Origin of the sequence: Micromonospora sp. NPDC048835, from assembly GCF_040649995.1 — a bacterium.
Lineage (GTDB): Bacteria > Actinomycetota > Actinomycetes > Mycobacteriales > Micromonosporaceae > Micromonospora.
The window spans coordinates 1-57,671 of the sequence record NZ_JBEZGM010000032.1; the positions used below are offsets into that span (position 1 = coordinate 1).

Annotated in this window: 51 protein-coding genes; 36 read left to right on the top strand and 15 right to left on the bottom strand. The window is 72.2% G+C overall.

Translation table 11 applies throughout. From position 1 onward, the window contains the following. Window positions 1–119: 119 nt before the first annotated feature. The 4 genes from AB0C15_RS27905 to AB0C15_RS27920 form a co-directional block, all read right to left on the bottom strand. The gene (locus AB0C15_RS27905) at window positions 120–1,184 is read right to left on the bottom strand and encodes an NADH:flavin oxidoreductase/NADH oxidase (protein WP_357356807.1); all 1,065 of its coding nucleotides are present in this window, start codon (window positions 1,182–1,184) and stop codon (window positions 120–122) included. A 76-nt stretch (window positions 1,185–1,260) separates the two neighbouring features. Continuing rightward, window positions 1,261–2,553 carry a dicarboxylate/amino acid:cation symporter gene (locus AB0C15_RS27910; RefSeq protein ID WP_357356903.1) on the bottom strand — a complete coding sequence of 431 codons (1,293 nt, stop codon included), beginning with the start codon at window positions 2,551–2,553 and terminating at the stop codon, window positions 1,261–1,263. Between the two features lie 168 nt (window positions 2,554–2,721). Then, window positions 2,722–3,405 carry a DUF998 domain-containing protein gene (locus AB0C15_RS27915; RefSeq protein WP_357356809.1) on the bottom strand — a complete coding sequence of 228 codons (684 nt, stop codon included), beginning with the start codon at window positions 3,403–3,405 and terminating at the stop codon, window positions 2,722–2,724. After that, window positions 3,398–4,363 carry a glutathione S-transferase C-terminal domain-containing protein gene (locus AB0C15_RS27920; protein WP_357356811.1) on the bottom strand — a complete coding sequence of 322 codons (966 nt, stop codon included), beginning with the start codon at window positions 4,361–4,363 and terminating at the stop codon, window positions 3,398–3,400. The genes AB0C15_RS27915 and AB0C15_RS27920 overlap by 8 nt, the downstream gene beginning before the upstream one ends. A gap of 106 nt (window positions 4,364–4,469) precedes the next feature. Here AB0C15_RS27920 and pcaF point away from each other — a divergent pair, with 106 nt between their 5' ends. From pcaF to AB0C15_RS27975, 11 genes are all read left to right on the top strand, one after another. After that, window positions 4,470–5,675 carry a 3-oxoadipyl-CoA thiolase gene (pcaF, locus tag AB0C15_RS27925; protein WP_357356813.1) on the top strand — a complete coding sequence of 402 codons (1,206 nt, stop codon included), beginning with the start codon at window positions 4,470–4,472 and terminating at the stop codon, window positions 5,673–5,675. 98 nt (window positions 5,676–5,773) lie between these two features. Further along, window positions 5,774–6,586 carry an SAM-dependent methyltransferase gene (locus tag AB0C15_RS27930; protein ID WP_357356815.1) on the top strand — a complete coding sequence of 271 codons (813 nt, stop codon included), beginning with the start codon at window positions 5,774–5,776 and terminating at the stop codon, window positions 6,584–6,586. A 5-nt stretch (window positions 6,587–6,591) separates the two neighbouring features. Next, complete coding sequence (locus AB0C15_RS27935; protein ID WP_357356817.1) at window positions 6,592–8,850, top strand: EAL domain-containing protein; 2,259 nt, start codon at window positions 6,592–6,594, stop codon at window positions 8,848–8,850. Between the two features lie 117 nt (window positions 8,851–8,967). Next, on the top strand, window positions 8,968–9,468 hold the full coding sequence (locus AB0C15_RS27940; RefSeq protein ID WP_357356819.1) for a DUF456 domain-containing protein: 501 nt from the start codon (window positions 8,968–8,970) through the stop codon (window positions 9,466–9,468). Between the two features lie 357 nt (window positions 9,469–9,825). Then, window positions 9,826–11,412, top strand: a complete 1,587-nt coding sequence (locus tag AB0C15_RS27945; protein WP_357356821.1) for an amino acid permease — start codon at window positions 9,826–9,828, stop codon at window positions 11,410–11,412. A gap of 115 nt (window positions 11,413–11,527) precedes the next feature. Then, the gene (locus AB0C15_RS27950; RefSeq protein ID WP_357356823.1) at window positions 11,528–12,892 is read left to right on the top strand and encodes a glutamine synthetase family protein; all 1,365 of its coding nucleotides are present in this window, start codon (window positions 11,528–11,530) and stop codon (window positions 12,890–12,892) included. 144 nt (window positions 12,893–13,036) lie between these two features. Continuing rightward, on the top strand, window positions 13,037–14,392 hold the full coding sequence (locus AB0C15_RS27955) for an aldehyde dehydrogenase family protein (RefSeq protein ID WP_357356825.1): 1,356 nt from the start codon (window positions 13,037–13,039) through the stop codon (window positions 14,390–14,392). Between the two features lie 5 nt (window positions 14,393–14,397). Then, window positions 14,398–15,165, top strand: coding sequence for a 3-oxoacyl-ACP reductase (locus AB0C15_RS27960; protein ID WP_357356828.1), 768 nt, complete (start codon window positions 14,398–14,400; stop codon window positions 15,163–15,165). Then, the gene (locus AB0C15_RS27965; protein WP_357356830.1) at window positions 15,162–15,875 is read left to right on the top strand and encodes a gamma-glutamyl-gamma-aminobutyrate hydrolase family protein; all 714 of its coding nucleotides are present in this window, start codon (window positions 15,162–15,164) and stop codon (window positions 15,873–15,875) included. The genes AB0C15_RS27960 and AB0C15_RS27965 overlap by 4 nt, the downstream gene beginning before the upstream one ends. 47 nt (window positions 15,876–15,922) lie before the next feature. Then, a complete protein-coding gene (locus AB0C15_RS27970) occupies window positions 15,923–16,474 on the top strand; it encodes a pyridoxamine 5'-phosphate oxidase family protein (RefSeq protein WP_357356832.1) in 552 nt (183 codons plus the stop codon). Window positions 16,475–16,667: 193 nt separating this feature from the next. After that, the gene (locus AB0C15_RS27975) at window positions 16,668–20,324 is read left to right on the top strand and encodes a SpoIIE family protein phosphatase (RefSeq protein ID WP_357356834.1); all 3,657 of its coding nucleotides are present in this window, start codon (window positions 16,668–16,670) and stop codon (window positions 20,322–20,324) included. A 68-nt stretch (window positions 20,325–20,392) separates the two neighbouring features. Here the strand turns inward: AB0C15_RS27975 and AB0C15_RS27980 are convergent, their stop codons facing one another. Beyond that, complete coding sequence (locus AB0C15_RS27980) at window positions 20,393–20,707, bottom strand: STAS domain-containing protein (protein WP_357356836.1); 315 nt, start codon at window positions 20,705–20,707, stop codon at window positions 20,393–20,395. Window positions 20,708–20,802: 95 nt separating this feature from the next. On the opposite strand from AB0C15_RS27980, the gene map reads away from it, so the two are divergent. Both map and AB0C15_RS27990 read left to right on the top strand, forming a co-directional pair. Next, window positions 20,803–21,660 (top strand): type I methionyl aminopeptidase, encoded by an 858-nt coding sequence (gene map / locus AB0C15_RS27985; RefSeq protein WP_357356839.1) that lies wholly within the window; start codon window positions 20,803–20,805, stop codon window positions 21,658–21,660. Beyond that, entirely contained in the window at window positions 21,657–22,370 is a 714-nt protein-coding gene (locus AB0C15_RS27990) for a VIT1/CCC1 transporter family protein (RefSeq protein ID WP_357356841.1), read from the top strand. The genes map and AB0C15_RS27990 overlap by 4 nt, the downstream gene beginning before the upstream one ends. A gap of 6 nt (window positions 22,371–22,376) precedes the next feature. On the opposite strand, the gene AB0C15_RS27995 is transcribed toward AB0C15_RS27990, so the two are convergent. From AB0C15_RS27995 to AB0C15_RS28025, 7 genes are all read right to left on the bottom strand, one after another. Continuing rightward, window positions 22,377–23,114 (bottom strand): nucleotidyltransferase domain-containing protein, encoded by a 738-nt coding sequence (locus tag AB0C15_RS27995; RefSeq protein WP_357356843.1) that lies wholly within the window; start codon window positions 23,112–23,114, stop codon window positions 22,377–22,379. A gap of 152 nt (window positions 23,115–23,266) precedes the next feature. Continuing rightward, window positions 23,267–23,767: a nitroreductase/quinone reductase family protein gene (locus tag AB0C15_RS28000; protein WP_357356845.1), complete on the bottom strand. Its 501-nt coding sequence runs from the start codon at window positions 23,765–23,767 to the stop codon at window positions 23,267–23,269. 74 nt (window positions 23,768–23,841) lie between these two features. Then, window positions 23,842–26,619, bottom strand: coding sequence for an FtsX-like permease family protein (locus AB0C15_RS28005; protein WP_357356847.1), 2,778 nt, complete (start codon window positions 26,617–26,619; stop codon window positions 23,842–23,844). After that, window positions 26,616–27,350, bottom strand: a complete 735-nt coding sequence (locus AB0C15_RS28010; protein WP_357356849.1) for an ABC transporter ATP-binding protein — start codon at window positions 27,348–27,350, stop codon at window positions 26,616–26,618. The genes AB0C15_RS28005 and AB0C15_RS28010 overlap by 4 nt, the downstream gene beginning before the upstream one ends. Continuing rightward, window positions 27,347–27,949 carry a PadR family transcriptional regulator gene (locus AB0C15_RS28015; RefSeq protein WP_357356851.1) on the bottom strand — a complete coding sequence of 201 codons (603 nt, stop codon included), beginning with the start codon at window positions 27,947–27,949 and terminating at the stop codon, window positions 27,347–27,349. Before AB0C15_RS28015 ends, AB0C15_RS28010 begins: the two co-directional genes overlap by 4 nt. Before the next feature lie 52 nt (window positions 27,950–28,001). Next, window positions 28,002–28,439, bottom strand: coding sequence for a ferritin-like domain-containing protein (locus AB0C15_RS28020; protein ID WP_357356853.1), 438 nt, complete (start codon window positions 28,437–28,439; stop codon window positions 28,002–28,004). Continuing rightward, window positions 28,436–28,963, bottom strand: coding sequence for a hypothetical protein (locus AB0C15_RS28025; protein WP_357356855.1), 528 nt, complete (start codon window positions 28,961–28,963; stop codon window positions 28,436–28,438). Before AB0C15_RS28025 ends, AB0C15_RS28020 begins: the two co-directional genes overlap by 4 nt. A gap of 153 nt (window positions 28,964–29,116) precedes the next feature. Here AB0C15_RS28025 and rimP point away from each other — a divergent pair, with 153 nt between their 5' ends. The 17 genes from rimP to AB0C15_RS28110 all read left to right on the top strand — a co-directional run bounded on the left by rimP (window position 29,117) and on the right by AB0C15_RS28110 (window position 46,912). Beyond that, a complete protein-coding gene (gene rimP, locus AB0C15_RS28030; protein WP_357356857.1) occupies window positions 29,117–29,806 on the top strand; it encodes a ribosome maturation factor RimP in 690 nt (229 codons plus the stop codon). Further along, on the top strand, window positions 29,803–30,846 hold the full coding sequence (gene nusA / locus AB0C15_RS28035; protein ID WP_357356859.1) for a transcription termination factor NusA: 1,044 nt from the start codon (window positions 29,803–29,805) through the stop codon (window positions 30,844–30,846). The genes rimP and nusA overlap by 4 nt, the downstream gene beginning before the upstream one ends. Window positions 30,847–30,862: 16 nt before the next feature. After that, window positions 30,863–31,195 carry a YlxR family protein gene (locus tag AB0C15_RS28040; RefSeq protein WP_357356861.1) on the top strand — a complete coding sequence of 111 codons (333 nt, stop codon included), beginning with the start codon at window positions 30,863–30,865 and terminating at the stop codon, window positions 31,193–31,195. 93 nt (window positions 31,196–31,288) lie between these two features. Further along, window positions 31,289–34,309, top strand: a complete 3,021-nt coding sequence (infB, locus tag AB0C15_RS28045) for a translation initiation factor IF-2 (protein ID WP_357356863.1) — start codon at window positions 31,289–31,291, stop codon at window positions 34,307–34,309. Window positions 34,310–34,399: 90 nt separating this feature from the next. Continuing rightward, complete coding sequence (locus tag AB0C15_RS28050) at window positions 34,400–34,696, top strand: DUF503 domain-containing protein (protein WP_030489481.1); 297 nt, start codon at window positions 34,400–34,402, stop codon at window positions 34,694–34,696. Window positions 34,697–34,822: 126 nt separating this feature from the next. Next, window positions 34,823–35,317 carry a 30S ribosome-binding factor RbfA gene (gene rbfA, locus AB0C15_RS28055; protein ID WP_357356865.1) on the top strand — a complete coding sequence of 165 codons (495 nt, stop codon included), beginning with the start codon at window positions 34,823–34,825 and terminating at the stop codon, window positions 35,315–35,317. Continuing rightward, on the top strand, window positions 35,314–36,363 hold the full coding sequence (locus tag AB0C15_RS28060; RefSeq protein WP_357356867.1) for a bifunctional oligoribonuclease/PAP phosphatase NrnA: 1,050 nt from the start codon (window positions 35,314–35,316) through the stop codon (window positions 36,361–36,363). The genes rbfA and AB0C15_RS28060 overlap by 4 nt, the downstream gene beginning before the upstream one ends. A 102-nt stretch (window positions 36,364–36,465) precedes the next feature. After that, a complete protein-coding gene (locus AB0C15_RS28065) occupies window positions 36,466–36,873 on the top strand; it encodes a hypothetical protein (protein ID WP_357356869.1) in 408 nt (135 codons plus the stop codon). Further along, complete coding sequence (locus tag AB0C15_RS28070; protein WP_030489477.1) at window positions 36,873–37,082, top strand: DUF6186 family protein; 210 nt, start codon at window positions 36,873–36,875, stop codon at window positions 37,080–37,082. The genes AB0C15_RS28065 and AB0C15_RS28070 overlap by 1 nt, the downstream gene beginning before the upstream one ends. A 534-nt stretch (window positions 37,083–37,616) precedes the next feature. Then, complete coding sequence (locus AB0C15_RS28075) at window positions 37,617–38,939, top strand: MATE family efflux transporter (protein WP_357356871.1); 1,323 nt, start codon at window positions 37,617–37,619, stop codon at window positions 38,937–38,939. 71 nt (window positions 38,940–39,010) lie between these two features. Then, window positions 39,011–39,913 (top strand): tRNA pseudouridine(55) synthase TruB, encoded by a 903-nt coding sequence (gene truB / locus AB0C15_RS28080; RefSeq protein WP_357356906.1) that lies wholly within the window; start codon window positions 39,011–39,013, stop codon window positions 39,911–39,913. Between the two features lie 76 nt (window positions 39,914–39,989). After that, a complete protein-coding gene (locus AB0C15_RS28085; RefSeq protein WP_357356873.1) occupies window positions 39,990–40,919 on the top strand; it encodes a bifunctional riboflavin kinase/FAD synthetase in 930 nt (309 codons plus the stop codon). Between the two features lie 199 nt (window positions 40,920–41,118). Then, on the top strand, window positions 41,119–41,388 hold the full coding sequence (gene rpsO, locus AB0C15_RS28090) for a 30S ribosomal protein S15 (RefSeq protein WP_030337594.1): 270 nt from the start codon (window positions 41,119–41,121) through the stop codon (window positions 41,386–41,388). Between the two features lie 225 nt (window positions 41,389–41,613). Next, window positions 41,614–43,998: a polyribonucleotide nucleotidyltransferase gene (locus tag AB0C15_RS28095; RefSeq protein WP_357356875.1), complete on the top strand. Its 2,385-nt coding sequence runs from the start codon at window positions 41,614–41,616 to the stop codon at window positions 43,996–43,998. A 47-nt stretch (window positions 43,999–44,045) separates the two neighbouring features. Continuing rightward, complete coding sequence (locus tag AB0C15_RS28100; RefSeq protein ID WP_357356877.1) at window positions 44,046–45,443, top strand: pitrilysin family protein; 1,398 nt, start codon at window positions 44,046–44,048, stop codon at window positions 45,441–45,443. 136 nt (window positions 45,444–45,579) lie between these two features. Then, on the top strand, window positions 45,580–46,344 hold the full coding sequence (dapB, locus tag AB0C15_RS28105; RefSeq protein WP_357356879.1) for a 4-hydroxy-tetrahydrodipicolinate reductase: 765 nt from the start codon (window positions 45,580–45,582) through the stop codon (window positions 46,342–46,344). 97 nt (window positions 46,345–46,441) lie between these two features. After that, window positions 46,442–46,912 carry a GNAT family N-acetyltransferase gene (locus tag AB0C15_RS28110; RefSeq protein WP_357356881.1) on the top strand — a complete coding sequence of 157 codons (471 nt, stop codon included), beginning with the start codon at window positions 46,442–46,444 and terminating at the stop codon, window positions 46,910–46,912. Window positions 46,913–47,371: 459 nt separating this feature from the next. On the opposite strand, the gene AB0C15_RS28115 is transcribed toward AB0C15_RS28110, so the two are convergent. After that, on the bottom strand, window positions 47,372–49,504 hold the full coding sequence (locus tag AB0C15_RS28115; protein WP_357356883.1) for a glycogen debranching N-terminal domain-containing protein: 2,133 nt from the start codon (window positions 49,502–49,504) through the stop codon (window positions 47,372–47,374). 157 nt (window positions 49,505–49,661) lie between these two features. On the opposite strand from AB0C15_RS28115, the gene AB0C15_RS28120 reads away from it, so the two are divergent. The 4 genes from AB0C15_RS28120 to AB0C15_RS28135 all read left to right on the top strand — a co-directional run bounded on the left by AB0C15_RS28120 (window position 49,662) and on the right by AB0C15_RS28135 (window position 53,995). Next, window positions 49,662–50,639, top strand: coding sequence for a LacI family DNA-binding transcriptional regulator (locus AB0C15_RS28120; RefSeq protein ID WP_357356885.1), 978 nt, complete (start codon window positions 49,662–49,664; stop codon window positions 50,637–50,639). 25 nt (window positions 50,640–50,664) lie between these two features. Next, window positions 50,665–51,915, top strand: coding sequence for an extracellular solute-binding protein (locus AB0C15_RS28125; protein ID WP_357356887.1), 1,251 nt, complete (start codon window positions 50,665–50,667; stop codon window positions 51,913–51,915). Window positions 51,916–51,987: 72 nt separating this feature from the next. Beyond that, complete coding sequence (locus AB0C15_RS28130; protein WP_357356889.1) at window positions 51,988–53,109, top strand: sugar ABC transporter permease; 1,122 nt, start codon at window positions 51,988–51,990, stop codon at window positions 53,107–53,109. Window position 53,110: 1 nt separating this feature from the next. Then, window positions 53,111–53,995 (top strand): carbohydrate ABC transporter permease, encoded by an 885-nt coding sequence (locus AB0C15_RS28135; RefSeq protein WP_357356891.1) that lies wholly within the window; start codon window positions 53,111–53,113, stop codon window positions 53,993–53,995. Window positions 53,996–54,005: 10 nt separating this feature from the next. On the opposite strand, the gene AB0C15_RS28140 is transcribed toward AB0C15_RS28135, so the two are convergent. Continuing rightward, complete coding sequence (locus tag AB0C15_RS28140) at window positions 54,006–54,599, bottom strand: GNAT family N-acetyltransferase (RefSeq protein WP_357356893.1); 594 nt, start codon at window positions 54,597–54,599, stop codon at window positions 54,006–54,008. Window positions 54,600–54,634: 35 nt separating this feature from the next. On the opposite strand from AB0C15_RS28140, the gene AB0C15_RS28145 reads away from it, so the two are divergent. After that, window positions 54,635–55,909 carry a glycosyltransferase family 87 protein gene (locus AB0C15_RS28145; RefSeq protein WP_357356895.1) on the top strand — a complete coding sequence of 425 codons (1,275 nt, stop codon included), beginning with the start codon at window positions 54,635–54,637 and terminating at the stop codon, window positions 55,907–55,909. On the opposite strand, the gene AB0C15_RS28150 is transcribed toward AB0C15_RS28145, so the two are convergent. Then, a complete protein-coding gene (locus AB0C15_RS28150) occupies window positions 55,808–56,359 on the bottom strand; it encodes a GNAT family N-acetyltransferase (protein WP_357356897.1) in 552 nt (183 codons plus the stop codon). The two genes, AB0C15_RS28145 and AB0C15_RS28150, sit on opposite strands and share 102 nt — an antisense overlap. Window positions 56,360–56,438: 79 nt before the next feature. On the opposite strand from AB0C15_RS28150, the gene AB0C15_RS28155 reads away from it, so the two are divergent. After that, window positions 56,439–57,668, top strand: a complete 1,230-nt coding sequence (locus AB0C15_RS28155) for a crosslink repair DNA glycosylase YcaQ family protein (RefSeq protein ID WP_357356899.1) — start codon at window positions 56,439–56,441, stop codon at window positions 57,666–57,668. The last annotated feature ends 3 nt before the right edge of the window (window positions 57,669–57,671 follow it).

Below are 57,671 nucleotides of genomic sequence, written 5' to 3' on the forward strand. Positions count from 1 at the left end.
GGGCGCGGGGGGGGGGGCGGGGGGCCCGTCCGGCGGGCGCGGGGGGGGGGGGGGGGGCCGCGGGGGCGGGGGGGGGGGGGGGGGCGGCGGGCCCCCCCCCCCCCCCCCGACCGGAGGGATCAGGCGCGGGCGTACTGGGCGGGACCGGAGTACGCGACGCCGAGCTTCGCGGCGGCCCGGCGCGGCCAGTACGGGTCGCGCAGCAACTCCCGACCCAGCAGCACCAGGTCGGCTTCGCCGTCGGCGACGATCTGCTCGGCGTGCTCGGGTTCCACGATCAGGCCCACCGCGCCGGTCGGTACGCCGGCCTCGCGGCGGATCTGGGCGGCGAGGGGCACCTGGTAGCCGGGGCCGAGCGGGATGCGCTGGCCCGTGCTCACCCCACCTGAGGACGTGTCGATCAGGTCGACGCCGACCCCGGCCAGCTCGCTGGCGAGCACCACGCTGTCCTCGATCGTCCAGCCGCCCTCGACCCAGTCGGTGGCGGAGATCCGGGTCAGCACCGGGACGTCCTCGCCCACCGCGGCACGCACCGCGCGGGCCACCTCCAGGGTGAGTCGCATCCGGCCGGCCCGGTCGCCGCCGTACGCGTCGGTGCGGTGGTTGGTCAGCGGCGACAGGAACTCGTTGAGCAGGTAACCGTGGGCGGCGTGGACCTCCACGGCGGCGAAGCCGGCGTCCAGGGCGCGTACGGCGCTGGCCGCGAACGCGTCGACCACACCGGCGATGCCGGCCTCGTCGAGGCTCGTCGGCGTCCGGTAGCCGGCGGTGAACGGCTCCGAGCCGGGGGCGACGGGAGTCCAGCCGCCCTCGGCGTCCGGCACACCGCCCGACTCCGGCGCCCACGGCCGGTAGGTGGAGGCCTTGAAGCCGGCGTGGGCGAGCTGCACGGCCGGCACCGCGCCGTGGGCGGCGACGAACGCGGTCACCGGCCGCCAGGCGTCGACGTGCGCGCCGGACCAGATGCCGGTGTCCTGCGGGCTGATCCGGCCCTCGGGGAGTACGGCGGTCGCCTCGGTCATGACCAGGCCGGCGCCGCCGACCGCGCGACTGCCGAGGTGGATCAGGTGCCAGTCGGTGGGCAGGCCGTCGGGGCCGGCAGAGTACTGACACATGGGTGCCATGGCGACCCGGTTGGGCAGGGTGACGCCGCGCAGGGCCAGGGGGGTGAACAGGGAGCTCATGGGGGACATCCTCTCGAGACGGCGACGGCGACGGGCCCCCGGGGAGGGAGGTCCGCCGCCGTACCGGCTGGTGTGATCAGGCAGGAACAGGGGTCAGGTCGGGCCGGGTCTCCGCTACCGGTGCCGGCTCGGTCAGGTCACGCCGGCCGGCGGACTCGTACGCGGCGCGGTCGAGGGTGCCCTCGCGGGCGGCGACCACGGTCGGCACCAGGGCCTGCCCCGCGACGTTGGTGGCGGTGCGGATCATGTCCAGGATCGGGTCGATGGCGAGCAGCAGGCCGGCGCCGGCCAGCGGCAGACCGAGCGTGCTGAGGGTCAGGGTGAGCATCACGATCGCGCCGGTCAGGCCGGCGGTGGCGGCCGAGCCGACCACCGAGACGAAGGCGATCAGCAGGTAGTCGCCGATGCCGAGGTGCACGCCGAACACCTGGGCCACGAAGATCGCGGCGAGGGCCGGGTAGATGGCGGCGCAACCGTCCATCTTCGTGGTGGCACCGAAGGGCACCGCGAACGAGGCGTACTCGCGGGGCACGCCGAGGCGCTCGACGGAGCGCTGGGTCACCGGCATGGTGCCGACCGAGGAGCGGGACACGAAGGCAAGCTGGATCGCCGGCCAGGCGCCGGCGAAGAAGCGCAGCGGGTTGAGCCGGCCGGCGAGGACCAGCACCAGCGGGTACACCACGAACAGCACGATGGCGCAGCCGACGTAGACGGCGGTGGTGAACTTCGCGAGGGGGGCCAGCAGGTCCCAGCCGTACGAGGCGACGGCGTTGCCGATCAGGCCGAGGGTGCCGATCGGGGCGAGGCGGATGACCCACCAGAGCGCCTTCTGGACGATCTCCAGCAGCGAGCGGTTGAGCGCCACGAACGGTTCGGCGGCGTCACCGACGAGCAGGGCCGCCGCGCCGATGACGACGGCGAGGAAGACGATCTGCAGGACGTTGCCCTCGACGAACGCGCCGACCGGGTTGGTGGGCACGATGCCGGTGAGGAAGTCCGTCCACGAGCCGGTGTTCTTCGGCGGTGCCGCGCCGCCCAGGTCGAGGGTCACGCCGCGGCCCGGGTTGGTGAACAGGCCGAGGCCGATGCCGATGCTCACCGCGATCAGCGCGGTGATGCCGAACCACATCAGCGTCTTGAGGGCGAGCCGGGCGGCGTTGGCGACGCCGCGCAGGCTGACCACGCTGACCACGATCGCGGTGAAGACGAGCGGGGGAACGGCCAGCTTGAGGAGCTGGACGAAGAGGCTGCCGACGGTGTGCAGGGTGCTGGTGAGCCAGCTCAGGTCGTTGCTGCGGGCCAGGAAGCCCAGCGCGACGCCGAGCACGAGACCGAGCAGGATCTGCACGGAGAAGGGAATTTTGCGCAGGCTGAAGGGCATGGGGAGATATCCAATTGTCCGGTCCGATCGGGGCAGGCGTAGGAACGCGGCTAGCCCGGACAGATGCCACTGGCCTGCAGTCGGAGATCGACATACAGGCGGACAGTGAGGCCCCAGACGTTGGTCATCGCTCGCCGACGATACGCCGAATTCCGCTCACTGGAAGGACTCATCGGCGTGAGGCTCCTTACAGAGGGCCAGTGCGGTGGCGGTTCCCAGGCCCCAGAGCGCCGCCAGAGCGAGGATCAGCCGTTCCAGCACCCCCACCACCGAGCCTCGGCCGAGCACCAGCATCGCCAGCCCCACCGTGCCGCAGAGGGGCAGCGCCAGCACGGCGGCGATGCCGGCCAACCGACGCACCGCCCGGCCGGCCGGCCCGGAGAGAGCCAGCGTGATCATGGCGAAGACCACCGCCGCGGTCGCCGCGATGCTCGCGCCACCGTGCACCAGGTCCGCCGTCGTCGCCCGCTCGAACGGTGGCAGCGGGCAGCCGTCGGAGCAGGTCACCGCCCCGGAGACGGCGGTGAACACGGCGCTGGTGGCGAGCAGCCCCGGTGCCGCCGCCCACACCCCCGGGGGCAGGGCCGCGCCGATCAGCAGCAACGCGCCGGCAAGGGCCAGGATCCCGATCCGGTACGTCGCGGCGTGCGCGCTGCCGGCGATGCCCGCCTCACTGACGTACCCGGTGAGCCCCGGGCCGGGACCGGCGACAACGGCGAGCGTCACCGCCACCGCGCCGGCCAGGGTGCAGCCGGCCGCGGCGGACCCGGCGGCCCGGCGGGCGACGTCGCCGCGGGCCCTCCGCGCGCTCGGGGCGGCGGACCGAGCCGGCTCAGCCACGCCCGTGCGGCGCGTTCCAGCCGGACTCGTCCGGCCCGAGCGGCACGATGCCGCTGGGGTTGATCTGCCGATGGGTGCCGTAGTAGTGCCGCTTGATGTGGTCGAAGTCCACCGTCTCGCCGAAGCCCGGCGTCTGGAACAGGTCCCGGGCGTACGCCCACAGCACCGGCATCTCGGTCAGCTTGTCGCGGTTGCACTTGAAGTGCCCGTGGTACGCGGCGTCGAAGCGGACAAGCGTGGTGAACAGTCGCACGTCGGCCTCGGTGATCGCGTCGCCCATCAGGTAACGCTGCCCGGCTAGCCGCTCGGAGAGCGCGTCCAGCCGGGCGAACAACCCCCGGAACGCCTCGTCGTACGCCTCCTGGGAGGTGGCGAACCCGCACCGGTAGACACCGTTGTTGACGTCGGTGTGGATCTCGGCCATCAGCGCGTCCATCTCGGGGCGCAGCGCGACCGGGTAGAGATCCGGGGCGTCGGGCGCGTGCAGCGACCGCCACTCGGTGGAGAAGTCGAGGGTGAGCTGCGGGTAGTCGTTGGTGACCACCCGGCCGGTCAGGGTGTCGACGAGCGCCGGCACGGTCACCCGGCCGGTGTAGTCCGGGTCGGTGGCCAGGTACGACTCGGAGAGGAAGCCCACCCCGAGGACCGGGTCGAAGCCGTCCGGGTCCAGGGCGAACGCCCAGCCCCGCTCGTCCCGGATCGGGTCGACGGTGCCGAGCGAGATCGCGTCGTCCAGGCCGAGCAGGCCGCGCACGATCCGCGCCCGGTGCGCCCACGGGCAGGCGCGGCACCAGATGAGCCGGTAACGGCCGGCCTCCAGCGGCCAGCGGTCCTGCTCGTCCGGCCCGCCACCGGGTGGGGAGGACGAGTCGGCGGTGACCCGCCCGGTGAACCGGTTCGGCTGGCGGACGAACGCACCACCGCCACTTGTCTCTGCGCTGAACTGGGCCCGGGCCATGCCGTCAACCTATCCGCTGTCGGCGCGGATATCCTGGCGGCCGGCAGCCCCCGCGACCCGGTGGGCCCGCCCCACCCCCGCCGTCTGCACCCCCTAAGGACTCGCGATGACCGTGGCATACCTGGTGGCCGGTGTCCGTACCCCGATCGGCAGGTACGCGGGCGCGCTCGCCGGCGTCCGCCCGGACGACCTGGCCGCGCACGTGATCCGTGAGCTGGTCGCCCGGCACCCGTCGGTGGACTGGGCGCGGGTCGACGACGTGGTGCTCGGCTGCGCCAACCAGGCCGGCGAGGACAACCGCAACGTGGCCCGGATGGCGGCGCTGCTGGCCGGCCTGCCCGAGGAGGTGCCGGGCAGCACCATCAACCGGCTCTGCGGCTCGGGTCTGGACGCGCTCGCCACCGCCGCCCGGTCCGTCGTCGCCGGGGACGCCGAGCTGGTCGTCGCCGGCGGGGTGGAGAGCATGAGCCGGGCACCGTTCGTCATGCCGAAGGCCACGTCCGCGTACTCCCGTTCGGCCGAGGTGTACGACACCACGCTCGGCTGGCGGTTGGTGAACCCGCTGATGCGCGACGGGTGGGGCGTCGACTCGATGCCGGAGACGGCGGAGAACGTGGCCGCCGAGTACGGCGTCAGCCGGGCCGAGCAGGACGCCTTCGCGTACCGCTCGCAGCAGCGTGCGGCGAAGGCGCAGGCCGACGGCCGGTTCGCCGAGGAGATCGTGGCCGTCTCCGTGCCGGCCGGCCGTCGGGAGACCCGGCTCGTCGAGGTCGACGAGCATCCCCGGGAGACCTCGCTGGAGAAGCTCGCCGCGTTGCCCACCCCGTTCCGCGACGGCGGCACGGTCACCGCCGGCAACTCCTCGGGCGTCAATGACGGCGCGGTCGCGCTGCTGGTGGCGAGCGAGGCGGCGGTCTCCCGGTACGGCCTGACCCCGCTGGCCCGGATCGTCGGCGCGGCGGCGGCAGGTGTGCCACCCCGGATCATGGGGATCGGCCCGGTGCCGGCCACCCGCAGGCTGCTCGACCGCGTCGGCATCGAGGTGGGTGCGGTGGACGTGGTGGAGCTGAACGAGGCGTTCGCCGCGCAGTCCGTGGCCGTGCTGCGCGAGCTGGGGCTGCCGGTGGACGCGGACCACGTCAACCCGAACGGTGGGGCCATCGCGTTGGGGCACCCGCTCGGCGCCAGCGGCGCACGGCTGGCGCTGACCGCCGCCCTGGAGCTGCGCCGTCGCGGCGGCCGCCGGGCTCTGGCCACCATGTGCATCGGCGTCGGTCAAGGCATCTCGCTGTTGCTGGAGTCAGCCGCCTAGAGTGGTCCACACCACACGACCCGCGGGTCGACCGGTGCTCGCGCACGCCGGGCCCCGGTGCCGTCCCGTGCCGAGGCGAGGAACTGGGGAGCACACTGATGCCGGACGGACTGCCCACCGAGATCGATCTGACCAGGCCGAGCGCGGCCCGGGTGTACGACTACTTTCTTGGTGGGGCGCACAACTTCGAGATCGACAGGCAGTTGGCCGAGCAGATCGCCAGCATGACCCCGAATCTCGCCGCCACCATGCGTTCCGGCCGGGAGTTCCTGCGCCGGGCCGTCCGGGTGCTGCTCGACGCCGGCATCGACCAGTTCCTCGACATCGGCTCCGGCATTCCCACCGTGGGCAACGTGCACGAGGTGGCGCAGGGGGTGAACCCGAAGGCCCGGGTGGTCTACGTCGACATCGACCCGGTGGCCGTCGCGCACAGCCGGGAACTGTTGGCCGGCAACGAGCTGACCGCTGTCATCCACGCCGACCTGCGTGAGCCGGAGCGCATCCTGGCCGAGACCCGACAGCTCGGGCTGATCGACTTCAGTCGACCGGTGGGCATCCTGCTGGCCGGGGTGGTGCACTTCATCCCGGACGCCGACCGGCCCGAGGAGATCCTGGCCACCCTGCGGGCCGCCGCCGCGCCGGGCAGCTTCCTGGTCGTCTCGCACTCCACCTTCGAGGACCAGCCGCAGGAGATGCTCGACGCCCAGCGCCTCTCCGCCCGTACCGCCACCGAGATCACGCTGCGCTCCCGCGCACAGGTCACCGCATTCTTCGGCGACTGGACCGTCCAGGCCCCGGGTGTGGTGCACATGCCGCTGTGGCGCCCGGACTCACCGTCCGACGTGGACGAGCACCCGGAGCGGTTCGGCGCCTTCGGGGGCGTCGCCCGGTACGACCAGCCCGTCGGCTGATCGAAGTGGCCGCCGTCCCGGACCCCGCCGGGGTCGAAGCCGGCCCGGACCCCGCCGGGGTCGAAGCCGGCCCGGACCCGGCCGGGGTCACTGCCGGTCGGGACCCCGCCGGGGTCACTGCCGGTCGGGTCGCCACCCGGGGGTACGCCGCCGAGTGGGCCCGCGCGGTGCGCCGGCTCGGTTTCGTGCCACTCAGCATGGCCGAGACCGAGCGGCTGCTGCTGGTGCACACGATCCGGCTGGCCCAGGCTGCCCGGGCCGAGCCGTTCACCGCCCGCCCGGCCGAGGAGATCGGGCGGGCGCTGGTGGAGGCGCACCTCACCGAACCGCAGGCCCTGGAATGGACGCTGCACGCGCTCGGTGCGGCGTTCGCCCGCCAGGTGCTGTGCGACGGCGACCAGCCGGCGGATCTCGCCGACCGGATCGCGGCGTTGCAGGGCGGGCTGGCCGCCGGCTTCGCGCGGGCGCTGCGCGACCGCACCTTCAGCCAGCAGGAGCGCATCGCCCGGTCGGCCTGGCAGGCGCGCGACCAGGTCGAACAGGCGCTGCGGGAGAGCGAGGCCCGGTTCCGGGCGGTGTTCACCGGCGCGGCGATCGGGATCGGGATCGCCGACGTGGACGGCCGGATCATCGACGTCAACCAGGCGTTCGCCGACATGCTCGGCTACTCGATCGAAGAGCTGCGCCAGATCAACGTGGCAGGGTTGGTGCACGCCGAGGACGCGGCCGGGATGTGGGAGCTGTACCAGGAGCTGATCGAGGGCAAGCACGACGCGGCCCGGGTGGAGAAGCGCTACTACCGCAAGGACGGCACCACGGTCTGGACGGACCTGGCCGTCTCGCTGATCCGACACGAGGGTCGACCCCGGTTCACCGTCGCGATGATCGAGGACATCACCGAGCGGTACGAACTCCAGCAGCGGCTGCGCTTCCAGGCGCTGCACGACCCACTCACCGGGCTGCCCAACCGGACGCTCTTCTTCGAGACGTTGGGACAGGTGCTCGACACCGCGGGTGCCGAGCAGCGGGTCGGTGTGTGCTTCCTCGACCTGGACGGCTTCAAGGCGATAAACGACAGTCTCGGGCACGACCTCGGTGACCGACTGCTGGTGATGATCGCCCGGCGGCTTGCCGCGTGCGTGGCCGACCACGGCCACCTGGTCGCCCGGATGGGGGGCGACGAGTTCGTGATCCTCGTCGACGGGGGAGACGACGCCGACGACCCGGTCACCGTCGCCGAGGCCGCGCTGGCCGCCGTCGCGGCCCCGGTCCACGTCGGTGAGCACCAGTTGGCCGTCTCGGCAAGTGTGGGCATCGTGCAGTGCCCCGCCTCGGAGACCACCGCGTCGGAGCTGATGAAGGCCGCCGACACCACGCTCTACTGGGCCAAGGCGGCGGGCCGGGGCCGTTGGGCGGTCTACGACCCGGAGCGCGGCGCCCGGGACATCGCCCGCTCGGCGCTCGTCGCCGGACTGCCCGCCGCACTGGACCGGGGCGAGTTCGTGCTGCACTACCAGCCGATCGTGTCGTTGCTCGAGGGCACCATGCTCGCGGTGGAGGCGCTGGTCCGGTGGGAGCACCCGGAGCTGGGCCTGATCGGGCCGGACCGGTTCATCGGCCTGGCCGAGGAGACCGGGCTGATCGTCCGGCTCGGCGAATGGGTGCTGCGGCGGGCCTGCGCCGACGCCGAACGGTGGTGGCGGGAGTTCCCGGACGCCCGGCTGGTGGTCAGCGTCAACCTGGCCGCCCGGCAGGCCGACGACCCGGCCATCGTGGACACGGTGGCCGACGCGTTGCAGGCCAGCGGGCTGCCCGCGGAGCTGCTCCAACTGGAGTTGACCGAGAGCGCCGTGATGGGCAGCGCCGGTGAGCCCCTGCGCAGCCTGCACCGGCTCGCCGCGCTCGGTGTCCGGCTGGCGGTGGACGACTTCGGCACCGGATACTCCAACCTGGCGTACCTGCGTCGGCTGCCGATCCACTGCCTGAAGCTCGCCGGCCCGTTCGTCGAGGGCATCCGGGCGGACGGCGCCGACGTGGCGGCCGACCACCGCGACGAACGGATCGTCGACGCGTTGGTCCGGTTGGCACACGCCCTGGAGTTGTGGGTCACGGCCGAGGCGGTGGAGACCGGCGTGCAGGCCGAACGGCTGCGGTCGCTGCGCTGCGACACCGGGCAGGGCCGCTACTTCGGTGCGCCGGCCCCGGCCGACGCGATCACCGCCCGGCTGCGCGACGGTGTGGAACACGGTGGGGTGCCGGTGTGAGTGAGCGAACCGGCTGGCGCGACAGCGTGACGCGAAGCGACGGCCCGCAACGACGCGGGGTGCCGGCGTGAGCGGGGGACCGTTCCGGTCCGGGTGGTGGCGACGGAGGGTGGCGGCGTGGACCTGACGGACTCGCAGACGGCGGTGACCGTGGTGGCCGGTCTGGCCATCCTGGCCGGGTTGGCCGGTGTGGTGGTGCCCGGCCTGCCGGCGTTGCCGCTGTGCTGGGGTGGGGTGCTGCTCTGGGCGGTCTTCGGTGGTGCCGGTCCGGGTGGCTGGGCGGTGTTCGCGGCGGTCTCCCTGGTGGCCGCGGGCGGCGCTGTGATCAAGTACGCGTGGCCGGGCCGGAATTTGAAGCGCACCGGTGTGCCGACGTCCACGCTGCTCGTCGGCGCGGTTCTCGGCATCGTCGGGTTTTTCGTGGTGCCGATCGTTGGCCTGGTGCTCGGCTTCGTCCTCGGGGTGTGGGCGGCGGAACGGCTGCGCCTGGGCAGCAACCAATTGGCGTGGCCCTCCACCGTGCAGGCCCTGAAGGCCGCCGGCCTGTCGATGCTGGTGGAGTTCCTGGCCGGCCTGGTCATCGCCGCCCTCTGGGTAACCGGCCTCCTCCTAACCTGACCCCACCCCCCTGTTTTCGTCGGTGATCAAGAGGTTTGCGTCAGGCAGAGCCTGAAATTTGACGCAAACCTCTTGATCACCGAGGGAAAGGGGGCGCGGGGCACTTTTTGGGTACGGCGGGAGGCCGTACGTGAGAGAGAGGCGTGCCCCGCGCCACCGTGGTCGGGCGGTCCGAGCGCCCGGGGTGGGCCCTGATCGGGCCTGGTCACCGGTCCAGCATGCCGGCCGGGGCGGCCGGACGGCAACGCAATTAGCCCGACGGCGGTGAGATTCCCACCGACTACGTATTGACCGTCTTGATCGACGGGGTCGACACTTTGCCCACTCGCACGCGGAACCACCTCAGGGAGGTGTGCAGTGGCCACGACACCCGTGCCGACCGCCGAGCAACCAATGGACGACGACGCCCGGCGGCTCGCTGAACTCGGCTACAAACAGGAGTTGCGCCGCAAGTGGAGTGGCTTCTCCAACTTCGCCATCTCCTTCTCGATCATTTCGATCCTGGCCGGCTGTTTCACGACCTTCGGTCAGGCGTGGAACAACGGCGGGCCGGTCGCCATCTCCTGGGGCTGGCCGCTGATCTCGCTGTTCATCCTGATCATCGGTTTCTGCATGGCGGAGCTGGTGTCGGCGTACCCGACCGCCGGTGGGATCTACTGGTGGGCGGCCACCATGGGTCGCCCGGTGCACGGCTGGTTTACCGGCTGGCTGAACCTGATCGGTCTGGTGGCGGTCACCGCCTCGGTCGACTACGGCTGCGCGACGTTCCTCAACCTCACCCTGTCGGCGCTCTTCGACGGCTGGGCCGGGACGCTGCGCCAGGCGTTCGTCCTCTTCGTGATCATCCTGGCGCTGCACGGGCTGATCAACATCTTCGGGCACCGGATCATCGACGTACTCCAGAACGTCTCGGTCTGGTGGCACGTGGCCGGCGCGGCCGTCGTGGTGGCCATTCTGGTCTTCGTGCCCGACAACCACCAGAGTTTCCAGTTCGTGTTCACCGAGCGGTTCAACAACTCCGGCTTCGGCGACGGCGACATCGGCGGGCTGACGTTCTGGTTCTACGTGCTCCCGCTCGGCTTCCTGCTGACCCAGTACACGATCACGGGCTTCGACGCCTGCGCGCACGTCTCCGAGGAGACCCGGGGCGCGTCCCAGGCCGCCGCCAAGGGGCTCTGGCAGTCGATTTTCTACTCCGCGGTCGGCGGCTGGATCCTGCTGCTGGCGTTCCTCTTCGCGGCCACCGACGTCGAGGCGGTGAACGCCGCCGGCGGCTTCTCCGGTGCGATCTTCGAGTCGGCGCTGACCCCGGTCTTCTTCAAGATCGTCATCATCATCTCCACGATCGGCCAGTTCTTCTGCGGCATGAGTTGCGTGACCTCGATGAGCCGCATGGCGTACGCGTTCAGCCGCGACCGGGCCGTGCCGGGCTGGCGACTGTGGTCGACGGTCGACCGCAACGGCACCCCGGTGAAAGCGATCATCGGCGCCACACTGGCCGGCCTGGTGCTGACCCTGCCGGCGTTGTACGAGAGCTCCGCCGGTATCCCGATCGCCTTCTACGCGGTGGTCTCGGTCGCGGTGCTCGGGCTCTACCTGTCGTTCCTCATCCCGATCGCGCTGCGACTGCGGATGGGTGACAGGTTCGTCCCCGGCCCGTGGACGCTCGGCCGCAAGTACAAACTGCTGGGCTGGATCGCAGTCATCGAGATCGCGATCATCGCCGTCTACTTCGTACTGCCGATCGTGCCCGCCGGGGTGCCCGGCAACGACGAGTTCACCTGGTCGGCGGTGAACTACGCGCCACTCGCCGTCGGCGGGGTGCTGCTGGTGGTGGCCGTGTGGTGGTACGCCTCGGCCCGGAAGTGGTTCACCGGCCCGGTCCGTACCGTCGAACAGCCCGCTCCGGCCGACGGCCCGGCGCCGGCCGACGGCCCGGTCTGACCGGCACCCGGCGGGACGGGAGCGACGCCCGTCCCGCCGGGTTTGCCGCAGACCCTCGCGGGGGCATTGACGGTGATCCGGTTTGCCAGTAGACCTTGGTGATGGAGGCCCGCTCATGAGGAATGCGCCGCTCACGCTGGAACAACTGCGGGTCGCCGTCGCCGAGGGCGAGATCGACACGGTGGTTCTCGCCCTGGTCGACATGCAGGGCCGGTTGCAGGGCAAGCGGTTCCACGCGCCGTTCTTCCTCGACCAGGTGGTGGAGGGCGGCAGCGAGGGCTGCAACTACCTGCTCGCCGTGGACGTCGACATGAACACCGTCGACGGGTACGCGATGTCGAGTTGGGAACGCGGCTACGGCGACTTCGCGATGGTGCCCGACTTCGCCACGCTGCGCCGAGTGCCCTGGCAGCCCGGCTCCGCCCTGCTGCTGGCCGACCTGACCTGGCTCGACGGCTCCGGTGACGTGGTCGCCTCACCCCGGCAGATCCTGCGCCGGCAACTGGACCGGCTGGCCGAGCACGGGCTGACCGCGTACGCCGGCACCGAGTTGGAGTTCGTGCTGTTCCGCGACTCGTACGAGGACGCCTGGCAGCGGGGCTACCGCGACCTCACCCCGGCGAACCAGTACAACGTCGACTACTCGCTGCTCGGCACCGCCCGGGTGGAGCCGTTGCTGCGCCGGATCCGCACCGAGATGGCCGGTGCCGGGCTCACGCCGGAGAGCGCCAAGGGCGAGTGCAACCTCGGGCAACACGAGATCGCCTTCCGCTACGACGAGGCGGTGGCCTGCGCGGACCACCACGTGATCTACAAGAACGGCGCCAAGGAGATCGCCGCCCAGGAGGGGATGGCGATCACCTTCATGGCCAAGCCGAACGAGCGGGAGGGCAACTCCTGCCACATCCACTTTTCGCTCCGGGACTCGTCCGGCGCGTCGGCGATGCTCGGCGACGGGCCGGCGCACCTGTCGCAGACCGGGCAGCGGGTGCTCGCCGGGCTGTTGGCGACCATGCGGGAGTTCAGCCTGCTGTTCGCCCCGAACATCAACTCCTACAAGCGCTACCAGCCGGGGTCGTTCGCCCCGACCGCACTGCGCTGGGGCGTCGACAACCGCACCTGCGCGCTGCGGGTGGTCGGGCACGGGCAGGGCATGCGGGTGGAGAACCGGGTGCCCGGCGCCGACGTCAACCCGTACCTGGCGATCGCCGGGCTGGTCGCCGGGGCGCTGCACGGCATCGACGGTGAGCTGGAGCTGGGCGAGGAGTGCACCGGCAACGCGTACGACGACCCGCAGGCCGAGCGCGTCCCCGGCACCCTGCGCGACGCCCTGGCCCTGTGGGAGGCGTCCACGGTGGCCCGCGAGGCGTTCGGCGAGGAGGTGGTGGCCCACTACGCCAACCAGGCGAGGGTGGAGTTGGCCGCGTTCGACGCCGCAGTGACGGACTGGGAGCTGAGGCGTGGCTTCGAACGCCTCTGATCCCGCGCCGGGCCCCTCACCCCTCGCCGCCGCACCGCCCGACTGCGTCGATCATGGACTTGTGGTGGGCGGTAAGTCCTTCGAGGCGCCTTTTGTGGGGCACCACAACTCCATGATCGACTGTTACGACGAGGGGTGGGGTGTGTGACGGTTCTGGTTGATCCGGCCTCCGGGGTCGGGTTTCGGGAGGTCGCGGCGGCCTCGGTGGAGGACGTGGACGCCGCCATCGCGCGGGCGGCTGCCGCCTTCGAGACGTGGCGAAAGGTGGGGCCGGGGGACCGGGGCCGGTTGTTGCGGCGGTTCGCCGCCGTGGTCGACGCGCACCTCGACGAGCTGGCCCAGTTGGAGGTGCGCAACTCCGGGCACACCATCGGCAATGCCCGCTGGGAGGCGGGCAACGTCCGCGACGTCCTGGACTACTACGCCGGCGCACCCGAGCGGCTGACCGGGCGGCAGATCCCGGTGCCCGGCGGGCTCGACGTCACCTTCCACGAGCCACTCGGTGTGGTCGGCGTGATCGTGCCCTGGAACTTCCCGATGCCGATCGCCGCCTGGGGGTTCGCCCCGGCGCTCGCCGCCGGCAACACGGTGGTGCTCAAACCCGCCGAACTGACTCCGCTCACCGCGCTGCGCCTGGCCGAGCTGGCCCGTGAGGCGGGCCTGCCCGACGACGTCTTCACCGTCGTCCCGGGCGAGGGCTCGGTGGTGGGGGAGCGGTTCGTCAGCCACCCGGCGGTGCGCAAGATCTGCTTCACCGGCTCCACCGAGGTCGGCACCCGGATCATGGCCGGCTGCGCCGCCCAGGTGAAGCGACTCACCCTGGAGCTGGGCGGCAAGAGCGCGAACATCGTGTTCGCCGACGCCGACCTGGAGCGCGCCGCCGCGACCGCGCCGGGCGCGGTCTTCGACAACGCCGGCCAGGACTGCTGCGCACGGTCGCGGATCCTGGTCCAGCATTCGGTGTACGAGCGGTTCCTGGAACTTCTCGAACCAGCGGTACGCGCGGTACGGGTCGAGGACCCGTCCCGGGACACCGCCGAGATGGGCCCGCTGATCTCCGCCGGGCAACGGGACCGGGTCGCCGGCTACCTCGACGGGGCGACCGTCGCCTTCACCGGCTCCTGCCCCGACGGCCCCGGGTTCTGGCAGGCTCCGACGGTCCTGCTCGCCGACTCGCCGGCCGACCGGCACTGGCGGGAGGAGATCTTCGGCCCGGTCGTCTCGGTGCTGCCGTTCGACGACGAGGCCGACGCGGTCCGGCTCGCCAACGACACCGAGTACGGCCTCTCCGGCTCGATCTGGACCCGGGACGTGGGTCGGGCGTTGCGCCTGGCCCGCGCCGTCGACGCGGGCAACCTCAGCGTCAACTCGCACTCCTCGGTGCGCTACTGGACCCCGTTCGGCGGGATGAAGCGCTCCGGCCTCGGCCGTGAGCTGGGCCCGGACGCGCTGCACGCCTTCACCGATGTCAAGAACGTGTTCATCGCGACAGAGGAGTGACGCCAGTGCAGGGTCGATTGCGGGACCGGGTGGCAGTGGTCACCGGAGCGGGCAGCGGCATCGGGTTGGCCACCGTCCGGCGGTTCGCCGCCGAGGGGGCCCGGGTGGTCTGCGTCGACATCGACGCGGACGCCGGCACGAAGGCTGCCGAGGAGTGCGGCGGCGAGTTCGTGGCCACCGACGTGGCCGACGAGTCGGCGGTACGCGACCTGTTCGACGGGGTGGCCGACCGGCACGGCCGGGTGGACATCGCGTTCAACAACGCCGGCATCTCCCCGCCGGACGACGACTCCATCCTGGACACCGGCCTGGACGCGTGGGAGCGGGTGCTGCGGGTCAACACCACGAGCGTCTACCTGTGCTGCAAGTACGCCATTCCGCACATGCGTCGGCAGGGCAAGGGGTCGATCATCAACACGGCCTCGTTCGTGGCGTTGATGGGTGCGGCGACGTCGCAGATCGCGTACACCGCGAGCAAGGGCGGGGTGCTGGCGATGACCCGGGAGTTGGGCGTGCAGTTCGCCCGTGAGGGCATCCGGGTCAACGCGTTGTGTCCCGGCCCGGTGGCCACCCCGTTGCTGCTGGAACTGTTCGCCGCCGACCCGGAGCGGGCCGCCCGCCGGCTGGTGCACGTGCCGATGGGTCGCTTCGGGCAACCGGAGGAGATCGCCGCCGCGGTGGCGTTCCTGGCCAGCGACGACGCCTCGTTCATGACCGCCGCGCAGTTCGTCGTCGACGGCGGCATCACGGGCGCCTACGTCACCCCCCTGTGAGAAGCGCGAAAAGCGCGCGGAGGCCGCTGATCGGCATCAGCGCGTACGTCGAACCCGCCGACTGGGCTGTCTGGCGGGGCGTACGGGCCGTGCTCCTGCCCGAGGCGTACGTGCGGGCGGTGACGGCCGCCGGTGGCCGCGCGGTGCTCCTGCCGCCCGACGACGTGGACGCCGACGTGGTGGCCGTCCTTGACGGGCTGCTGCTGGCCGGCGGCGCGGACGTCGGCCCGGGGCGGTACGGCCAGCCGCCCGATCCGCGTACCGAGGATCGGCCGGATCGGGACGCCGGCGAGCTGACCCTGTTGGCCGCCGCGCTCGCTGCCGAGATGCCGGTGTTGGGGGTGTGTCGGGGGATGCAGCTGCTCGCGGTCGCGTACGGCGGTGCCCTGCACCAGCATCTGCCGGATGTGGTGGGTCACGACGCGCACCGCCCGGCACCCGGTGTGTACGGGGCGCATCCGGTGCGGTTCGCGGCGGGGAGCCTGGCCTCCTCGGTGTTGGCGGGGGTCGACCGGGTCAACTCGTACCACCACCAGGCGGTCGCCGATCCGGGTCGGCTGACGGTGACCGGTTGGGCGGAGGACGGCGTGGTCGAGGCGGTGGAGGACCCGGCCCTGCCGTTCGTGCTCGGGGTGCAGTGGCATCCGGAGAACGAGCCGGACCCGCGGCCGATCACGGCGCTGGTGCGGGCCGCCGACGCCCGGGTGTGATCGAGATCGCTGCCGCCCGTCGATCGCGGCGGTGGGAGGATCGACGGATGGGCAAGGTCTATCCCGAGATCGACGGTCGACTGCGTGACTTCATCGAGGCCCAGCCGCTCTTCTTCGTGGCGACCGCCCCGTCCGGGGCCGAGGGGCACGTCAACGTGTCGCCGAAGGGCATGCGCGGCACGTTCGTGATCCTCGGCCCGCACCGGGTGGCCTACCTCGACTATCACGGCAGTGGGGCGGAGACCATTGCCCACCTGCGGGACAACGGCCGGATCACGCTGATGTTCTGCGCCTTCGACGGCCCGCCGAAGATCGTCCGGTTGCATGGCCGGGGCAGCAGCGTCGCGGTGACCGAGGGCTCGTTCGCCGATCGCCTCGCCGAGTTTCCCGAACCGCCGGACGTGCACGCCGTCCGGGCGGTCATCACCGTCGAGGTGGAACGGGTCAGTGACTCCTGTGGATACGCGGTGCCGCTGATGGACTTCCGGGCCGAACGCGATCTGTTACTCACCTCACACTCCCGCCGGAGCACCGAGGATCTGGTCGTCTACCGGGCCACCAGGAACGCGGCGAGCATCGACGGGCTGCCGGTCTTCTGACGTGTCAGGACGCTCCGGCCACCGCTGTTCCCGGCCGTCGTCCACCCGCACTGTCCGGTGCCCGACCTCCCAGGCGTACGTAAGCAGCGTCCATCGTTCGTGATGCGTTACGTTGCTGGTCCGCTGGGGTACAAGTCGAAGCACGGCGGGTGAAGATCAACGGTCGGGGGGTTCGACCGGAGCGGGAGGCTGCATGAACTCGGCCCAGGGGGGCGCGGACATGGGGCATCCCGTGCTGTCCGGCGGCGAGGTCCCTCCTCTGCTCGCGGCCTCGTTCGCGGCGGGCGGCGAGATGGGCGACCGGCTGGCCACCTTCGACTGGTCTTCCGGCCCGCTGGGCGAGCCCGCTCAGTGGCCCCTGGCGCTGTCCAGTGCGGTCGGGATGATGCTCGCCTCCAGCGCGCCGATCGTGATGTTCTGGGGCGACCAGGAGTTGGCCTTCTACAACGACGCCTACCGGCCGACCATCGGCGCCAAGCACCCGGACGTGATCGGCCAACCGGCCCGCTCGAACTGGGCGGAGACCTGGTCGGTGCTCGGCCCGCTGCTTCACAGCGTCCGGAGCACCGGCCGCTCCTACCGTGGCGAGGACCACCCCTTCCTGTTGGACCGGCACGGCTACGTCGAGCAGACCTACTTCAATGTCTCGTACGACCCGATCCGCGGTGACGACGGCTCGGTCAGTGGCGTCTACTGCATCGTCAGCGAGACCACCGGACGGGTGCTCGGCGAGCGTCGGCTGCGGGCGCTGTCCGAGCTGGGTGCGGAGCTGAACGACATCGGCAGCGCCGCGGAGTTGGGCCGTACCGCAGCCGGAGTGCTCGGCCGGCACCGGGCGGACGTGCCGTTCGCCCTGATCTATCTGGTCGACGACGGCGACCAGCTCGCCCTCGCCGGTAGCACCGGCGCCACCGCACCCGCCGCCGGTGTCGCGTCACGGCTGCTGGGCCAGGTCATCGCCAGTGGAACGCCCGACACGGTCGAGGTGGCCGCTCTGCTCGACGCGTTGCCTGTCGACGCCTCCGACCAGGCCCTCGTGTTGCCGCTCACCGCGACCAACCAGACGGTCGGCGCGCTTGTCGTCGGCGTGGCCCGCCAGCTGCCGCTCGGCGACGAATACCGCGACTTCCTCGACCTGGTCGCCGCCCAGATCTCCCGGGCACTCGGCACCCAGCGGGCGTACGAGCAGGAACGGGCCCGCGCCGCCGAGCTGGCCGCGCTGGACCAGGCGAAGACCAACTTCTTCGCCAACGTCAGCCACGAGTTCCGCACCCCACTGACCCTGGTGCTCGGCCCACTGGAGGACATGCTGGCCGACCCGCGGCTGCCCGCCACCGAGACCGACCGGCTGACCATGATGCACCGCAACGCGTTGCGCCTGCTCAAGCTGGTCAACACCGTGCTGGACTTCTCCCGACTGGAGTCCGGTCGGCTCGCCGCCCGCTACCAGCCCACCGACATCGCCGACTACACAACCCGGCTGGCCAGCACCTTCCGGTCGGCCACCGACCGGGCCGGGTTGCGACTCGTGGTGGACTGTCCGCCGCTGCCGGCGCCGGTCTTCGTCGACCGGGACATGTGGGAGAAGGTCGTCCTCAATCTGGTGTCGAACGCGGTCAAGTTCACCTTCGACGGTGAGATCCGGGTCCGCGTCCGTGCCGTGGAGGGCGTAGCCCGCCTCGAGGTGACGGACACCGGCACGGGCATCGTGCCCGACGAGCTGCCGCACGTCTTCGAACGGTTCCACCGGGTGGCCGGTGCGCGCGCCCGTACCCACGAGGGCACCGGGATCGGCCTCGCCCTGGTTCGTGAGCTGGTCGAGATGCACGGTGGCGAGGTTGGGCTGACGAGTCAGGTCGACCAGGGCAGCACCTTCACGGTGAGCGTTCCGTTCGGGTCGGCGCACCTGCCGACGGACCGGGTGGTGGCGTTCGGTCCGTTGCCCGGGGGCGAGCCCGAGCAGGCTCGGCTCTTCGTGGCGGAGACCGCCCTGTGGGCCGGTGTCGCGCCGACCCGTCACATCGACACGCCGTCGGCGGGAAGTGCCCCGGCGGGCCGGATCCTGGTCGTCGACGACAACGCGGACCTGCAGGAGCACGTCAGCCGGCTGCTCTCCCCGACCTGGGAGGTGGTCGCCGCGAACGACGGGCTCGATGCCCTGCCGCTGGCCAGGGAGGGCGGGTTCGACCTGGTCCTCAGCGACGTGATGATGCCCCGGCTGGACGGGTTCGGGTTGGTGAACGCCCTGCGCGCGGACCCGCGTACCCGGCATGTGCCGATCGTGCTGCTCTCCGCCCGCGCCGGCTCCGCGGAGGCCGTCGCCGGTCTCGCCGTCGGCGCCGACGACTACCTCACCAAGCCGTTCTCCGGACAGGAGCTGATCGCCCGGGTGCGGGCCAACCTGGAGTTGGGCCAGCTCCGCGGGCAGATCATCCGTCGGCTCCGGGCGCTTGCCGACGCGGCGGTGGCGGTGAACACCGCCCGGTCCACCTCCGACGTGCTCCAGGTCGCCGCCCGGCACGCGTTGAGTCTTGCCGAGGCGGCTCGGGTGGTGGTCAGCGCGGCCGACGCGCGCTTCGAGGCGGACAGCGGTGGCACCACCGCCGCCGACCCGTCCTTCGTGGCCGAGCTGACCGGCACCGCCGGCAAGCAGCTCGGTGAGCTGCGGGTCTGGCGGGCGGACGGCGACGAGGCGCAGGCCGACGCCGCACTGACCCAGCTGGCCCGGCTCGTCGGGGTGCGGCTGGAGAACGCCCAGCTCTACGAAGCCGAACACCGCATCGCCACCACCCTGCAGCACAGCCTGCTGCCCCGGTCGTTGCCCCAACTGCCCGGCGCGGTGGTGGCCAGTCGCTACCTGCCCGGCAGTGCCGACGTGGAGGTCGGCGGCGACTGGTACGACGCCATCGCGCTCAACGGCGGCGAACTGGTGCTCGTCATCGGCGACGTGGTCGGCAAGGGCGTCCGGGCGGCCGCGGCGATGGGGCAGTTGCGCAACGCGCTGCGGGCCTACCTCCTGGAGGGCTTCGACCCGGGTGAGTCGCTGACCCGGCTCAACCGGCTGGTCGGCTCCACCGAGGGCCGCAACTTCGCGACGGTGGTCTGCCTGCTGTTCGACCCCCGCACCGGTCTGCTGCGGTACGCCAGCGCCGGTCACCCGTCCCCACTGTTGATCACCGGAGGCGACGTGGCGTTCCTGCACGACCGGGCGCTCGGTCCGCCGGTCGGCGCCCTCCCCGACACGACGTACGCGTCGGTCGAGGGGGAGTTGGCGGCCGGCGGTCGACTGCTGCTCTACACCGACGGGCTGATCGAGGACCGCGAACTCGGCATCGATGCCTCGCTGGACCAGCTCCGCATCGACGCGGCCACCCCGAGTGAGCACGTGGTGGACCTGATCGACGCGGTGGTCGAGCGGGTCACCGGCCGCCCCCGCCGCGACGACGTGGCGGTCCTCGCCGTGGAGGCGGTGGAGCTGAACCGCTTCGCGCTGCGGCTACCGGCGGACCCGACCCGGCTCAGCGTGCTGCGCAAGCGGCTGGAGGACTTCCTGGTCGGGCATGCCGTCGGCGAGACCGACAGGTTCGACCTGACCGTCGCCGTCTCCGAGGCCGCCGCCAACGCCATCGAGCACCCGATCCACCCCGCCGAGGCCATGATCAGTGTGGAGGTGGCCATCGAGGATCGGACGGTGACGGCCACGGTACGCGACAGCGGACAGTGGCGGGAGTCGACCGACTCCGGTTTCCGGGGCCGCGGCCTGGCCCTGATCAGAGCGCTCGGCGACCTGTCGGTGCGGCGTACCGATGAGGGCACCGAGGTGACTCTGCGCCGGCAGTTGCAGGACTGATCCTGCGGTCGGGGTGCTTCCGGACCCGACGTGTCGCCTCGGCGCGGCCGAGGCCGGTGACGTCGGCCCTAGGCGCGGTCGAGCCAGCTCTGCTCGCCGAGGCCGGAGATCTCCAACACGCGGCGGACCTGCCGGGACGGGCGGACGACGAGCGTGCCGGGAAACTGCTGGGCGAGCCGGACCAGGGCGTGGATGGCGGCCGAGTCGAAGAAGGTGACCGCACTCAGGTCGAGGGTGATCTTCTCGGCGGGCTCGCGCAGCGCCGTCTGGAGCATCGTGTCCGCGGTCGCCATGTCGACCTCGCCGGAAACGACGACGTGGAGGTGGTCACCGTCGATCTCCGCGCTGGCGGAGAAGACGGGTGGCGCTCCCCCTTGATCCACGCTGACACCATGGCACAGCCGCTCTGGCAGAGCAACAACCCCCACCGGGCGGCCGTGGCGCGGGTCACCAGCGGCCCCGGCGATAGGCTTGCGGCATGACCGTCCGTCCGCCGCTGACGCCAGGCACGCTCTCCCCGATGCGACCGGTGCCACCCCAGATCGCCCGACCGGAGTACGTGGGTAAGTCGCAGCCACGCCAGTGGCGTGGCTCGCACGTGCAGACGCCGGAGACCATCGAGAAGATGCGCATCGCCAGCCGGCTCGCCGCCCAGGCGACCCAGTTGGCCGGCGAGCACTGCAAGCCCGGCGTGACGACCGACGAGATCGACAAGGTGGTGCACGAGTTCCTCTGCGACCACGGCGCGTACCCGTCGACGCTTGGCTACAAGGGCTTCCCGAAGTCCTGCTGCACGAGCCTCAACGAGGTCATCTGCCACGGCATCCCGGACACCACGGTCCTGCAGGACGGCGACATCATCAACGTCGACGTGACCGCGTACATCGGTGGGGTGCACGGCGACACCGATGCCACCTTCTGCGTCGGCGAGGTCAGCGAAGAAGCCCGACTGCTTGTCGAGCGCACCCACGAGGCGATGATGCGCGGCATCCGCGCGGTCGCCCCGGGGCGTCAGATCAACGTGGTGGGTCGCGTCATCGAGTCGTACGCCAAGCGGTTCGGCTACGGCGTGGTCCGCGACTTCACCGGCCACGGCATCGGCGAGGCCTTTCACAGCGGTCTCTACGTGCCGCACTACGACAGCCCGCGCCCCACGGACATCATGGAGCCGGGCATGACGTTCACGATCGAGCCGATGATCACCCTGGGCACCTACCAGTACGACATGTGGGACGACGGGTGGACGGTGGTCACCAAGGACCGGAAGTGGACGGCGCAGTTCGAACACACCATCGTGGTGACCGACGACGGCCACGAAATTTTGACCCTTCCATGACCGACACCCCAGCGGCGCTCCGCGAGGCGCACCACGCGGACGTCTCCGGCGGCTGGCTGCGCCCGGCCGTCTTCGGCGCGATGGACGGCCTGGTCACCAACATCGCCCTGATCGCCGGCGTCGGCGGCGGCGGGGTGTCGCCACACAGCATCGTGCTCACCGGCACCGCCGGCCTGGTCGCCGGTGCCATCTCGATGGGGCTCGGCGAGTACACGAGCGTGCGGTCCGCAAACGAGCAGGTCGCCGCCGAGGTGGCCAAGGAACGGCGGGAGTTGGAACGACACCCCGAGGCGGAGGCCCGGGAGTTGGCCGACGCCTGGGTGGCCCGGGGCCTGCCCCGGGACCTCGCCACCCAGGTCGCCGAGGCGGTGCGGCGCGACCCGGAGGAGGCGCTGCGGGTGCACGTCCGCGAGGAGTTGGGCGTCGACCCCGACGACCAGCCCAGCCCGTGGGCCGCGGCGATCTCGTCGTTCCTGTTCTTCTCGCTCGGTGCGCTGATCCCGCTGCTGACGTACCTGTTCGGTGCCACCGAGCTGTGGTTGGCGCTCGCCGTCGGCGGGCTCGGGCTGTTCGCCGCCGGTGCGGTGGTGGCCCGCTTCACCCGCCGGCCCTGGTGGACGAGCGGCCTCCGCCAACTGCTGCTCGGCGCCGCGGCGGCCGGCGCGACCTATCTGGTCGGCACACTGATCGGCGTCTCCGGCGGGCTGTGACACCGCTCAGGCGGTGAGCAGATCCTCGATGGTGCCGTCGACCGCACGACCACGGGCGGCCAACTCCTCGGCCTGCCGTGCCAGCACCACACTTACCTCCGTCATGTCCGCGCCGGCCAACCCGGTGCGCCGCACCGCGTCTCCCGGGTCACGGAAGTAGGTTCGGCTGAGCAGACCGGTCACCGTGGCCGCCGCCAGCCGGGCCTCCCCGAGCATCAGCAGAGCCTGATCGGTCTCGTACCACTCGGCGAGCCGGGCGGCCCGCGAATGCGCCGCACTGCCCCTGTACCACGCCTGCCGGGCCGCGGCGCTGAACTCCGCCGGCCGGGCCCGGGCCAGTCGACCCAGATGCTCGTCGCGCAGCGTCCGCAACCAGCCAGTCGGATCATGCAACGCCTGCGTGGTGACGTACCGGTCGGCGGTCAGCGGCCAGAGCGGCGAGAGCACCCGGGCCTGGGCCAGGTAGTCCTCGGCGGCCGCCACGGTCAGGTCGACGAGCACCCCGTCCACCCGTCGGGTCGCCGGCGGCGGCCCGGTGCCGGGTCGATAGGTGACCACGAGCATCCCCGCCTCGCCGTTCCCGCCGCCGTCGTCGTCACCGTGCGCCAGGGGGCCGTGCACCGCGATCGCGAGCGCATCCGCCGGGAACCGCCGCCGGACCGCCTCGGCGACCCGCTCCGCGACCGTCCACCGTCGATCGTCGAGGCCCCGGTCGACACCGGCCGGCTCACTCCTCGCGCTCACGGGCCGGCCTTTGTTCGCGGCTGCGGGGCTCGCAACCCCGGCTCACTCCTCGCGCTCACGGTGCCGCCTTTGTTCGCGGCTGCGGGGCTCGCAACCCCGGCTCACTCCTCGCGCTCACGGGACCACCTCGCCCTTGGTTACCGAGCGTCAGCCTAGCCAGCCGACGGCGAAGCGTCGGGCGCGCCGCGCCCGGTCGGGGCCAGCCGGAAGATGTGGATCTCCCGGCCACCGGCCCGCTGCACGTACGTGCGGTACGCGGGCCACTCGGTGACCAGCAGCTGCCACAACCGTTCCCGCTCGGCGCCGGAGGCCCGTTCGGCCCGCACCGCGACCCGCCGGCCCTTCACGTCCACCTCGGCGGCGGGGTCGGAGAGCAGGTTCATCGCCCAACCGGGGTGGTGGGTCTGCCCCCAGTTCGAGCCGATCACCACGTACGCGTCACCGTCCGGCACGTAGACGAGCGGGTTGCTGCGGGGCTTGCCGGAGCGGCGGCCGGTCGTGGTGATCACCAGGGACGGGATCAGGCCGAGCGCGACCACCCGCCCCCGGGTGAGCCGACCGACCACCCGATCGACCGGGACCAGCAGACGTGCGGCCGCGCCGAACCACCGATGATGGCCGACCCGACGGGTGATGTTTCCCAGCACTGACACGCCGATCAGTCTGCCGGCTGCCCGGCCCCGGCGGCACCCCTGCGCGGTCCCTTTCGGCCCGCCCGGCGGACCGATCAGTCCAGCCGCCGTTCGATCGGCAGCCGGGCCCGGGTGAACAGGCCGGCCCCGAGCATCGCCACCACCGGCACCAGGACCAGGACCCCGAGCGCGGGCCACGGCACCAGGAAGGGGTACGGGTCGGGCACCGGCCAGGCGCTCGCGTACTGCCGGTTCACCGAGACCAGCACGATCGCGGCGGTGCCGAGGCCGGCCACGATGCCGAGCACCGAACCGAGACCGGCGATGACCCCGGCCTGGCAGATCGCGAGCAGCCGGCGTACCGCCGGGGCCGCGCCGACGGCCGCGAGGGTGGTCAGTTCGGCGCGCCCCTCGGCGGCGGCGAGTGCGGTGGCGATCCCGGCCGCCCCCACCGTGATCAGCCCGGCCGCCGCCGCGAGCAGCAGGAGCAGCGGTGAGACGTCGCGCGGGGCGCCGCCGTACTCCACGCTCAGCGAGAACGTCCCGTAGGAGCGCAGCGCGGCGGCGAAACGCGCCTGTTGCTCCTCGTCGGGCGGGGTCGTGCTGCCCACCACCCAGCCGGCCGGTGACCAGCTCAGGTCGAGTTGTCGGGCCGCGTGGGTGGACAGCAACAGGCGGGTGAAGCCGGCCGCCTGGGGCAGCGCGTACCCCGGCAGGTCGCGGACGGTGGTCGACGCGTCCGGGTCCGCGTCTCCGCTGAAGACGCGGACGGTCACCAGGCCGTCGTGCAGGTAACGCGGGTCGGTCACCACCACGCCACCGGCATGCAGCACCGCCGTGGCGGCGGCGGTCGTCGCCGGGTCGGCGCCGGTGAGAAGTGGCAGCGCGAAGCCGTCGTCCACCCCGGGCTGGACGTAGCCGCCGTAGTAGTCCGTCGCGCGGACCTGACAGCGTGGGTCGGTCCGCGCCTGCTGGCGGTGTGCGGCGGGAAGGCGGTCACTGGGCTGCCACGGACAGGTCTGGCTCGGCGGGAGGACGGGGGCGACGTCGCAGTAACGGCCGCCCGTCGGGTCGCAGTTGGGCGCGTACACGGTCGCGACCGCGTCGACCCCCAACTGGTCCCGGGCCGCGTCGGCGACCTGCGCCAGGGTGGGCTGGCCGTCCGGCCGGTTCGCGTACACGAGCATGTGACCCGTCGGCAGCTCCGGCCGATAGGCGCGGGCGTCGCGATCGTGGTCGCTGGCCAGGTACGCGCCGAGGGCCACGCTGCTGGCGACGGCGGCCATCACGGCGCAGATCGCCGGTGCCGCGGCGGCCCGGTTGCGGCTGGCGTCGCGCAGGGCGATCCGTGGTGCCAACGGCAACACCCGGCCCAGGCGAGCCAGCGCCCCGAGCAGCGTGGGTGTGCAACACACCAGACCCAACTCGCCGAGGATCAGCCCGGTGAGGATCACCGCCGGGGAGGTCCGGGTGGCCCCGAACGCCGCCAGCCCCGCCCCGCCGACCGTCAGCGCGAGCCCGAGAGCCAGCCACCGGCCCTGGGTCTTCGCGGGGGTCCGTCGTCCGGCGAGCCCGGCGCTGACATCCTGCCGGGCGGCGGTCCAGGCCGGCGCCAGCGCGGCGAGCACCCCGGCCAGCACCGCGACGCCACCGAGCAGCACCAGCGCGCTCGGCCAGCAGCGGTAGCCGCCGAAGCGGGCGCTGAAGACGTACTGCTCCATCAGCGGTCGACAGGCGAACGCCGTGCCGACGCCGACGAGCAGACCGGCGGCGGCGCCGAGCACGCCAAGCACCACGCCGTCGGCGAGCACCACCCGGCGCAGTTGGGCGGCGTCGCCGCCCGCCACCGCGACCAGCGCCAGGTCCCGCCGACGGCGACGGACGCCGACGGCGAAGGCCGGCCCTACCAGCAGGACGACCTCCAGCAGCCCGAGGCCCGCGATGAGGACGCCGGTGCTCAGGTCGTTGGCGTCGCTCTGCCTGATCGCCCCGAACCACGTCCGGTCCGCTGTGGTCCCGGAGCCGGCCGGGTCGCGGGCGGTGATCACCACCCCCCGCTCGTTGAGCCGGGACACCAGCGCGTCGTCCACCGCTGCGGGCAGGTCCGCCAGCCAGATGCTGTCCGGCTCCGGGCCGGTCGCCGGCACGGCCCCCGGGTGCAGCGCCACGACCGGCCCGAGGTCGTCGGGGAACTCGACCACCCCCACCACGGTGTACGCCCTGCTGCCGTCGGCGGTGGCCACGGCATGACCGAGGCGCAGGCCCAGACGGCGCAGCGCCGCCGGACTGACCGCGACCTCACCGGCCTGCTGTGGCGCCCGGCCGGCCCGGAACCGCACCAGTCCGCGGGCCAGCGGGTCGGTCAGGTCCAGCGCCCGGCCGTTCACGACCTCGTCGCGGTGCGGGCCGCGCAGCGTCAACGGCACCCGGGGCCGCACTTCGGTGACCCGGCTGCCCGGCCCGAGCAGGGTGGTCATCTGGGCCGCGGTGACCCGTGCGGGGGCCCCGCCGTCCTGGGTGGACCAGCCCTCACCCCACTCGTCCTGCTCCACCGGGCTGCTGGCGATCCACTGCAACTCCGCGTCGGCCACCCCGAGTCGGCGGTCGACGCGTTCGCCCGGGGTCAGCTCGGCCATGTCGTAACTGGCGGCCAGGAAGGCAAGCGCCGCGACCGGCAGGGCGATCATCGCGAGCACCAGCGCGGTCCGCCCCCGGGAGCGGCGTGACTCCCGCCGGGCGATCCGCAGCGCGGCCCGCCAGGAGCCGGTCAGCTCGGCGAAGCGCCGGCGGCCGACCGGGGCGGGCGGTGCGACCGGCCGGGGCGTCGCGGTGTCGGCCCGAGCAGGGGCTCGTGGTGGCCGCCGGATGGTCACCGGTCGCTGCCGGCCAGCAACTGCTCCGCACTGCCCAACGGTGCCGTGGTGTCGACCATGACGCCGTCGCGGAGGAACACCACCCGGTCGGCCCAGCCGGCGTGCCGCGCCTCGTGGGTGACCAGCACCCCGGCGGCTCCCGCGTCGATCCGCCGGCGCAGCAGGTGCAGCACGGCCTCGCCGGTCTGCGAGTCCAGGGCCCCGGTGGGCTCGTCGGCGAGCACCAGCCGGCGCTCGCCCACGAGCGCGCGGGCGATGGCCACCCGCTGCTGCTGCCCGCCGGAGAGCTGGTCGGGGAAACGGTCGCCGAGCGCGGGTAGGCCCACCTCGGTGAGCGCGGCCCGGGCCAGCGCCCGGGCGCGGCGGCCACTGGTGCCGTCGAGTTCCAACGGGAGCGCCACGTTCTCCAGCGCGCTCAGACTGCCAAGCAGGTTGAGCTGCTGGAAGATGTAGCCGATCCGGCGGCGGCGTAGCTGGGCCAGCCCGCGACGGTCCAACACCCCCAGCGGTTGGCCCTCGACCCGGACCTCGCCGCGGGTCGGACGGTCCAGCCCGCCGGCCAGGGCCAGCAGGGTCGACTTCCCCGAGCCGGACGGCCCCATCACGGCGACCAGCTCGCCGGGCCGGACGACCAGGCTGACACCGCGCAGCGCGTGCACCGCGGCCGGTCCGCTCCCGTGGGTTCGGTGGACGGCGCGGAGGTCCAGCACCGCGTCGTCCGACCCGCTCACCGTCGTGCCTCCTCGCCGGCCCACCGGGCCGCGTCACCCGCCTCGGCGGAACCGGGGCGGGCGACGGGAGGTGCCGGGCCGCTGGGCTGGTGCCGAACCAGACTGGTCTCGCAGTGGTCCAGCCAGCGCACCTCGGCCTCGGCCTGGAACACCATCGAATCGAGTACGAGGCGCCAGGGCAGGTCCTCCGGCCGGTTGCTGCCGTACTTCAACCGGGTCAACTCCTGCAGGGCCCGCATCGTCGCGCTGCGTTGGGCCTGTACCACCGACCGGACGTCGACCCCGGGGGTGGTCAGCGCCAGCGCCAGCTTGATCGCCAGCTCGTCACGGGGCCGGTCGGTACGGCTGATCGGGGTGGCGAACCACAGCGCCAGGTCCGCCCGACCCGCGTCGGTGATCTCGTACGGGCGCTGCCCGGCCTCGCTCTCCGGCAGCGGGCGCACCAGACCGTCCCGTTCCAACCGGGACAGCGTGGTGTAGACCTGCCCGATGTTCAGCGGCCAGGTCGAGCCGGTCGACTCCTCGAAAGCGGCGCGCAGCTGGTAGCCGTACATCTGGCCGCGTTCGAGCAGGGCGAGCAACCCGTGACGGATGGACATGGCATCGGAGTATGCATACCTGGTATGCGTACCGCAACCGGAGCGGGTCGGCTCAGCTCGGACGACCGGGAAACGGGACGGTCAGCGGGGTCTGCCCAGCGGTCTTGCGCCAGCGGGTGGCCCGCACGGCGTACTCGACGAGGGCGGCCAACGCCAGGTCCCGCTCGGCGCCGGTGGTGGACGCGAGCGCGGCCCGCCAGTGCGCGGCCGTGCGCTCCTCCACCTCGGCGGCGAGCCGCAGCGCGCTCGTCCGGTCGGTGACCGGGAACGGCAGGGCGTACCCGGCGCGGTCCGGCGGGACGACGCCGCCGGTCGCGGTGAGCTGCACCACCAGCGCGTCACGCCGGCGGCGGTGGGCGGCCTCGGCCTGGCGGGCGGCGTCCCGCGTCGCGCCGTTGAGCCGGACGCCGATCCGTCCGTAGGCGTAGATGGCCGCGTACTCGGCGGACAGGGCGGAGGCGAGCGCCTCCCCGGCGGACGGCTGCCTCACTTCAGTGCCTCCTGGTGAGTGGCCCGGGCGGCGACGATCGACCCGAGCAGCGCCGCCCGTTCGGCGGGCGCTGCGGCGCAGGCGGTGGTGGCGGACCGCTGGGCGGTCTTCTCCAGCGCCCGCAGGGCGGCGCGCGCGCCGGACGGGTCCGCCGCCGGGGCGGTGGTCGGGGCGGTGCTGGCCGCCGACGGCAGGGTCACACCGATCACCCGGGCCAGCTCGGTGGCGTGCGCGGTGTGCGTCTCGGCGATCGGGTTGAGCCGGTCGGCCAACTCGGGATAGGCGGTCGCGGTCGCCCGGTACGCGGCGGCCAGCGCCAGTGCCTCGTCCACCATCGGCCGCAGCGGGTCGGGCGGAAGGGCTGACGTGTCGTCGCGGTCGAAAAGATCACAGCCGGTCAGCGGCGTCACGGCGCCGCCGAGCACCAGCAGCACCCCGTAACTCAGGAGCTTTCGCCTGGAATGTCCGGATGCTCGGTCGTACTGTGTCGTTCTGCCGGTCCCCACCGGCCAAGTCAACACCATGCGCGCCGGTCCGGGGGTCAGCGGCGTCGGTGCGCCGCCCGGTCCGCCGCCGGGTAGGCGCGTTACGCTCTGCGCACCACCGGCGTGTCCACTCCGGTGGCGTGCCGGCATGGCGGGACGACCGGACCCGTCGACCAGGGAGAGGGTGCGGAGATGACGCAGCGTGGCCGTGCCACCAGGCCGACGGGTCGACCCCGCGACGCCGCGGGTCCCCGCGGCGGTGACCTCGCCGCGCGGCGGGCCCGACTGCGGGCCGTGATCGAGCCGGTGGTCAACGACGCCGGCTACGACCTGGAGGACCTGTCGGTCTCCCGGGCCGGCCGCCGGCACGTGGTGCGGGTGATGGTGGACACCGACGGCGGGATCGACCTGGACGCCGTCGCCGACGTCTCCCGCGCGGTCTCGGCCGCGCTGGACGCCGCGGAGGAGACCGGTGGTGACATCGTCGCCGGCGAGTACCAGCTCGAGGTCAGCTCTCCCGGTGTCGACCGGCCGCTCACCCTGCCCCGGCACTGGCGTCGCAACGTGGGCCGACTGGTCAAGGTGACCGTCCGGGGCGCGGCCGCGCTGCCCGGCCAGCGCGGCGAACAGCCCGCCGGTGACCGCCAGTTGACCGGCCGGGTGGTCGCGGTCGACGACGAGAGCGTGCACCTGGAGACCGACGGCGGTCGCGCCACCTGGACGTACGCCCAGCTGGGCCCCGGCCGCGTGCAGGTCGAGTTCACCCGGCTCGCCGAACTCGGTGAGCCGGAGGACGAGTTCGACGACGCGGACGATTCCGACGAGATCGACGATTCAGACGACATCGACGACGAAGATGATGTGGAGGACGAGGAGAGGTGAACATCGACCTCGCGGCGCTGCGCGCACTCGAGCGCGAGCGGGAGATCCCGTTCGACACGATCCTCGCGGCGATCGAGACCGCGTTGCTGACCGCCTACCGGCACACCGACGGGGCCGAGCCGCACGCCCGGGTGGAGATCGACCGCAGGTCGGGCGCCGCCCTGGTGTACGCGCAGGAGATGGACGCCGACGGCAGCCTGGTGCGGGAGTGGGACGACACCCCGCACGACTTCGGTCGGATCGCCGCCATGACCGCCAAGCAGGTGATCCTCCAGCGCTTGCGGGAGGCCACCGACGAGGTGCACTTCGGTGAGTACGTGGGCCGCGAGGGTGACCTGGTCACCGGCGTGGTGCAGGCGCACGAGACGCGCACCGAGAAGGGCATCGTCAGCGTCGACCTGGGCAAGCTGGAGGGCGTGCTGCCGCAGTCCGAGCAGGTGCCCGGTGAGCGGTACGCGCACGGTGAGCGGGTCCGTTGTGTCGTGGTGCACGTGGCCAAGGGCATGCGCGGGCCGCAGATCACCCTGTCCCGGTCGCATCCGGCCCTGGTCAAGAAGCTCTTCGCCCTGGAGGTGCCGGAGATCGCCGACGGCACCGTGGAGATCGGCGCGATCGCCCGTGAGGCGGGCCATCGCACGAAGATCGCCGTCCGCTCCACCACCCCCGGGGTGAACGCCAAGGGCGCCTGCATCGGCCCGATGGGTCAGCGGGTCCGTGCCGTGATGAGCGAGCTGCACGGTGAGAAGATCGACATTATCGACTGGTCGGACGACCCGGCCACCTTCGTCGGCAACGCGTTGTCGCCGGCGAAGGCGCTGCGGGTCGAGGTGGTCGACCTGGCCGGCCGGGCCGCCCGGGTGACAGTTCCCGACTTCCAGCTCTCGCTCGCGATCGGTCGGGAGGGGCAGAATGCCCGACTAGCGGCCCGATTGACCGGTTGGCGGATCGACATCCGCTCCGACGCGGAGCAGACCGCGCCGGCCGCGCGTGGGGTGACTGATCACGTGCGGGAGCCGGGCGGCGCGATCTCGGGCAGCTAGGGGTAGACTTCTTCCAGTGGTACGACGCACAACGCCGGAACGCACCTGTGTGGGTTGTCGGCAACGTGCGCCGGCCAGCGAATTGCTGCGGATCGTCGCGGTCAGGGACGAGGCTGGTCACAGCCTCCGGCCTGATCCGCTCCGCAGGCTGCCGGGTCGGGGAGCGAACATGCACCCGGATCCGGCCTGCTTCGCGCTGGCGGTGCGGCGCCGCGCCTTCGGGCGTGCGCTGCGCAACACCGAGGTCCTCGATCACGGTGTGCTGGCAGAGCACGTCGATGCGCCAACCACTACGTCCGGTCAGCCCGACCGGGCGAGGGTCGCTAGCAGGGTAGGACGACCGACATGAGCACACGATGAAGTCCCTGAAATGACCAGGCTTCAAGTGCACGAGTGAGGTCGCTGCGGGTGCTGCCCGCACGACCTCGGAGTGAGGAGTGCAGTGGCAGGCAAGGCCCGCGTACACGAGCTTGCAAAAGAGCTCGGGGTCGAGAGTAAGACCGTTCTCGCCAAGCTGAAGGAAATGGGCGAGTTCGTGAAGTCCGCGTCCAGCACCGTCGAGGCGCCCGTCGCCCGGCGGCTGCGTAACGCATTCGTCGCGTCCGCCGGTGCCCCGGCTCCGGCCGCCGCCCCGTCGGCGCCCGCGTCGACGCCGGCTTCCAACCCGACCCCGACACCAACCCCGACCCCGGGTGCGCCCCGGGTCTCGGCCAAGCCGATGCCGCCCCGGCGGCCGGCCGCGCCGACACCCGGTCCGAAGCCCAAGGGTCCGGTGCCCGCCGCGCCGCAGTCGGCGACCCCGGTCGCCAAGCCGGCGAGTGCCCACGACATCGAGGTGGCGGCCGCGGAGGCGCGTGCCGCCGCGCTGAAGGCTGAGCAGGAGGCCGCGGTCAAGGCCGCCCAGGCCGCCCGCCAGCAGCAGCGGGACAACCCCGTCCGCCGGGAGCCTCCGGCGGAGGGTGGCAACCGTCCCGGCCCTCGGCCGGGTCCGGCTGCGATGCCGCCCCGTCCCGGTTCGCCGGCAGCTCGCCCGAGCGCGCCGGCTCCCGGCCCGGGTGCCCGCCCCGGCGGTCGTCCGCCGGCGCGTGGTGCCGGCAACAACCCGTTCGGCATCCAGGGCGGCCAGCAGCAGCGGCCCCCGGCCGCCGGTGCGGGTGGCCCCCGGCCCAACACCCCGGCGGGCATGCCGCCGCGGCCGAGCCCGAACTCCATGCCGCCGCGGCCCAGCCCGGCGTCCATGCCGAGCCAGCGCCCGGCTGCCGGTCGTCCCGGCCCCGGTGGCGCTGGTCGCCCCGGTGGCGGCGCTGGTCGTCCCGGTGGCGGCGGCGGTGGTTTCCGTGGCGGTCCCGGCGGTGGCGCCGGTGGCGGTGGCGGTTACCGCGGCGGCCCCGGTGGCGGCGCGGGTGCCGGCGGTGGCGGTGGCTACCGTGGCGGTCCCGGCGGCGGTGGCGGTGCTCCCGGTGGCGGTTTCCGTCCGGGTGGTCCGGCCGGTGGCGGCGGTCGTCCGGGTGCGGGCGGTCGTGGCCGTGGCGGCGGCGCCGCGGGTGCCTTCGGGCGTCCGGGTGGTCGGCCGACCCGCGGTCGCAAGTCCAAGAAGCAGCGCAGACAGGAGTTCGACAACCTGTCGGCTCCGACCATGAGCTCGGGTGCTCCCCGGGGTCAGGGTCAGGTCGTCCGGCTCTCCCGTGGCGCCTCGCTGTCGGACTTCGCCGACAAGATCAACGCCAACCCGGGTTCGCTGGTCCAGGAGATGTTCAACCTGGGCGAGATGGTCACCGCGACCCAGTCCTGCTCCGACGACACCCTTCAGCTGCTGGGTGAGCACCTGGGCTTCGACATCCAGATCGTCAGCCCGGAGGACGAGGACCGCGAGCTGCTCGCGCAGTTCAACATCGACCTCGACGCGGAGGTGGCCGAGGAGCGTCTGGTCAGCCGTGCGCCGGTCGTGACCGTCATGGGTCACGTCGACCACGGTAAGACCAAGCTGCTCGACGCCATCCGTAAGGCGAACGTCGTGGCCGGTGAGGCGGGTGGCATCACCCAGCACATCGGTGCGTACCAGGTGCACGTTCCGCACGATGGTGTGGACCGCGCGGTGACCTTCATCGACACCCCGGGTCACGAGGCGTTCACCGCCATGCGTGCTCGTGGTGCCCAGGTGACGGACATCGTGATCCTGGTCGTCGCGGCCGACGACGGCGTGATGCCGCAGACCATCGAGGCGTTGAACCACGCCAAGGCGGCCGACGTGCCGATCGTGGTCGCGGTCAACAAGGTCGACAAGCCGGACGCCAACCCGGACAAGGTCCGCCAGCAGCTGACCGAGTACGGGCTGGTCGCCGAGGAGTACGGCGGCGAGACCATGTTCGTCAACGTGGCAGCCAAGCCGGGCATCGGCATCGAGGAGCTGCTCGAGGCTGTCCTGCTGACCGCCGACGCGTCGCTGGAGCTGACCGCTCCGATCGACGGGCCGGCGCAGGGTGTGGCCATCGAGGCGCACCTGGACAAGGGCCGCGGTGCGGTGGCGACGGTGCTGGTGCAGAAGGGCACCCTGCGGGCGGGCGACTCGATCGTCGCCGGTGGGGCGCACGGCCGGGTCCGGGCCATGCTCGACGAGAACGGCAACCAGCTCTCCGAGGCTGGGCCGGCGCGTCCGGTCATGGTCCTGGGTCTGACCGCGCCGCCCGGTGCGGGTGACACGTTCCTCGCCGCGGCGGATGACCGCACGGTGCGGCAGATCGCCGAGCAGCGACAGGCACGGCGGCGGGCGGCGGCATTCGCCAACTCCCGTGGTCGGGCCACCCTCGAGACGCTCATGGAGCAGCTCAAGGAGGGCGAGAAGACCTCGCTCAACCTCATCCTCAAGGGCGATGTCTCCGGTTCGGTGGAGGCCCTGGAGGACGCGCTGTTCAACCTCGACATCCCCGAGGAGGTCCAGCTCAAGGTCCTCGACCGGGGCGTCGGCGCGATCACCGAGAGCAACGTCATGCTCGCGAGCGCCTCGTCCGAGCCGGTCACGATCATCGGCTTCAACGTGCGGGCCTCCAACAAGGTTCGCGAGATGGCCGACCGCGAGGGCGTGGAGATCCGGTACTACACCGTCATCTACCAGGCCATCGAGGAGATCGAGGCAGCGCTCAAGGGCCTGCTCAAGCCGGAGTACGAGGAGGCCGAGCTGGGCAGCGCGGAGATCCGCGACGTGTTCCGCTCGTCCAAGATCGGCAACATCTCCGGTTGCATCGTCCGGTCGGGCATCATCCGACGCAACGCGAAGGCTCGACTGCTTCGGGACGGGACGGTCGTGGCGGACAACCTCACGATCACCTCGCTCAAGCGGTTCAAGGACGACGCCACCGAGGTCCGCGAGGGCTTCGAGTGCGGTCTGACCCTGGGTGGTTACAACAACGTCCAGGTCGGCGACGTCATCGAGACCTTCGAGATGCGGGAGAAGGTTCGCGCCTGATCCGGCAGTGACACGCTGATCAAGGGGTTTACGCCGACCGGCGTAAACCCCTTGATCATGCGGGGTGGGTTGCCGGTATCGTCCGGGGCGATGTTCACCGGAACCGCGGTCTTCGACCTGCTGCTGCCAGGCGACTCCAGGTCGCTCAAAGCCAAGAGATCATATGTACGGCCGATCGTTGCGGCGCTGCGCCGCTTCGAGGTCTCGGCCGCCGAGGTGGGTGCGCTCGACCTGCACGGTCGAGCGCAGCTGGCGGTGGCCGTGGTGGCCGCCGAGACGGCGCACGTCCGCGAGGTGCTCGACTCCTGTGAGCGCCTGGTGGCCGGCCGCCCCGAGGTCGAGTTGCTGTCGGTCCGACGCCGGCTCTACGGCGTGGACGACGACTGACCAGGGTGCCGGCTGTGCCGGGCGACCGGAGCGGCCGCGAAGGTAGTGTTCGAGATGTTGGCCGGTCGGCCGGCGCCCCACGGGCCGCCGGGTCGACCGGGAGCAGGACGCCGTGGAGGTGGCGAGATGTCTGATCCGGCCAAGGTACGCCGGCACGCGGAACGGGTGCGTGAGCTGGTCGCGTCGGTGGTGCGGAGCCAGATCAAGGACCCGCGGCTCGGGATGATCACCATCACCGATGCCCGGATCACCGCTGACCTGCGTGACGCGACGGTGTTCTACACGGTGCTCGGTGACTCGGTGGCCCAGGCGGACACCGCCGCGGCGCTGGAGAGCGCCAAGGGGATGCTGCGCAGCACGGTCGGCAAGGCGCTCGGTCTGCGTCACTCGCCGACCCTCACGTTCGTCCTCGACGACGTGCAGGACCAGGTCAAGCACATCGACGACCTGCTCGCCGCGGCGCGCAACGCGGACGCCGAGGTGCAGCGGCTCGCCGCCCAGGCGAAGTACGCGGGCGAGGCCCAGCCGTACCGGGTGGACGACGACGAGGACGACGAGACGGACGAGGCCGACGAGGCCACCGACGTCAAGGAGACTCCGCGGGGTGGGGACACGCGGTGACGAGCACCGCCAGCGCCCCACGTGCCGGGGCAGCCGGGCTCGGTCCCGCCGAGGCGGACTGGGCCGCGGCCGAGGCGTTGGTGCGGGATCTCCCGCCGACCGGCCGGGTGCTGTTGATCTGCCACGTCAACCCGGACGGCGACGCGCTGGGCAGCATGCTCGGCTTCGGGCTGGGCCTGCGGCAGCTCGGCGTACGCGACCTGCAGGCGACCTTTCCCGGGCCGCCGGAGGTTCCGGAGCCGTTCCGTGGGCTGCCCGGGTTGGATCTCCTGGTGCCTGAGGACGCCGCCGATCCGGCGCCCGATCTGGTGATCTGTTTCGACGCGGCGAGCGAGTCGCGGCTCGGCGGTCTGGCCGGGCGGTTGTCGTCGGCGGGGGCGGCGCTGGTGCTCGACCACCACGCCTCCAACCCCGGTTTCGGCACGGTCAACCTCGTCGAGCCGGGCGCGGCGGCCACGTCGGTGGTGGCCGAGAAGCTGCTGGGCCGGCTCGGCGTGGTGGTGGACCGGGCGATCGCCGAGTGCCTCTACACGGCGCTGACCACTGACACCGGCTCGTTCCGGTTCGAGGCGACCACTCCGGCGGTGCACCAGATGGCCGCCCGGTTGCTGGCGACCGGCATCTCGCCCGGGGACATCTCCCGGCGGGTCTTCGACACCAGGCCCTTCGGTGCGGTCCGCCTCTTCGGTGAGGTGCTGGGCCGGGCCGAGTTGGAGCCGGCCGCTGCCGGGGGCCGGGGGTTCGTCTGGACCTTCGCGACGCTTGACGACCTGGCTCGGCACGACCAGCGGCCGTACGTGCTGGAGGCGTTGATCGACTCGGTGCGCTGCACCGCCGAGGCGGACGTGAGCTGTGTGGTGAAGCAGACCAAGCCCGCCGAGTGGGCGGTGTCGATGCGCAGCAAGGGCGCGGTGGACGTCAGTCGGGTCGCGGTCGCGCTCGGCGGTGGTGGGCACACGTTCGCGGCCGGGTTCACCGGTCGCGGCACCGTCGAGCAGGTGGTCGAGTCGATCCGCCGGCAGTTGGACGACGCGCTGATCGGCTGACGCCTCCCACGGCGGCCAACGAGTGGTCGGTCCGGAAGATCAGGGTCAGCTCCGGGGAGTGTTGGTCTTCCCGCGCTGCGTGATACCGGGAAGAATCGCGGGATGGAGCAGCCGCACGACCTCACCGTGGACGCCCCCCGCGCCTGGGACCGGCCCGCCGTCTCCGTTCCCGTCCTCGTCTGCCTGTCGCTCGTCGGCGGCCGGTTCGCGTCCTTCTCGACCGAGGCGAATCTGTTCACCCTCGGCACGGGTGGGGTGCTGATCTGGCTCGGTCTGAGCAACCGGGTGCCCCGCCGGCCCGCGCCGCGCCGGCTGGGTGCTGGGGCGGCCTGGTGGGCGGTGCCGGTGGTGGTCTTCGGCGTCTTCGAGGGCGCGACCTTCGTGCTGGCTGCCGGCGACGACTTCCCCACCTTCTCCCGCCTCGCCGACCCTCTCCTGGAGGACCACCTGACCCGGTCGGCGGTCTGGTTCGCCTGGTTGGGCGCGTTCTGGGGGCTGGTGCGGCGATGATGCGAGCGCTCGCGATCGGCGGCTTCCTGACCGCACTGGTCCTCTTCGCGGTGGTCGAGTGGATGGCCCGGCGGGAGGGGTCCCGCATCCCCACCCTGGGCGAGGTCTGCGCGTACGTGATGCGCTACGAGGTCGGTTCGGTGCCGGTGGGCCGGATCGGTCTGTTCGGGTTCTGGTGGTGGCTGGGCTGGCACTTCCTGGCCCGCTGAGCCGGGTTGTCGACTGTCCAGATGGCGGGAACCCTGAGCAGCATGTGGACCTGAACGATAACTTGGGAGAAGGCCGGTGCCGCCTGGCGGTGCAGGTCATGGGCGGTGGTGCCACACCCCGCGCTGCCTCCCACCAGGGTCGGATCGACCCGGGCTCACGCTGCCCAGTCGGCTGCTCCGGTAACCCCGGACCGCCGTGGGGCGCTCAGCACGACCGCCCGTGAGGCGTCGCCGCGTGTCGGCGGCTCCCGCCCTGGAAGAGGAGCGCCACCATGCCGAACAAGCCCAAGCCCGAGACCACCACCGACGACGCCCGCGAGCAGGCCCGCCGTGCGCTGCAGACGTCGATGGACACCCGCCAGTGATCCGACCCGTCCGACGCTGATCCCTCAGGTCGGGGCTGTGACTACCTGCTGGCAGGCACCGCGCGGGGCCGGGGCGAGCCTGAGCGCCGCCGCGGACGGGACGTGTCGACCAGGGTAAGCAGTCTGCAGGATTGCGATCCTTACCGCAGCCGTGCCAGGATCGGCGGCGATGAGCCACACCGCCACCGTCCACCGACCCGCCTCGCCCCGGCGGATCGCCGCGCTCGCCCTGCCGGCCCTCGTGGTGCTCGCCGCGGAGCCGCTCTACGTGCTCGTCGACACCGCAGTGGTCGGTCACCTCGGCCGGGTGCCGCTCGCCGCGCTCGCCGTCGGTGGCACGGTCATGACGCTCACCGCCTGGGTTGGCACCGTCGTCGCCTACGGCACCACCGGGCGCGCGGCCCGCCGCTTCGGCGCGGGTGACCGGGCGGCCGCGGTCGCCGAGGGCGTCCAGTCGTCCTGGTTGGCGTTCGGTGTCGGTCTGCTGATCGCGATCGGCATGCAGGTCGGCGGTGACGCGCTCGCCCGTACCCTCGCCGGCGGTGGTGGCGAGGTGGCCGACGCCGCCGCGCGGTGGCTGCGGATCGCGGCCCTCGGCGCTCCCGGCCTGCTGCTCGCCGCCGCCGGCAACGGCTGGCTGCGCGGCGTGCAGGACACTCGCCGCCCGTTGTTCTTCGTGCTCGGCCCCAACCTGCTCTCCGCGCTGCTCTGCCCGCTGCTGGTCTACCCCGGCGGGCTGGGTCTGGTCGGCTCGGCGGTGGCGAACGTCGTCGCGCAGACGCTCTGCGGGGTGCTCTTCGCCGCCGCTCTGGTCGGTGAGCGGGTGTCGCTGCGGCCCCAGCCCCGGGTGATCCGCCAACAACTGGTGCTCAGCCGGGACCTGCTGATCCGGGGGGTGGCGTTCCAGGCCAGCTTCCTGTCCGCGACCGCTGTCGCCGCCCGGTTCGGCGCCGCCGCCGTCGGGGCCCACCAGATCGCCCTGCAACTCTGGTTCTTCACCGCGCTGGTGCTCGACGCCCTCGCCATCGCCGCGCAGTCCCTTGTCGGTGCCGCGCTCGGCGCCGGCGACGACACGGCGGCGCGCGCGCTCGCCCGCCGGATCGGGCTGCTCGGCGGCGTCTGCGGCGTGGGCTTCGCGCTTGTCGTGGCCGCCGGCGCCGGCGTCGTGCCGTCGTGGTTCAGCTCCGATCCGGGGGTACGCGAGCAGGCCCTCGTCGCGTGGCCGTGGTTCGTCGTCATGCTGCCGCTGGCCGGGGTGGTCTTCGCCCTCGACGGCGTGCTGATCGGCGCGGGCGACGTGCGTTACCTGCGCAACCTCACCATCGTGGCGGCGCTCGGCGGCTTCCTGCCGGCCATCTGGCTGGCGTACGCGCTCGACCTCGGGCTGGGCGGCATCTGGGCCGGGCTCACCCTCTTCGTGGTGATCCGGCTGGTCGCCCTGCTGCTGCGACTGCGCAACGGCAGGTGGGCGGTGACCGGCGCGGTCCGCTGAGGTTTCCCACTGACGCCGCCGGTCGTCCGGGTCACCCGGGGCCCGCCCACGCACCGCCGGGTGGGTGCCATCTGGCAGGCTTGGCCGACGTGAGCACCGATGGTCTGATCGTGGTCGACAAGCCCGGCGGCATGACGTCGCACGACGTGGTGGCGCGGATCCGCCGACTGGCGAAGACCCGCCGGGTCGGGCACGGCGGCACCCTCGACCCGATGGCGACAGGCGTGCTGGTGATCGGTGTCGGCCGGGCCACCCGGCTGTTGACCTACGTGATCGGGGCCGGCAAGAGCTACACCGGCACCATTCGGCTCGGCCAGAGCACCGTCACCGACGACGCCGAGGGCGACGTGATCGCCACCACGCCCGCCGGCCAGGTCGCCGACGACGCGATCCGGTCCGCGCTCGCCGGGCTGAGCGGCGAGGTCGACCAGGTGCCGAGCGCGGTCAGCGCCATCAAGATCGACGGGCAGCGGGCGTACAAGCGGGTCCGCGACGGGGAGAGCGTCGAGCTGCCCGCGCGGCGGGTCACCATCTCCCGATTGGCCGTGCTGGCAATTCGCCGCACCGAGCCGGACGTGGTGGACGTGGACGTGGACGTGACCTGCTCCTCCGGCACGTACATCCGGGCCATCGCCCGGGACGCGGGCCTGGCGCTCGGCGTCGGCGGGCACCTCACGGCGCTGCGGCGCACCGCGGTGGGCGGCTTCACCCTCGCCGAGGCGGCGACCCTCGACGAGTTGGAACAGCGCGCCCCGGACGTGGTCAACCTGCCACTGGACGCGGCGGCCGACCGGTTCTTCGCGCGCCGGGAGGCCACGCCCGACGAGGCCCGGGTGCTCGCCCACGGCGGACCACTGGACCCGGCCGGCCTCACCGGGCCGTACGCCGTCTTCGGGCCGGCCGGCGGCCTGATCGCTATCGTCAGCGAGCGGGACGGGCGGGCTCGGGCGGAGATCGTGCTCGCACCCGCCTGACAGCGAGGCGCAGGTCCGCCGGCCCGCAGCCGGCGGTGTCGACCCGCCGGCCGGCGGGACAGCAGAGAGGAACGGCATGCAGCGGTGGCGGGGCTACGACGCGGCGCCCGGCGGGTGGGGACGCTCGGTGGTCACCATCGGCGTCTTCGACGGCGTGCACAAGGGGCACCAGGCGACGATCGGGCACGCCGTCGCCCGGGCCCGCGAACTGGGCGTGCAGTCGGTGGTGGTCACCTTCGACCCGCACCCGGCCGAGGTGGTCCGGCCCGGTTCGCACCCCGCGGTGCTCACCGAGCCGGCCCGTAAGGCCGAGCTGATCGAGGCGCTCGGCGTGGACGTGCTCTGTGTGGTGCCGTTCACTCCGGAGTTCTCCCGGCTGCCGGCCGAACAGTTCGTACACGACGTCCTGGTCGAGCACCTGCACGCGGCGTTGGTGGTGGTCGGCGGCAACTTCCGCTTCGGGCACCGGGCCGCCGGCGACGTGGCGCTGCTGGAGCGGCTGGGGCAGACGTTCGGCTTCGGCGTGGAAGGCGCGCCGTTGGTCGCCGAGGACGGCACGGTGTTCTCCTCCACCTACATCCGGTCCTGCGTCGACGCGGGCGACGTCGGCGCGGCGGCCGCCGCGCTGGGCCGCCCACACCGGGTGGAGGGCGTCGTGGTCCGTGGCGACCAGCGGGGCCGGGAGCTGGGTTTCCCGACCGCCAACCTGCTCTGCCACCGCTATGCGGCGGTGCCCGCCGACGGCGTGTACGCGGCCCGGCTGATCCGCCGCGGCGAGCGTGAGCCGCTGCTCGCGGCGGTGTCCGTCGGCACCAATCCGACCTTCTCCGGCCGGGAGCGGCGGGTGGAGGCGTACGCGCTGGACTTCTCCGGCGACCTCTACGGCGAGCGGCTGGCCCTGGACTTCGTGGCGCATCTGCGTGGTCAGATCCGGTACGACTCGATCGAGCCATTGATCGCCCAGATGAACCTGGACGTCGAGCGCACCCGGCGCGCGCTGGCCTGACCTGCACCAGTCGACGAGACGCCACCGAGGCCCTTCGCCGGGTGTTACCGGCGAGTGCTGGTAGTCTTGCCGGGACGTCGGGTGACCGGCGTGGGGCCTCGCGTGCCTGCTCGACGCCGCGGGTGCGAGGAACCGGTCCGTTCCCGGTCCACCGGGACGACGGACACCCACTTGATCAACCCACCGAAACAGGGAGAACATGGCGCTCGATCAAGAAGCCAAGGCCAGCATCCGCGCGGAGTACGCGACCGCCGAGGGCGACACCGGTTCGCCGGAGGTCCAGGTCGCGGTCCTCACCAAGCGCATCGCTGAGCTGACCGAGCACCTGAAGGTGCACAAGCACGACCACCACAGCCGCCGTGGGCTGCTGCTGCTGGTCGGCCGTCGCCGTCGGCTGCTCAACTACGTCCAGAAGAAGGACATTGCCCGCTACCGGTCGCTCATCGAGCGGCTCGGCCTGCGCCGGTGACGTGACGGGGGAGCGGCCGGACGGCCGCTCCCCCGTACCGCGTCCCACCTGAAGAAACACGGGCCGCGCGACCACCCGAGAGGGAGCCGGTCAGCGTACCGGTCTCCGGTAGTGGCCCCCGGGAACCCGGCATCATGCCGGCACCCGGGCGCTTCGATCGAAGACCGGCCGGCTGAGCAGCTCCCCGATGTCGTGGGCCCACGACGCGAAGGAGCACGACAGCACATGACCGAGACCAAACTCGGCACCGAATCCCGCACCGCCGTGATCGACAACGGGTCCTTCGGCACCCGCGAGATCACCTTCTCCACCGGCCGGCTGGCTCGCCAGGCCGCCGGGTCCGTCATCGCCCAGCTGGGCGAGACGGTCGTCCTCTCCGCCACGACCGCCGGTAAGCACCCGAAGGAGCAGTTCGACTTCTTCCCGCTGACCGTCGACGTCGAGGAGCGGATGTACGCCGCGGGCCGCATCCCCGGCTCGTTCTTCCGCCGCGAGGGTCGGCCCAGCGAGGACGCGATCCTCACCTGCCGGCTGATCGACCGGCCGCTGCGCCCGTCCTTCGTCAAGGGCCTGCGCAACGAGGTCCAGGTCGTCGAGACCATCCTCGCGCTCGACCCGCAGCACCCGTACGACGTCGTGGCGATCAACGCCGCCTCGATGTCAACCAAGCTGTCCGGCCTGCCGTTCTCCGGCCCGATCGGTGCGACCCGCGTCGCCCACATCGACGGCCAGTGGGTCGCCTTCCCGACCCTGGAGGAGCTGGCCCGGGCCACCTTCGACATGGTCGTGGCCGGCCGCACGCTCGAGGACGGCGACGTCGCGATCATGATGGTCGAGGCCGAGGCCACCCCGAACGCCGTCGCCCTGATCTCGGCCGGTGCCACCGCCCCGACCGAGGAGGTCGTCGCCAGCGGCCTGGAGGCCGCCAAGCCGGCGATCCGCGAGCTGTGCCGCGCGCAGAGCGAGCTGGCCGAGGTCGCCGCCAAGCCGGTCACCGAGTTCCCGGTCTTCCTGGACTACCAGGACGACGTCTACGACGCCGTCGCCGAGTTCGCTCGCGGTGACGTGGCCGAGGCGATCACCATCGCCGGCAAGGCCGACCGCGAGGAAGCCCTGGACCGTGTCAAGGCCCGGGTCGCCGAGGAGCTGGGCGCCCGGTTCGAGGGTCGGGAGAAGGAGCTCAGCGCTGCCTTCCGGTCGCTGACCAAGTCCGAGGTGCGCAACCGCGTGCTGCGCGAGCAGGTCCGCATGGACGGGCGTGGCCCGCGCGACATCCGGGCGCTGACCGCCGAGGTCGGCGTGCTGCCCCGGGTGCACGGTTCGGCGCTGTTCGAGCGGGGCGAGACCCAGATCCTGGGCGTCACCACGCTGAACATGCTCCGTATGGAGCAGATGGTGGACACGCTGTCCCCCGAGAACCGCAAGCGCTACATGCACAACTACAACTTCCCGCCGTACTCGACCGGTGAGACCGGCCGGGTCGGGTCGCCGAAGCGTCGCGAGATCGGCCACGGCGCTCTCGCCGAGCGCGCGCTGATCCCGGTGCTGCCGTCGCGCGAGGAGTTCCCGTACGCCATCCGGCAGGTGTCCGAGGCGCTCGGCTCCAACGGCTCCACCTCGATGGGTTCGGTCTGCGCCTCGACGCTCGGCCTGCTCTCCGCGGGTGTGCCGCTGAAGGCGCCGGTCGCCGGCATCGCGATGGGCCTCATCTCCGACGAGGTGGACGGCAAGACCCAGTACGTGACGCTGACCGACATCCTCGGTGCCGAGGACGCGTTCGGTGACATGGACTTCAAGGTCGCCGGCACCCCGGAGTTCGTCACCGCGCTCCAGCTCGACACCAAGCTCAACGGCATCCCGTCGGACGTGCTGGCCGCCGCGTTGCAGCAGGCCAACGAGGCCCGGCAGGTCATCCTCGGTGTGATGAAGGCGGCGATCGAGGCTCCGGCCGAGATGTCCGACTACGCGCCGCGGGTCACCACCGTCAAGATCCCGGTGGACAAGATCGGCATGGTGATCGGCCCGAAGGGGCAGACCATCAACGCGATCCAGGACGAGACCGGCGCCGAGATCTCCATCGAGGACGACGGCACGATCTACGTCGGCGCCACCAACGGCCCGTCGGCCCAGGCGGCCGTCGACCGGATCAACGGCATCGCCAACCCGACGCTGCCGAAGCAGGGCGAGCGGTTCCTCGGCACGGTGGTCAAGACCGCCGCGTTCGGCGCGTTCATCTCGCTCCTGCCGGGCCGCGACGGCCTGCTGCACATCTCCAAGGTGGGCGACGGCAAGCGGGTCGAGCGGGTCGAGGACTTCCTCAACGTCGGCGACCGGGTCGAGGTCGAGATCGCGGACATCGACGCCCGCGGCAAGATCTACCTCGACAAGGTCCGCCCGGAGGGCACCGAGGCTCCGGCCGCCGGTGAGGCCGCCGCTGGCGACCGGCCGGCTGGTCGGGACCGGGGCGACCGGGCTCCGCGTGACCGCGGTGACCGTGAGCGTGGCGGCGACCGTGGCGGGCGTGGCCCGGAGCGCAGCGGCGAGGGCGGCGGCGGCGAGGGTGGTGGCGAGGGCGGCGAGCGTCCGCGCCGCCGGACCCGGCACAGCTGACCGTCGTACAACGCATCACCCACCCCTCGTCGAACCGGGAGCACCACGTGAGTCGGGCCTTCAGCGCGCCGTTTCCGCCGGATCGACGGGGGGTGGGCGCGTCTCGGGCCGCCGGGGCGGGCCGCTCCGGCGGCACCACCCGCGCGGTGACCCGGACACTCAGCGACGACCCGCTGGGCGGCACGGTACGACGTACCGTGCTGCCCAGCGGTCTGCGCGTCCTCACCGAGGCGATCCCGGCGATGCGCAGCGTCTCGTTCGGCATCTGGGTGGCGGTCGGCTCGCGCGACGAGACCGGCCCGCAGGCCGGTGCCGCGCACTTCCTCGAGCACCTGCTGTTCAAGGGCACCAACAAGCGCACCGCACTGGAGATCTCCTCGCAGATCGAGGCGGTGGGCGGTGAGACCAACGCCTTCACCACGAAGGAATACACCTGCTACTACGCCCGCGTGCTTGACGAGGACCTGCCGCTGGCGATCGACGTGATGTGCGATCTGGTCGCCGACTCGCTGTTGGAGCCGGCCGACGTCGAGACCGAGCGCGGCGTGATCCTCGAAGAGATCGCCATGCACGACGACGAGCCGGGTGACGAGGTGCACGACCTCTTCGTCCAGGCCGTCTACGGCGATCACCCGCTGGGTCGGCTGATCTCCGGCACCGCGGAGACCGTCACCCCGATGACCCGCAAGCAGATCCAGAGCTTCTACCGGGGTCGCTACACCGCACCGCAGATCGTCATCGCCGCCGCCGGCAACCTCGACCACGCCACCGTGGTCAAGATGGTCCGCCAGGCCATCCAGGGCACCCCCCTGGACAGCGACCCGGCCAGCCCGGCACCGCACCGCGCGGCGACCCCTGCGGTACGCACCAAGCCGGCGACCACCCTGGTGGAGCCGAAGGAGACCGAGCAGGCCCACGTCATCATCGGCTGCCCCGGCATCGACCGGCTCGACGATCGACGGTTCGCCCTCGGGGTGCTCAACAACGTGCTCGGCGGCGGCATGTCCAGCCGTCTGTTCCAGGAGATCCGCGAGCAGCGCGGCCTGGCGTACTCGGTCTACTCCTACGCCAGCCAGTACGCCGACAGCGGCCTGTTCGCCGTCTACGCCGGCTGCGCGCCGGGCAAGGTGGACGAGGTGCTGGCCCTGACCCGCGCCGAGCTGGCCCGGGTGGCCGCCGACGGTCTGACCGAGGCCGAGGTGGCCCGGGGCAAGGGCATGAGCAAGGGCTCCTTCGTACTCGGCCTCGAGGACACCGGTTCCCGGATGAGCCGGCTGGCCAAGGGCGAGCTGCTCTACGGCGACCTGATGCCCGTCGACGAGCTGCTCCGCCGGGTCGACGAGGTCACCGTGGAAGACGTGAACGTCCTCGCCGCCGAGCTGCTCAGCCGACCGATGTCACTGGCCGTGGTCGGGCCGTTCGGCGCCGGCGACTTCGCGGTCTGAGTCCCGTCCGCCCCTGGCGCGGGTGGAGTCGTCTTGCGCGCCGTGGCCGGAGTCCTTTCTGGCGCGGCATCCCGGCGGGTGGATGCCGCCGTATCCGGCCCGAGGGGCACGTCCCGATTGGGATAGGTTGTGCCCCGTGACTGACGAGGAGAAGACCCCGGCCCAGCAGCTGCGGGTCGGCGTGTTTGGTGCCCGAGGCCGGATGGGCGTCGAGGTCTGCAAGGCTGTCGACGCCGCCGACGACCTCACCCTGGTGGCGTCGATCGACCAGGGCGACAGCCGCTCCGCCGTCTCCGGCGCCCAGGTGGTCGTCGACTTCACCACGCCGGACGTCGTCATGGACAACCTCCAGTGGTGCATCGAGCAGGGCATCAGCGCGGTGGTCGGCACGACCGGCTTCACCGAGCAGCGGCTGGAACAGGTACGCGGCTGGCTTGCCGCCAAGCCCGACGTGGGCGTCGTCATCGCCCCGAACTTCGGCATCGGCGCGGTGCTGATGATGCAGTTCGCCGCCCGCGCCGCCCGGCACTTCGAGTCCGTCGAGATCATCGAGCAGCACCACCCGCGCAAGCTGGACGCCCCGAGCGGCACCGCCACGCACACCGCGCGGCAGATCGCCCGGGCCCGCGCCGAGGCCGGCCTCGGCCCGGTCCCGGACGCCACCAAGGACGAGGTGCCGGGTGCGCGCGGCGCCGACATCGATGGGGTACGCGTCCACGCGGTGCGCGCCACCGGCCTGGTCGCCCACCAGGAGGTGCTGTTCGGTGGCACCGGCGAGACGTTGACCATCCGGCACGACTCGTACGACCGGGTGTCGTTCATGCCGGGTGTGCTGGTGGCCGTCCGCGCGGTGCCCAGCCGCCCCGGTCTCACCGTCGGCCTGGACGCCCTGCTCGACTGACCACATTCCGTTGCTGGCGCAGATCTTGGACACTTTCCGTCACGCGCTGACGGAAACTGTCCAAGATCTCAGGTCGCCGGCCGGGTAGCATCCGCCGATGATCAATGGTGGACACCTGGACCGTGCCGGTCGGCCGGTCACCCTGCGCCCGGTCGACGACGACAACTGGCGGGCAGTCGCCGACGTCGCCCCGCGCGACGACCAGCGCCGCTTCGTGGCCGCGCTTGGCGCGCGTTACCTGCTGCTCAGCATGCGCACCGAGGTGTGGAACTCGCTTGCGGTGTACGCCGGCGAGACCGTCGTCGGCCACGTGATGTGGGGCGTGGACGACGACGGCTCGCACTGGATCGGGGGGATGCTCATCGACGCCACCGAGCAGGGCCGGGGCGTCGGACGGGCCACCGTGCAGACGCTTGCCCCCTGGCTGGCGGCACGGGAGGGCAACCCTCCGGTCCGCCTCTCGTACCACCCCGACAACACCCAGGCCGCAGCTCTCTACACGTCCCTCGGCTTCCAGCCCACCGGCGCCATGGACGACGACGAGCTGATCGCCGAACGAACCCCCTGACCCCTGCGCCCGCGACCCCCGGCCCCCGCACCCCGCCCCTCGACTCCCGCGATCTTGCACTTTCTGTTGCGACATAAGGTGCGTCTCTCGCATGTCGACAACCGAAACTGCAAGATCGCGGCGGCTTCCGGCCTGGTCTGCGTCGATCATGGAGTTGTGGTGCCTCGCATAAGGGGCGGAAGTGGATAACTCGCCCACCACAACTCCATGATCGACGGGGCGAGGGCGGGGCGATCGACGGGGCGAGGGCGGGGTGATCGACGGGGCGAGGGCGGGGGCGAGGGCGAGGGCGGGGGATGGGGCGGGGACGCGACTAGGGCCGGGCGGGGGCGGGCCAGCGGGGGACCGCGGGGTCGAGGGGCGGGGGACTAGGAGCTAGCGGGGGGACGGCGGGGTCGGGGGACCGGGGCGGGGCGAGGGCGGGCCCGGTTGCGAGCGAGGCAAGGGCCCGGGGTTCGGTTAGTGGCGGTGAGGGGTTTTCTGGCGGCGTTGGGCGGGGAGGGTCGGGGTCAGCTCGGTAGGGGTTGGCTGGGTGGGGGTCAGCGTGCTGGGGAGGCCGGTGACCGTGGCTTCGCCGCTGCGGTTGACCGTGACGTTCACCGGGGTGTTGGCCACGCGGAGGCCGTCGACAGCTACGGCGCCGAAGCCCGCTCCCGCCAGGGGTGCCAGTCGAACCGTGCCGCCCGGCACATCCGGGTAGAGGCCTGTGGCGGCCTGGAGCAGCAGCACCGCGCCCGCCGCGGCCCACGCCTGCGGTCGGCACGAAGCCGGGTACGGCACCGGGCGGCCCAGCAGGGACCTGTCGTCCCCGCCGTACAGCTCGGGCAGCCGGTAGTCGAATGCCTCGGCCGCGCTGAGCAGCCCGTCGGCCAGCCCGAGCGCCGCTTCGCGGTGTCCGGCGCGGGCCAGCCCGCCGAGCACGATCGCGGTGTCGTGGGTCCAGATGGAGCCACAGTGGTACGACAGTGGGCTGAAGCCGGCGTCGTCGCTGGACATGGTGCGTAGCCCGAATCCGGCTGCCATGGTGTCGGTGGTGAGCAGGTGCGCGACCTGGGCTTCCTCGTCCCGGTCGAGCAGGCCGGTGCCGAGCAGGTGGCCGATGTTGCTGGTCAGCGAGTCGACCGGGCGCTTGTCGCGGTCGAGGGCGAGCGCGGGCTGCGGGCCGTGGCGGCCGTCGACCCAGAAGCTGGTGCGGAACCGGCGGACGAGCGCGGCGGCGTGCTCGCGCCAGCGGTCGGCGTCCGGTCGGCCGAAGGCGTCCAGCAGGGCGGCGCCGTTCACGGCGGCCTCGTGTGCGTACCCCTGCACTTCGGACAGCACGATCGGTGCGGTGGCCAGGGTGCCGTCGCGGAACCGGACGGCGTCGCCGGAGTCCTTCCAGCCCTGGTTGGACAGCCCGTGCCCGGTGGTGTCGACGTACTCGACGAGGCCGTCGCCGTCCGGGTCGGCGTGCTCGCCGAGCCAGCGCAGGGCCGCCTCCAGGTGTGGCAGCAGCGGCTCGATCTGCTCGGCGGGCAGGCCCCAGCGCCAGGCGTCGTGCAGCAGGTTGACCCAGAGCATGGTGGCGTCGACGGTGCCGTAGTACGCCGGCGGCAGGCGCAGGCCGTTGCCGGGCACCGAGAACTCGTGCCGGCGCAGCTCGTGCAGGATCTTGCCGGGGGCTTCGCCGGTCGCCGGGTCGACCCTGGTGCCCTGCCGGCGGGCGAGGACGCGCAGGGTGCCGGCGGCCAGGTCGGTGCCGAGCGGCAGCATCATCCGGGCGGCCCAGAGGCTGTCCCGGCCGAACAGGGTGAGGAACCAGGGCACCCCGGCGGCGAGGAACACGTCTTCAGGTGCGCCGGTCTCGGCCAGTCGGAGGCCACGCAGGTCGTCGAGGCTGCGGTCCAGCAGCCGGACGAGGCGTCGGTCGTCGGCGCTCACCCGGGGTCGGGACCACTCCGGCTCGCTGGCCGGGCTGACGACGACGGCGTGCGGGTCCTCGACTGTCAACTGCCAGCGCAACACGGTCTCGCCGCCGGGAGGCAGGTCGACCGACCAGGCCAGCCGTGGTGCGGTGGCACGCTCGGCGTCGGCCAGCACGTCCGCGTCGGACGCGGTGACGGTGACTGTGGTTCCCGCTCCCGACCAGGTGAGCATGCCCGGCTGGCCGGTCTTGGCCTCGAGCGCGGTGGCGGCACCCCCGGACTTGACGGTCTCGATTGGTGCCAGGTCGCAGCCGAGGTCGATGGTGACGGTGGCCCGGACGCCGACCGTGGCGGTGGAGACGATGCGCAGCTCTTCGGTGAGTCCGTTGCGGGAGGCCCGGCGCAGACGGTCGACGCGGACGGTCGGGTCGGGGGTGGGGTCGCCGAGCCAGCGGGCCAGGCCGACGAAGCGTGCACCGTGTGGGCCGTCGTCGCCGCGGGTCAGCCCTTCGAGTTCCCGGTCGTCGACCCGCAACTCGGCGCGGGAGAGCACCCGGGCGTCGGCGTGGAAGACGCCCTGGACGCCGGTCGGGCGGATCTGCCCGGTCGCGTCCCCAAGCGCGCTGGTCGGGGCGAAGACCACCCCTACCAACTCGTGCAGGAGGGGTTGCAGCTGGCGTTCGATCACGGTGTGGCTCCAGATCCTCGGGGTGCGGGGCGGTCATCTTGACAACGCGCCCCTGGCGGTGCAAAGTGCGAAACATTCCAGAAACTTGAACGATCCAATCCTGCCTTATCCAAATTGGATCGTTCAAGACGGCGAGAGGGATTAAGTGGCCGAAAAGGTGACCATTGCGACGGTGGCCCGGCACGCCCGAGTCAGCCGGCAGACGGTGTCCAACGTCCTCAACAGCCCGCACATCGTGCGGCAGGAGACCCGTCAGCGGGTCCAGGACGCGATCGACGCGCTCGGCTACCGGGCCAACCAGGCCGCCCGACAGATGCGGACCGGCCGGTCCCGCCTCATCGCCGCGCGCATCGACCCGACCCGTGACGGCATCAATGGCTCCGTGCTCGACCGCTTCCTGCACGGCCTCACCGAGACTGCCGACGCCGCCGGCTACCGGGTGCTGCTCTACACCGCCACCGACGACGCCCGGGAGATCGCCACCTACGGTGACCTCCTCGGCACCTACGAGTTGGACGCGTTCGTGCTGGTGGGCACCAAGTACGGCGACCCGCGTACCGAATGGCTCGCCGACCGGGACGTACCGTTCGTGACCTTCGGCCGCCCGTGGGACGCGCTCGACGCGCACCCCTGGGTGGACGTGGACGGCGCGGCCGGCACCGCCCAGGCCACCCGACGCCTGCTCGACACCGGCCACCGGCGGATCGCCTTCATCGGCTGGCCGGACGGCTCCGGCGTCGGTGACGACCGGCGGGCCGGCTGGCGCGAGTCGCTACGGGCGGCCGACGTCGACCCGTCCGGGCTGCACCGGGAGACCGAGGACGGCATCGCCGAGGGCGAACGTCTGATGCGCGACCTGCTCGACGCCGTGGCACCGACCGCTGTGGTCTGCGCCAGCGACTCCCTCGCCCTCGGCGCCCTCCAGGCGATCCGCGGCACCGACCAGAACGTGTCGGTGATCGGCTTCGACGACACACCGGTGGCCGCCGCGGTCGGGCTGACAAGCGTCAGCCAACCGCTCGGCGACGCCGCCGCCCGCTGCGTGGACCTGCTCACCGGGGTCCTCGACGGCGACCACGAGACCCCCGACCCCGTGCTGCTCCAGCCCTCGCTGGCGCTGCGGCACACCGCGTAGTCCCACCCCCTCACCAGGAGAAACCATGGCACCCCGAACAATCACCCGGGCAGCGGTGGCCGGCCTCGCCGCCGTCGCCCTCCTCGGCTCCGCCGCCTGCGGCAGCGGCTTCGACGACTCGTCCGGCGACACCGCCCAGTCCAGCGGGCCGGCCAGCCTGCAGATCCTGATCGGCTCCTCCGGCGAGGCCGAGACCAAGGCGGTGCAGGACGCCGCCGCGAAGTGGGCCGGTAGTTCCGGCAACACCGCGACGGTCACCCCGGCGCAGGACCTCACCCAGCAGCTCGGTCAGGCCCTGGCCGGTGGCACCCCGCCGGACGTCTTCTACGTGGACGCGGCCCAGTTCGCCAACTACGCGAGCGTCGGCGCCCTCGAACCGTACGGCGACAAGGTCAACAACTCTGGTGACTTCTACGAGAGCCTGCGCACCGCCTTCACCTACGACGGCAAGCTCTACTGCGCGCCCAAGGACTTCTCCACCCTGGCCCTGCAGATCAACACCGACCTCTGGGCCAAGGCCGGGCTGACCGACGCCGACGTGCCGACGACCTGGGACCAGCTCACCACTGTCGCCCAGAAGATCAAGGCGAAGGGGCAGGTCGCGCTCGCCCTCGGCGACACCCGGGACCGGATCGGCGCCTTCATGGTGCAGAACGGCGGCTGGCTGACCAGCGAGGACGGCAAGCAGGCCACCGCCGACACCCCGGAGAACCTGGCCGCCCTCCAGTACGTCAAGACGATGCTCAGCACCGGGCTGGCCAAGTACCCGAAGCAGCTCGACGCGGGCTGGTCCGGTGAGGCGTTCGGCAAGGGCAAGGCCGTGATGACCATCGAGGGCAACTGGATCAAGGGTGCCCTGCAGAACGACTTCCCGAACGTGAAGTACAAGGTCGTGGCGTTGCCGGCCGGCCCCAAGGGTCAGGGCACCCTCTCCTTCACCCAGTGCTGGGGTATCGCCGCCAAGAGCAAGTACAAGGACCAGGCGATCAAGTTCGTCGAGGCGATGACGAGTGGCGAGCAGCAGATGACCTTCGCCAAGGCGTTCGGTGTCATGCCGTCCCGCCAGTCGGCGGGCGAGCAGTACACCGCCGCCTTCCCGGCCGACAAGCCGTTCATCGACGGCGCCGCGTACGCCCAGGGCCCGGTGAACGCCCCGAAGATGGACAGCGTCCTCAAGGACCTCGACACAGGTCTTCAGGGGCTCGCCAACGGCGACCCGAAGACGATCCTGCAGAACTTCGACAAGAACGCCACAGCGGCGCTCGGCGGTAGCTGAGGTGACGGTGGGGGCCCCGGCGATGACTGGGGCCCCCACCGCACGTCGGCCGGGGGAAAGAAGGGAGGGAAGATGGCAACCGAGACACTGACCGCCGTGGCGAGCACGGGCGGGGCCGAGCCCCGCCGACGCAGGGGCGGCATCCGCAGCAACGAGAACCTCGCCGGCTGGCTCTTCGTCGCGCCGGTGATCGTCATTCTGGGGCTGTTCCTGCTGCTGCCGATCCTGATGGCGCTCTGGGTCAGCCTGACCGACTGGAACGGCCAGGGCAGTCCCTTCACCGGCGACGTTCCGTTCGTCGGCGCGCACAACTACACGCAGTTGTTCACCGAGGACGGGCTGGCTCGCCGCGACTTCATGACGAGCATCCGCAACAACATCTACTACGTGGCGATCGTGGTGCCGGCGCAGACCGTGCTGGCGCTCGGACTGGCGCTTGTCGTCAACAACCGGATGCTCAAGGGCAAGAGCTTCTTCCGTAGCGCCTTCTACTTCCCCTCGGTCACCAGCTCGGTCGCGATAAGCGTGGTGTTCCTGTTCCTCTTCGCCAACTCCGGCGCGGTGAACGCGCTGCTCAGCTTCATCGGCATCGACGGGCCGGAGTGGTTCGCCGACTCCCGGGGCGTGCTGCACCTGTTGTTCGGCGCGGTCGGCGTGGACTCGCCGCCGGCGGCGCTCACCGACGGCGGCCCGTTCGGGCTGACCTGGTGGGACTGGTTGGCCGGCCCGAGCGTGGCGATGATGTCGATCATCACGCTCGTCATCTGGACCACTTCCGGCACCTTCATGCTGATGTTCCTGGCCGGGCTGCAGAACGTGCCGGTCACCCTGGAAGAAGCGAGCACCCTCGACGGCGCCTCCCGGTGGCAGCGGTTCCGGTACGTCACCCTGCCGATGCTCAGACCCACCACCTTCCTGGTGCTCACCCTCGGCATGATCGGCTCCTGGCAGGTCTTCGACCAGGTGTACGTGATGAGCCAGGGCGACCCGGCCAAGACCACCCTCACCCCGGCGTACCTGTCGTACCGGACCGCCTTCCGGGACTTCGACTACGGCTCCGGCGCGGCGATCTCCTTCGTCCTGTTCCTGATCATCATCGTGCTCACCCTCGTCCAGCGCCGGGCGCTTGCCGAGCGGGACACCGACCGGCCGCGACGCGGCTGGCGGCGTCGGCGCGTACCGGAGAGGTCCTGAGATGGCCGCGCTCACCGACCGCCCGGCAGCGCCCGCGCGGCGCGACCACCGCGCGGCCCGCACCCTGGCCACCCGTTTCCTGGGGTACGCCACACTCGTCTTCTTCGGGCTGGTGTTCCTCTACCCGTTCGTCATCCAGATCGGCAACGCGCTCAAGACCGAGCCCGACGCGGCGGCGAACCCACTGTCACCGTTCCCGGACCCGCTCACGTTCGCCGGCTTCGAACGGATCTTCGCCGGCACCAACTTCCCGCTGTGGCTGGGCAACTCGCTGCTGGTGACGGTGCTCGTCACCCTCGGCCGGGTGTTCTTCGACTCGCTCGCCGGGTACGCGCTCGCCCGGCTGCGGTTCCGTGGCCGGAGCGGGCTGTTCGCGGCAGTCATCGCGGTGATGGCGGTACCCGGGGTGGTGCTGCTGATCCCGAAGTTCCTGGTGCTCAACCAGCTTGGCATCTACAACAGCTACGCCGGCCTGGTGGTGCCGTTGCTCGCCGACGCGGCAGGCGTGTTCATCATGAAGCAGTTCTTCGAGTCGATCCCGGTGAGTGTCGAGGAGGCCGCCCGGATCGACGGGGCGAGCATCTTCCGCACCTTCTGGTCGGTGGTGCTGCCGATGGCGAAACCGGCACTGATCACCCTGACCATCCTGTCGTTCCAGGGCTCCTGGAACGAGTTCCCGCACAGCCTGGTGTCCGTGCAGGACCCGGACCTGTTCACCCTGCCGCGTGGCCTGGCCGACCTGGTCAGCGGCTCGCTCGGCAAGGGCACCCAGTACCCGCTCAAGCTCGGCGCCGCGCTGCTGGCCACCATCCCGGTGGCGATCATCTTCGTGGTGTTCCAGCGGTACTTCGTCCGCGACGCCAACGACGGCTCCGACAAGGGCTGACCCGGCCGGGTCACTCGCCGGGGCGGTCCTCGGCGAGTGGCTCGGTCGGCACCGCCACGTGTAGGCGCACCTGAGGCACCAGCATGTCGTCGACGTCGAGCGCCCGGGCCGCGCCGTCGGGCTCCCAGCCGGTGCTGGTGAGGAACTTGCGGGTCGCCTCGTCACCATCGAACGCCCAGGCCAGCGCCCGACTCATGCCGTCCTCCCGCCACAGGTCGACGGCGGCGGCGAGCAGCCGACTGCCGTGCCCGCGCCGACCCCAGCGCGGCTCGACGAGCAGGTCGGTCACCGCGGCCACGTCCGGGCCGAGCGCGTCGGCCGGCTCACCCGGCGCCAGAGCCTCGCCGTCGGCCGGGCCGGAGGCGGCGAACCCCACCAGATACGATTGCTCGGCCTGTTCGACGGCGACAAGCACCCGGTGCGCGCCGGAGGGCGGCTCCGCCACCGCGGCGCTCCACCGCCGGGCGAGGAACGCCTCGTCCAGGTTGTCGAGCACATGCCGAGGCAGGATCCGGCGGTACGCGACCCGCCAGGTCGCGAGCTGGATGCGTGCGATCTCGCCGGCGTCCTCGGGACGCGCCGGGCGAACGTAGCCGAGAGCCATGGGACGGAAGCCTACGCAGGGCGGGGGAGACGACGGTGGCGCAGGGTGCCAACAGGACGACCGCGCAGGTCGCCGGGGTGGTGGTGCTCGCCGCGGCGGTCACCGGGTTCCTCGCCGTCGCGGCCGTGCGGCACGGCTTCTTCGACCTGAAGGTCTACTACGGCGCGTTGACGTGGTGGGTGCACGACGGCGGGGAGATCTACGACTACCTCAAGCCGAACACCCAGTACGGCTTCACCTACCCGCCGTTCGCCGCCCTGGTCATGCTGCCGATGGCGTACCTGCCGTGGACTGCCGCGATCGTGGTGAGCGTCCTCGCCAGCGTGGTCACCACCACGGTGCTGATCTGGTGGCTCGTCGACCCGATCGCCCGCCGCGCCGGCTGGACCCGCTGGTTCGCCCTCGCCGTGGCGCTCTGCCTGGCCGCCGCGTTCGAGCCGATGCGGGAGACCGTCAACTTCGGCCAGGTCAACACGCTGCTGCTCTTCCTGGTGGCGGTGGACCTGCTGCGGCTGCTGCCGGCCGGCAACAGGTGGGCCGGGGTGGGCATCGGCCTCGCCACCGCGATCAAACTGACCCCCGGGGTGTTCATCGTCTACCTGCTGGTGACCGGCCGCTGGCGGGCGGCGCTCACCGCGAGCGGCACGGCCGCCGGGGTGACGCTGCTCGCCGCCGCGCTCTTCCCCAATGCGTCCCGGGAGTTCTGGACCGAGGCGCTGTGGAACACCGGGCGGGTGGGCGAGCTGGCCTTCGTCTCCAACCAGTCGCTGCGCGGGGTGGTCGCCCGCCTCGACCCCCAGCACCCCAGCACCCTGCTGTGGCTGGTGCTGGTCCTGGGTACCGTGGCGCTCTGGGCCTGGCGGTCCCGGGCGGCCGTCGCGGCCGGCGACGAGGCGACCGGCCTGGCGCTCACCGGCGCCGTGATGTGCCTGGTCAGCCCGGTCACCTGGGTGCACCACCTGGTCTGGCTGCTGCCCGCGTTGATCCTGCTCGTCGACAACGCGATGGCCGCGCCGGCCGGCCGCCGACGGCGCGTCCTGCTCGTCGCCGCGACCATCGGGTACGCGCTGCTGATCAGCCGGACCGTCTGGTTCTGGGAGAAGGACTTCACCGGCGTCGACGGTTTCCTGGGCGGCAACGCCTACGTGTGGATCAGTCTGGCGCTGCTGGCCCTCCTGCCGATCCGCCGCTGGCTTGCGCTGGACGGGTCAGCGCTCGAGGCGTCCGGCGTACCGCAGCTCGACCAGCCCGACCGGCGGGACCCCGCCGGCCAACGGCACCTGGTAGGTCGACCGCTCACCGTCAGGTGACAGGCCGACGCGCTCGCAGAACCGGCGAGCCCGCCGGTTGTCCGCCAACACCCACGCCCGGTACCCGGCCCAGCCGCGCTCGGTGAGCCCGCCCCGGGCGGCGTCCAGCAACGCTGCGGCCGTGCCGTCGCCCCAGCAGGCCGGCTCCACGTAGAGCGCCACCACCTCCCCGACCGTCGGGTCCAGGTCGTCCCGGTCCTGGTTGCGGCGGTACGGCCCGAAGGTGGTGAAGCCGACGACCACCCCGTCCACCTCAGCGAGCAGGGTGGCGAACGGGTGCTCCGGATCGGCGGTGCCGACGTCGCGACGACGCTGCGCCCAGGCCGCCACGTTGAGCCGCCCGAGCACCTCGTCCGGCATGAAGCCCGCGTAGCCGGCCTGCCAGCCGTGCACGTGCACCCGGGCGACCGCCTCGGCGTCGTCCGGCTCCTCCCGACGGATGGTCAGCATTGCACCGTTCTATGCCCCGTTGGTCGTCACGTCCAGCTTCCCGCACCGGCGTCGTACCGATGAATTAAGGTCGCCGACGATGACCGCACCGGAAGCACTCTCGCTGGCCCAGGCCCGGCGGGTGGCCCTCGCCGCCCAGGGCTTCGCCGACCCGGCGCCGACCGGCCTGCCCACCCGTCGGCACCTGCGCCGGGTGTTGGGCCGGGTCGGGCTGATCCAGATGGACTCGGTCAACGTGCTGCGACGCGCGCACTACCTGCCGCTCTACAGCCGACTCGGGCCCTACCCGACCACCCTGCTCGACCAGGCCGCCTACCGACGCCCGCGCGAGCTGTTCGAATACTGGGGCCACGAGGCGTCGCTGGTCCCCGTCGAGCTGCACCCCATGCTGCGCTGGCGGATGGCCCGCGCGCACAGCGAATCGTGGGGCGGCATGCGGCGGATCGCCCAGGAGCAGCCCGAACTGGTCGCCTGGGTCCGCGACGAGGTGGCCGCCCGGGGGCCGCTGACCGCTGCCGAGATCGAGCACGACGCACCCCGCGAGACCGGCAACTGGGGGTGGAACTGGTCGGCGGTCAAACGGGCGCTGGAGTTCCTGTTCTGGGCCGGCGAGGTGACCGCCGCCGACCGCAGCACCTCCTTCGCCCGCCGCTACGACCTGCCCGAGCGAGTGCTGCCCGCGGCGGTGCTGGCCGCACCCACCCCCACCGATGCCGAGGCGTACCGCACGCTCGTGGCCCTCGCCGCGCGGTCACTCGGGGTGGCCGCCGAGCCGGAGCTACGCGACTACTTCCGGCTGCCGCTGGCCGGCGCCCGGCAGGCCGTCGCGGAGCTGGCCGAGGCCGGCGAACTGCTCCCGGTCACCGTGGCGGGCTGGCGGCAGCCGGCGTGGCTGCACGCCTCCGCCCGGCTGCCCCGCTGGGTACGGGGCAACACCCTGGTCAGCCCCTTCGATCCGCTGATCTGGGAACGGGCCCGCACCGAGCGGCTCTTCGACTTCACCTACCGGATCGAGATCTACGTCCCGGCACCACAGCGGGTCTACGGCTACTACGTGCTGCCGTTCCTGCAGGGTGACCGCTTCACCGCCCGGGTCGACCTGAAGGCCGACCGCAAGGCCGGGGTGCTGCTGGTGCCGGCCGCCTGGGTCGAACCCGGCGTCGACCCGGGGGAGACCGCCGTGGCACTCGCCGCCGAGCTGTACCGACTCGCCGGCTGGCTCGGCCTGGACGCGGTGGCACCACCCGCCGCCGGCGACCTGGCCGGTCCGCTCGCCGCCGCGTTGGCTGGTGTGTCCGGTGTACCGTGAGCG

What these genes read in the sequence shown, in the direction of transcription:
- AB0C15_RS27905 (WP_357356807.1), bottom strand. Translation starts at nt 1,184, where the DNA reads ATGAGCTCCCTGTTCACCCCCCTGGCCCTGCGCGGCGTCACCCTGCCC.
- AB0C15_RS27920 (WP_357356811.1), bottom strand. Translation starts at nt 4,363, where the DNA reads ATGGCCCGGGCCCAGTTCAGCGCAGAGACAAGTGGCGGTGGTGCGTTC.
- pcaF (WP_357356813.1), top strand. Translation starts at nt 4,470, where the DNA reads ATGACCGTGGCATACCTGGTGGCCGGTGTCCGTACCCCGATCGGCAGG.
- AB0C15_RS27930 (WP_357356815.1), top strand. Translation starts at nt 5,774, where the DNA reads ATGCCGGACGGACTGCCCACCGAGATCGATCTGACCAGGCCGAGCGCG.
- AB0C15_RS27950 (WP_357356823.1), top strand. Translation starts at nt 11,528, where the DNA reads ATGAGGAATGCGCCGCTCACGCTGGAACAACTGCGGGTCGCCGTCGCC.
- AB0C15_RS27970 (WP_357356832.1), top strand. Translation starts at nt 15,923, where the DNA reads ATGGGCAAGGTCTATCCCGAGATCGACGGTCGACTGCGTGACTTCATC.
- AB0C15_RS27975 (WP_357356834.1), top strand. Translation starts at nt 16,668, where the DNA reads ATGAACTCGGCCCAGGGGGGCGCGGACATGGGGCATCCCGTGCTGTCC.
- map (WP_357356839.1), top strand. Translation starts at nt 20,803, where the DNA reads ATGACCGTCCGTCCGCCGCTGACGCCAGGCACGCTCTCCCCGATGCGA.
- AB0C15_RS27990 (WP_357356841.1), top strand. Translation starts at nt 21,657, where the DNA reads ATGACCGACACCCCAGCGGCGCTCCGCGAGGCGCACCACGCGGACGTC.
- AB0C15_RS28015 (WP_357356851.1), bottom strand. Translation starts at nt 27,949, where the DNA reads ATGTCCATCCGTCACGGGTTGCTCGCCCTGCTCGAACGCGGCCAGATG.
- AB0C15_RS28025 (WP_357356855.1), bottom strand. Translation starts at nt 28,963, where the DNA reads ATGGTGTTGACTTGGCCGGTGGGGACCGGCAGAACGACACAGTACGAC.
- rimP (WP_357356857.1), top strand. Translation starts at nt 29,117, where the DNA reads ATGACGCAGCGTGGCCGTGCCACCAGGCCGACGGGTCGACCCCGCGAC.
- AB0C15_RS28050 (WP_030489481.1), top strand. Translation starts at nt 34,400, where the DNA reads ATGTTCACCGGAACCGCGGTCTTCGACCTGCTGCTGCCAGGCGACTCC.
- rbfA (WP_357356865.1), top strand. Translation starts at nt 34,823, where the DNA reads ATGTCTGATCCGGCCAAGGTACGCCGGCACGCGGAACGGGTGCGTGAG.
- AB0C15_RS28065 (WP_357356869.1), top strand. Translation starts at nt 36,466, where the DNA reads ATGGAGCAGCCGCACGACCTCACCGTGGACGCCCCCCGCGCCTGGGAC.
- AB0C15_RS28070 (WP_030489477.1), top strand. Translation starts at nt 36,873, where the DNA reads ATGCGAGCGCTCGCGATCGGCGGCTTCCTGACCGCACTGGTCCTCTTC.
- AB0C15_RS28075 (WP_357356871.1), top strand. Translation starts at nt 37,617, where the DNA reads ATGAGCCACACCGCCACCGTCCACCGACCCGCCTCGCCCCGGCGGATC.
- AB0C15_RS28085 (WP_357356873.1), top strand. Translation starts at nt 39,990, where the DNA reads ATGCAGCGGTGGCGGGGCTACGACGCGGCGCCCGGCGGGTGGGGACGC.
- rpsO (WP_030337594.1), top strand. Translation starts at nt 41,119, where the DNA reads ATGGCGCTCGATCAAGAAGCCAAGGCCAGCATCCGCGCGGAGTACGCG.
- AB0C15_RS28095 (WP_357356875.1), top strand. Translation starts at nt 41,614, where the DNA reads ATGACCGAGACCAAACTCGGCACCGAATCCCGCACCGCCGTGATCGAC.
- AB0C15_RS28110 (WP_357356881.1), top strand. Translation starts at nt 46,442, where the DNA reads ATGATCAATGGTGGACACCTGGACCGTGCCGGTCGGCCGGTCACCCTG.
- AB0C15_RS28125 (WP_357356887.1), top strand. Translation starts at nt 50,665, where the DNA reads ATGGCACCCCGAACAATCACCCGGGCAGCGGTGGCCGGCCTCGCCGCC.
- AB0C15_RS28130 (WP_357356889.1), top strand. Translation starts at nt 51,988, where the DNA reads ATGGCAACCGAGACACTGACCGCCGTGGCGAGCACGGGCGGGGCCGAG.
- AB0C15_RS28135 (WP_357356891.1), top strand. Translation starts at nt 53,111, where the DNA reads ATGGCCGCGCTCACCGACCGCCCGGCAGCGCCCGCGCGGCGCGACCAC.
- AB0C15_RS28140 (WP_357356893.1), bottom strand. Translation starts at nt 54,599, where the DNA reads ATGGCTCTCGGCTACGTTCGCCCGGCGCGTCCCGAGGACGCCGGCGAG.
- AB0C15_RS28150 (WP_357356897.1), bottom strand. Translation starts at nt 56,359, where the DNA reads ATGCTGACCATCCGTCGGGAGGAGCCGGACGACGCCGAGGCGGTCGCC.
- AB0C15_RS28155 (WP_357356899.1), top strand. Translation starts at nt 56,439, where the DNA reads ATGACCGCACCGGAAGCACTCTCGCTGGCCCAGGCCCGGCGGGTGGCC.